This is a genomic window from Streptomyces sp. 7R007, assembly GCF_054850255.1.
Genome location: NZ_JBTWMV010000014.1, coordinates 170,525 through 219,741 on the forward strand (window position 1 = coordinate 170,525; position 49,217 = coordinate 219,741).

The 49,217-nt window shown below is 69.3% G+C and carries 40 protein-coding genes and 5 pseudogenes (1 of these 45 cut by a window edge); 31 read left to right on the forward strand and 14 right to left on the reverse strand.

Going from position 1 to position 49,217, the window contains the following annotated elements; translation table 11 throughout:
* The 5 genes from ACYF6T_RS20430 to ACYF6T_RS20450 all read left to right on the forward strand — a co-directional run.
* Positions 1-1,129 carry the 3' portion of an FAD-dependent monooxygenase gene (locus ACYF6T_RS20430; RefSeq protein WP_461698227.1) on the forward strand. The gene continues 614 nt to the left of window position 1, outside the view, so 1,129 of the gene's 1,743 nt are visible here — the last part of the coding sequence; its start codon lies off the left edge, out of view; its stop codon occupies positions 1,127-1,129.
* A gap of 45 nt (positions 1,130-1,174) precedes the next feature.
* On the forward strand, positions 1,175-1,711 hold the full coding sequence (locus tag ACYF6T_RS20435; protein WP_461698228.1) for an isoprenylcysteine carboxyl methyltransferase family protein: 537 nt from the start codon (positions 1,175-1,177) through the stop codon (positions 1,709-1,711).
* 57 nt (positions 1,712-1,768) lie between these two features.
* Positions 1,769-2,824 (forward strand): NAD(P)/FAD-dependent oxidoreductase, encoded by a 1,056-nt coding sequence (locus ACYF6T_RS20440; RefSeq protein ID WP_461698229.1) that lies wholly within the window; start codon positions 1,769-1,771, stop codon positions 2,822-2,824.
* A 292-nt stretch (positions 2,825-3,116) separates the two neighbouring features.
* Positions 3,117-4,040 carry a helix-turn-helix domain-containing protein gene (locus tag ACYF6T_RS20445; RefSeq protein ID WP_461698230.1) on the forward strand — a complete coding sequence of 308 codons (924 nt, stop codon included), beginning with the start codon at positions 3,117-3,119 and terminating at the stop codon, positions 4,038-4,040.
* Positions 4,041-4,049: 9 nt separating this feature from the next.
* Entirely contained in the window at positions 4,050-4,502 is a 453-nt protein-coding gene (locus ACYF6T_RS20450; RefSeq protein WP_461698231.1) for an SRPBCC family protein, read from the forward strand.
* 312 nt (positions 4,503-4,814) lie between these two features.
* Here the strand turns inward: ACYF6T_RS20450 and ACYF6T_RS20455 are convergent, their stop codons facing one another.
* Positions 4,815-5,834, reverse strand: coding sequence for an NAD-dependent epimerase/dehydratase family protein (locus tag ACYF6T_RS20455; RefSeq protein WP_461698232.1), 1,020 nt, complete (start codon positions 5,832-5,834; stop codon positions 4,815-4,817).
* A gap of 76 nt (positions 5,835-5,910) precedes the next feature.
* On the opposite strand from ACYF6T_RS20455, the gene ACYF6T_RS20460 reads away from it, so the two are divergent.
* The 3 genes and pseudogenes from ACYF6T_RS20460 to ACYF6T_RS20470 all read left to right on the forward strand — a co-directional run bounded on the left by ACYF6T_RS20460 (position 5,911) and on the right by ACYF6T_RS20470 (position 7,952).
* Positions 5,911-6,534 (forward strand): TetR/AcrR family transcriptional regulator, encoded by a 624-nt coding sequence (locus ACYF6T_RS20460; RefSeq protein ID WP_461698233.1) that lies wholly within the window; start codon positions 5,911-5,913, stop codon positions 6,532-6,534.
* Positions 6,535-6,573: 39 nt separating this feature from the next.
* Positions 6,574-6,997: pseudogene (locus tag ACYF6T_RS20465) on the forward strand (HIT family protein).
* 295 nt (positions 6,998-7,292) lie between these two features.
* Positions 7,293-7,952 (forward strand): glyoxalase, encoded by a 660-nt coding sequence (locus ACYF6T_RS20470; RefSeq protein WP_461698269.1) that lies wholly within the window; start codon positions 7,293-7,295, stop codon positions 7,950-7,952.
* A 240-nt stretch (positions 7,953-8,192) separates the two neighbouring features.
* Here the strand turns inward: ACYF6T_RS20470 and ACYF6T_RS20475 are convergent, their stop codons facing one another.
* Positions 8,193-9,395: a pentapeptide repeat-containing protein gene (locus ACYF6T_RS20475; protein ID WP_461698234.1), complete on the reverse strand. Its 1,203-nt coding sequence runs from the start codon at positions 9,393-9,395 to the stop codon at positions 8,193-8,195.
* A 560-nt stretch (positions 9,396-9,955) separates the two neighbouring features.
* Here ACYF6T_RS20475 and ACYF6T_RS20480 point away from each other — a divergent pair.
* From ACYF6T_RS20480 to ACYF6T_RS20490, 3 genes are read left to right on the forward strand one after another with little or no spacing between them, the layout of a single operon-like run.
* A complete protein-coding gene (locus ACYF6T_RS20480; protein ID WP_461698235.1) occupies positions 9,956-10,747 on the forward strand; it encodes a lysostaphin resistance A-like protein in 792 nt (263 codons plus the stop codon).
* 48 nt (positions 10,748-10,795) lie between these two features.
* A complete protein-coding gene (locus ACYF6T_RS20485; protein ID WP_461698270.1) occupies positions 10,796-12,067 on the forward strand; it encodes a sensor histidine kinase in 1,272 nt (423 codons plus the stop codon).
* Between the two features lie 3 nt (positions 12,068-12,070).
* Positions 12,071-12,763 (forward strand): response regulator, encoded by a 693-nt coding sequence (locus ACYF6T_RS20490; protein ID WP_461698236.1) that lies wholly within the window; start codon positions 12,071-12,073, stop codon positions 12,761-12,763.
* Positions 12,764-13,334: 571 nt separating this feature from the next.
* On the opposite strand, the gene ACYF6T_RS20495 is transcribed toward ACYF6T_RS20490, so the two are convergent.
* Entirely contained in the window at positions 13,335-15,125 is a 1,791-nt protein-coding gene (locus tag ACYF6T_RS20495) for a helix-turn-helix domain-containing protein (RefSeq protein ID WP_461698237.1), read from the reverse strand.
* A gap of 160 nt (positions 15,126-15,285) precedes the next feature.
* Between ACYF6T_RS20495 and ACYF6T_RS20500 the strand changes: the two genes are divergently transcribed.
* The 9 genes from ACYF6T_RS20500 to ACYF6T_RS20540 all read left to right on the forward strand — a co-directional run bounded on the left by ACYF6T_RS20500 (position 15,286) and on the right by ACYF6T_RS20540 (position 25,072).
* Positions 15,286-16,362 carry a sugar ABC transporter substrate-binding protein gene (locus ACYF6T_RS20500; RefSeq protein ID WP_461698238.1) on the forward strand — a complete coding sequence of 359 codons (1,077 nt, stop codon included), beginning with the start codon at positions 15,286-15,288 and terminating at the stop codon, positions 16,360-16,362.
* Between the two features lie 38 nt (positions 16,363-16,400).
* Positions 16,401-17,894, forward strand: coding sequence for a sugar ABC transporter ATP-binding protein (locus ACYF6T_RS20505; RefSeq protein ID WP_461698239.1), 1,494 nt, complete (start codon positions 16,401-16,403; stop codon positions 17,892-17,894).
* The gene (locus ACYF6T_RS20510; protein ID WP_461698240.1) at positions 17,891-18,871 is read left to right on the forward strand and encodes an ABC transporter permease; all 981 of its coding nucleotides are present in this window, start codon (positions 17,891-17,893) and stop codon (positions 18,869-18,871) included. Before ACYF6T_RS20505 ends, ACYF6T_RS20510 begins: the two co-directional genes overlap by 4 nt.
* Entirely contained in the window at positions 18,868-19,911 is a 1,044-nt protein-coding gene (locus ACYF6T_RS20515) for an ABC transporter permease (protein WP_461698241.1), read from the forward strand. The genes ACYF6T_RS20510 and ACYF6T_RS20515 overlap by 4 nt, the downstream gene beginning before the upstream one ends.
* Complete coding sequence (locus tag ACYF6T_RS20520) at positions 19,908-20,756, forward strand: SMP-30/gluconolactonase/LRE family protein (protein ID WP_461698242.1); 849 nt, start codon at positions 19,908-19,910, stop codon at positions 20,754-20,756. Before ACYF6T_RS20515 ends, ACYF6T_RS20520 begins: the two co-directional genes overlap by 4 nt.
* Positions 20,757-20,837: 81 nt before the next feature.
* A complete protein-coding gene (gene fabG / locus ACYF6T_RS20525) occupies positions 20,838-21,596 on the forward strand; it encodes a 3-oxoacyl-ACP reductase FabG (protein WP_461698243.1) in 759 nt (252 codons plus the stop codon).
* Positions 21,590-23,242 (forward strand): long-chain fatty acid--CoA ligase, encoded by a 1,653-nt coding sequence (locus ACYF6T_RS20530; protein ID WP_461698244.1) that lies wholly within the window; start codon positions 21,590-21,592, stop codon positions 23,240-23,242. Before fabG ends, ACYF6T_RS20530 begins: the two co-directional genes overlap by 7 nt.
* 29 nt (positions 23,243-23,271) lie before the next feature.
* Positions 23,272-24,450, forward strand: a complete 1,179-nt coding sequence (locus tag ACYF6T_RS20535) for a thiolase family protein (protein WP_461698245.1) — start codon at positions 23,272-23,274, stop codon at positions 24,448-24,450.
* Between the two features lie 94 nt (positions 24,451-24,544).
* Positions 24,545-25,072 carry an ATP-binding protein gene (locus ACYF6T_RS20540; protein ID WP_461698246.1) on the forward strand — a complete coding sequence of 176 codons (528 nt, stop codon included), beginning with the start codon at positions 24,545-24,547 and terminating at the stop codon, positions 25,070-25,072.
* Between the two features lie 198 nt (positions 25,073-25,270).
* On the opposite strand, the gene ACYF6T_RS20545 is transcribed toward ACYF6T_RS20540, so the two are convergent.
* The 4 genes and pseudogenes from ACYF6T_RS20545 to ACYF6T_RS20560 all read right to left on the reverse strand — a co-directional run.
* The gene (locus tag ACYF6T_RS20545; RefSeq protein ID WP_461698247.1) at positions 25,271-25,738 is read right to left on the reverse strand and encodes a transposase; all 468 of its coding nucleotides are present in this window, start codon (positions 25,736-25,738) and stop codon (positions 25,271-25,273) included.
* 67 nt (positions 25,739-25,805) lie between these two features.
* Positions 25,806-26,756: an expansin EXLX1 family cellulose-binding protein gene (locus ACYF6T_RS20550; RefSeq protein ID WP_461698248.1), complete on the reverse strand. Its 951-nt coding sequence runs from the start codon at positions 26,754-26,756 to the stop codon at positions 25,806-25,808.
* A 181-nt stretch (positions 26,757-26,937) separates the two neighbouring features.
* A pseudogene (locus ACYF6T_RS20555) lies at positions 26,938-27,456 on the reverse strand (LacI family DNA-binding transcriptional regulator); the annotation flags it as partial.
* A gap of 1 nt (position 27,457) precedes the next feature.
* Positions 27,458-27,927, reverse strand: a pseudogene (locus tag ACYF6T_RS20560) (GH12 family glycosyl hydrolase domain-containing protein); the annotation flags it as partial.
* A gap of 168 nt (positions 27,928-28,095) precedes the next feature.
* Between ACYF6T_RS20560 and ACYF6T_RS20565 the strand changes: the two are divergent.
* Positions 28,096-31,425, forward strand: a complete 3,330-nt coding sequence (locus tag ACYF6T_RS20565) for a family 78 glycoside hydrolase catalytic domain (protein ID WP_461698249.1) — start codon at positions 28,096-28,098, stop codon at positions 31,423-31,425.
* Between the two features lie 327 nt (positions 31,426-31,752).
* Here the strand turns inward: ACYF6T_RS20565 and ACYF6T_RS20570 are convergent.
* Positions 31,753-32,422 (reverse strand): annotated as a pseudogene (locus ACYF6T_RS20570) (helix-turn-helix domain-containing protein); the annotation flags it as partial.
* Positions 32,423-32,670: 248 nt separating this feature from the next.
* On the reverse strand, positions 32,671-33,630 hold the full coding sequence (locus ACYF6T_RS20575; protein ID WP_461698250.1) for a quinone oxidoreductase family protein: 960 nt from the start codon (positions 33,628-33,630) through the stop codon (positions 32,671-32,673).
* 144 nt (positions 33,631-33,774) lie between these two features.
* On the opposite strand from ACYF6T_RS20575, the gene ACYF6T_RS20580 reads away from it, so the two are divergent.
* Positions 33,775-34,395, forward strand: a complete 621-nt coding sequence (locus ACYF6T_RS20580; RefSeq protein WP_461698251.1) for a TetR/AcrR family transcriptional regulator — start codon at positions 33,775-33,777, stop codon at positions 34,393-34,395.
* A gap of 611 nt (positions 34,396-35,006) precedes the next feature.
* On the opposite strand, the gene ACYF6T_RS20585 is transcribed toward ACYF6T_RS20580, so the two are convergent.
* Positions 35,007-35,813: an MFS transporter gene (locus tag ACYF6T_RS20585; RefSeq protein WP_461698252.1), complete on the reverse strand. Its 807-nt coding sequence runs from the start codon at positions 35,811-35,813 to the stop codon at positions 35,007-35,009.
* A gap of 416 nt (positions 35,814-36,229) precedes the next feature.
* Positions 36,230-37,411 carry a cytochrome P450 gene (locus ACYF6T_RS20590; protein ID WP_461698253.1) on the reverse strand — a complete coding sequence of 394 codons (1,182 nt, stop codon included), beginning with the start codon at positions 37,409-37,411 and terminating at the stop codon, positions 36,230-36,232.
* A 585-nt stretch (positions 37,412-37,996) separates the two neighbouring features.
* Between ACYF6T_RS20590 and ACYF6T_RS20595 the strand changes: the two genes are divergently transcribed.
* The 4 genes from ACYF6T_RS20595 (at position 37,997) to ACYF6T_RS20610 (ending at position 41,740) form a co-directional block, all read left to right on the forward strand.
* Positions 37,997-39,478 carry an aldehyde dehydrogenase family protein gene (locus ACYF6T_RS20595; protein ID WP_461698254.1) on the forward strand — a complete coding sequence of 494 codons (1,482 nt, stop codon included), beginning with the start codon at positions 37,997-37,999 and terminating at the stop codon, positions 39,476-39,478.
* Between the two features lie 717 nt (positions 39,479-40,195).
* Positions 40,196-40,396 carry a cytochrome P450 gene (locus ACYF6T_RS20600; RefSeq protein ID WP_461698255.1) on the forward strand — a complete coding sequence of 67 codons (201 nt, stop codon included), beginning with the start codon at positions 40,196-40,198 and terminating at the stop codon, positions 40,394-40,396.
* A 61-nt stretch (positions 40,397-40,457) separates the two neighbouring features.
* The gene (locus ACYF6T_RS20605) at positions 40,458-40,643 is read left to right on the forward strand and encodes a ferredoxin (RefSeq protein ID WP_461698256.1); all 186 of its coding nucleotides are present in this window, start codon (positions 40,458-40,460) and stop codon (positions 40,641-40,643) included.
* Complete coding sequence (locus ACYF6T_RS20610) at positions 40,640-41,740, forward strand: NAD(P)/FAD-dependent oxidoreductase (RefSeq protein ID WP_461698257.1); 1,101 nt, start codon at positions 40,640-40,642, stop codon at positions 41,738-41,740. Before ACYF6T_RS20605 ends, ACYF6T_RS20610 begins: the two co-directional genes overlap by 4 nt.
* Positions 41,741-41,763: 23 nt before the next feature.
* Here ACYF6T_RS20610 and ACYF6T_RS20615 read toward each other — a convergent pair whose 3' ends face one another.
* From ACYF6T_RS20615 to ACYF6T_RS20625, 3 genes are all read right to left on the reverse strand, one after another.
* Positions 41,764-42,501: an EthD domain-containing protein gene (locus ACYF6T_RS20615; protein ID WP_461698258.1), complete on the reverse strand. Its 738-nt coding sequence runs from the start codon at positions 42,499-42,501 to the stop codon at positions 41,764-41,766.
* A 74-nt stretch (positions 42,502-42,575) separates the two neighbouring features.
* A complete protein-coding gene (locus ACYF6T_RS20620) occupies positions 42,576-43,841 on the reverse strand; it encodes an MFS transporter (protein WP_461698259.1) in 1,266 nt (421 codons plus the stop codon).
* Positions 43,842-44,249: 408 nt separating this feature from the next.
* Positions 44,250-45,203 carry a LysR family transcriptional regulator gene (locus ACYF6T_RS20625; RefSeq protein WP_461698260.1) on the reverse strand — a complete coding sequence of 318 codons (954 nt, stop codon included), beginning with the start codon at positions 45,201-45,203 and terminating at the stop codon, positions 44,250-44,252.
* 174 nt (positions 45,204-45,377) lie between these two features.
* On the opposite strand from ACYF6T_RS20625, the gene ACYF6T_RS20630 reads away from it, so the two are divergent.
* The 5 genes and pseudogenes from ACYF6T_RS20630 to ACYF6T_RS20650 form a co-directional block, all read left to right on the forward strand.
* The gene (locus tag ACYF6T_RS20630; protein ID WP_461698261.1) at positions 45,378-46,913 is read left to right on the forward strand and encodes a carotenoid oxygenase family protein; all 1,536 of its coding nucleotides are present in this window, start codon (positions 45,378-45,380) and stop codon (positions 46,911-46,913) included.
* A gap of 8 nt (positions 46,914-46,921) precedes the next feature.
* Complete coding sequence (locus tag ACYF6T_RS20635; protein ID WP_461698262.1) at positions 46,922-47,575, forward strand: MBL fold metallo-hydrolase; 654 nt, start codon at positions 46,922-46,924, stop codon at positions 47,573-47,575.
* Complete coding sequence (locus tag ACYF6T_RS20640; RefSeq protein ID WP_461698263.1) at positions 47,575-48,363, forward strand: SDR family NAD(P)-dependent oxidoreductase; 789 nt, start codon at positions 47,575-47,577, stop codon at positions 48,361-48,363. The genes ACYF6T_RS20635 and ACYF6T_RS20640 overlap by 1 nt, the downstream gene beginning before the upstream one ends.
* 39 nt (positions 48,364-48,402) lie before the next feature.
* Positions 48,403-49,008, forward strand: a complete 606-nt coding sequence (locus tag ACYF6T_RS20645) for a carboxymuconolactone decarboxylase family protein (RefSeq protein WP_461698264.1) — start codon at positions 48,403-48,405, stop codon at positions 49,006-49,008.
* A pseudogene (locus tag ACYF6T_RS20650) lies at positions 49,005-49,217 on the forward strand (fumarylacetoacetate hydrolase family protein); the annotation flags it as partial. The gene ACYF6T_RS20645 and the pseudogene ACYF6T_RS20650, both read left to right, overlap by 4 nt.

A 49,217-nucleotide genomic window follows, 5' to 3' on the forward strand; every position in this document is an offset into this window, starting at 1 on the left:
CACCGCCGACCTCACGCCGTACCAGCGGCAGCGGCCCTTCCTGCTGTGGTGCGTGGTGAACGCCGACACCCAGGGTGCCCTGGTCGCCCTCGACGGGCACAGCCGCTGGACGTACCTCTTCGGCTACGACCCCGCCCACCACTCTCCGCGGCACTTCACCGCCGAGCGGTGCGCCCACCTCGTGCGCGCCGCGGTGGGCGCACCCGATGTGGAGGTGCGGGTGCGGGACGTCTACCCGTGGCAGATCGAGATCGCGCTCGCGGAGCGCTTCCGCGCCGGCCGGGTTCTCCTCGCCGGTGACGCAGCCCACCGCTTCCCGCCCAACGGCGGCTTCGGCATGAACACCGGCATCCAGGACGCCCACAACCTCGTCTGGAAACTCGTCCACGTGCTGCGCGGTACGGCCGGTGAGGCGCTGCTCGACACCTACGAGACGGAACGGCGCCCGGTCGCGTTGGCCAACGCCCGACAGAGCATGGCCAACGCCGAACGCATGGCGCTGACCGGGACGATGCTCGCCGACCCCACCTCGCTGCGCGAGGTGGAGAACGCGGACAGCCCCGAGGGCGCCGCCCTGCGCGCTCGCATCATCGCGGGCATCCCGGCACAGCGGGAGCAGTTCCTGTTCACCGGACAGACCTTCGGCTACGTCTACGACTCCGAGGCGATCGTGGACGACGGCAGCCCCCTGCCCCGATCCACCGTGTGCGTCTACCGGCCCACCGCGCACCCCGGCGCCCGCGCGCCTCACCTGTGGCTGCGCGGCGCCACCGGGGAGCGGATCACCGTGCACGACGTCATCGCCGACCGCTTCTCCGTGCTGACAGGCCCGCAGGGGCGGATGTGGGAGGTGGCCGCCGCCGAGGTCAACCAGCGTCACGGTCTGGACCTCCTCACCGTGCGCATCGGCCCCGGTTGCCCCTGGACGGAGGACGAACCGGGCCACTGGCAGGACCTTTACGGGGTCGGACCATCGGGCTGTGTACTCGTCCGCCCCGACAACCACGTGGCCCTGCGGTGCGCCGCCGAGCCCGGTGACCCCATCCGGGTACTGACCGAGGCGGTGACGAAGGTCCTCGCTCGGGAGCCATCGCCGGTGACTGCCGACGCAGACGCACCAACCCGATGACCTTAGCCGATCACTTCAGCAGCACAGGAAGGAAAGTTTCCCGCCATGACCCATCCGGCGCTCGCCGCCCTGCCTCCAGGGCTGGCCATTCTCATGGCAGCCATCGCCGGCGAGCGGCTGCTCGAACTCGTCGTGGCCCGCCGCCACGCACGCTGGGCCGCCGACCGCCAAGGCGTGGAGTACGGCCGCAGCCACTACCCGGTGATGGTCGCTCTTCACGTCGCGCTCATCGCCGGGTGTCTGACCGAAGTCGCCTTCGCGCACCGCCAGTTCACTCCCGCGCTGGGCTGGCCGGCGCTGACCGGGGTGGTGTTGGCGAACGCCGGACGCTGGTGGTGCATCCGCTCCCTGGGCCCGCAGTGGAACACCCGCGTCATCATCGTGCCCGGCCTGCCCCTGGTCAGCCGGGGACCCTACCGCTGGCTGCGCCACCCGAACTACGTCGTCGTGATCACTGAGGGCATCGCGCTGCCCCTGGTCTACGGCGCCTGGGTGACCGCGCTGCTGTTCACGGCCGCCAACGCGGCGCTGCTCGCCGTACGGCTGCGGGTGGAGAACAAGGCGCTGGCACTGGCCACCTGACACACCGGCCGGCCGAACCGAGCCACCAACCGCCCGCTGAGACGAGGAGCACCACAAGTGTCCTACGACGCCGACGTACTGGTCGTGGGCGGCGGGCCGGCCGGCCTGGCCTCGGCCCTGCACGCGGCCCGCGCCGGACTGACAGTGATGGTGTGCGAGCAGCGCATCGGCCCCGTGGACAAGGCCTGCGGCGAAGGCATCATGCCCGCCGGCGTGGAGCGCCTGCGCGCGCTCGGCATCCGCCCCGAGGGAGCGGCACTCACCGGCATCGACTACCTGGACCTGTCCGGCCGACGCGCCCACGCGCCCTTCCTGCGCGGCAGCGGACTCGGCGTGCGCCGCACCGAACTGCACAACGTCCTGGCCACCGCGGCCAAAGCCGCAGGAGCGCGGCTGCTGCACCGCCGCATCACCACCCTGCAACAGGACAGCGTCTCCGTGACCGCCGGCGGAATGCGCGCACGGTGGCTCATCGCGGCGGACGGCCTGCACTCACCCCTGCGCCGCCATCTCGGCGTCCCCGCCGGCCACGGCGGCCTGCGCCGCTTCGGCCTGCGCCGCCACTGGCACGTCCGGCCGTGGACCTCGACCGTGGAAGTGACCTGGGGGCCGCACGCGGAGGCGTACGTAACCCCCGTCGCCGCCGACCAGGTCGGTGTCGCGGTGCTGTACCGCCCCGAACAACCGCCCGCGGCAGCGGCACCGCACGCCTACGACGCCCTGCTGTGCGGTTTCCCCGTTCTGCGCCGTCGGCTGGCCGACGCGGTCGCGGCCTCGTCGGTACGGGGAGCAGGGCCGATGCCGCAGCGGCCCAAGCGCCGGGTCGTGGGCCGGGTCCTGCTCGTGGGCGACTCCGCCGGATACGAGGACGCCCTCACCGGAGAGGGCATCAGCCTGGCCCTCGCCCAGGCCCAGGCCGCCGTCGACGCACTGCTGGCCGATGCTCCGCACCGCTACGAACGGCAGTGGCAGGGCACCACCCGGCGCTACCGCCTGCTCACCCGAGGACTCGTGAGCGCCACCGCCCGCCCGGCCCCAAGAGCCCTCCTGGTACCGGCATGCCGGGCGGCACCCGCCCTCTTCACCGGGGTCGTCAACCAACTGGCCCGCTGACGGGCTTCGGCGTACAGCGCACACACCGCAGACGGTCTGATGCCCTGACGAGACCAGCCGTCGCCGACGAACTTGTGGCCCCGGGTCTGGGGAACGGAGGGGTGGTCTGTACGTAGTCGGGTGCGCGCACCTGACGAATCCCAGGGCCGAGCAGATCGCGGATCGCCCGGCTCGTATACCGCCACCGGCTGTGAGCCCGGGCCGAGAACCGCAGCCGCGACAACACCGCACCAGCACGGTCCACCGACTCCGTCAGCGGACCGTCGCGAAAGACCGCGATTATGGTGAAGGCGTGTTCGACTCACGCGACTTCGATCTGGCGCCCTACGCGGATCTCGACACGGCCGAGCTCGTGCGTCATACGTACTGCAGCTGGCAGGAGGCCGGGTGGCGGTCCCTGCTCGTGCAGTCCTTCACCCACGCGCGTGAGGTGGAGGCCATGCCCCTTCCCGGCACGTCCGACCTGCACCTGGTGCTGTGCACGGGCGGGGACGCCGTGATGCACGTCCAAAGCGGCGGCGGCAGGGCGACCCGGCGCCGCTGGCTTCCCGGCCGTCTGGAACTCGTGGTGCCCGGTCGCGCGTCGGTGCGCAGTTACCGGGCGGCGTCGACGCTGCGCAGCGTGCAGGTGCACGTTCCGCGGGCCACGGTGGAGCGGACGGTGGCCGAACTGGACGGTGCCGCCCCGGACTTCGAGGCGCTCTCCGCCGGTCTGGGGGCGGGGGACACGGTGGTGGAACACATCCTGCGCGGGCTGCCGGCCGCGGGGGACGTGTACGCGGAATCGGCCGCGGTCTTCCTCGTCGCCCATCTGCTGGCCCGGGGCGCTGCCCGGCCGGTACCGGGCCCTGAGCACGCGGCGGTCCGCCGGGGCATTGCGGTCATGCGTGAGCGACTGGCCGATCCGCTGACGCTCGCGGAGATCGCCGCGGAGGCGCGGTTGAGCGTGTACCACTTCATCCGCGTCTTCCGCGCGGCGACCGGCGAGACACCGCACCGGTTCCTGACCCGGCTGCGGATCGGGGAGGCGCGGCGGCTGCTCGGCGACACCACCCTGACGGTGGCGCAGATCGCGCAGCGCTGTGGCTTCTCCAGCCCCGGCAGCCTGTCCTCGGCGTTCCAGACCCAGGTCGGTGTCAGGCCGTCGGTCTACCGCAAGATGCGGTCGGCAGGTGGGCAATCGAGCGCATGTACCGGGCCGGCGGCGCCGCTCTAGCGTGGCTGCATGCCGTACAGCTATACCGTCACCTCCCACTCCCCGGCGAGCCCTGACGCGGTGTTCAGCGCCCTCGTCCACGCGGCGACCTGGCCGTCCTGGTCGCCGATCGATTCCGTCGAGATCGAGGGAGGTGGTGATCCACAGCAGCGGCAGCAGGTCGGCGACACACGGGTGTTCCGCACGGGCCGTTCCGTCTCCCGCGAACGCATCGTCGAGCTGGAACCCGACCGGCGGTTCGGTTACGACAACACGAGCGGGCCGTTCCGCTCCTACCGGGGCACTGTCGAACTCGCCGAGACCCCGCAGGGCGGCACCGTCATCACATGGACGGGCGTCTTCGAGCCGACACTGCGCTTCTCGGGTCCGTTGTGGCGCTGGTATCTGACGCGCTTCATGCAGCGGATGGCCGATGGGCTGGCGGACTACGCCCGGACCACGGCCGGGTCCGCCGACGGCTGACTGCCGAGGCGGGCGCGGGACTTGGACCGCGATGAATCATCCTGGACGACGCCCGGTTCATCCGGCACGACTACCTGTTGACGGCCGGTGCGGTTCCAGCCCCGGTCACCTCGATGTTTCACTGGCGGCGGTGTGCTGCTGGGGGATGTCCCCGTGGGGTCGACGATGTGGCTGACGTGCCGTCGCCTCGGTCGTCACATGCGTGACCGCTGCTGGGGATGGGGCTTGTGGTTGTCGCAGGCGTACTGGGTGTGGTGTGGGTTTGTCGCCTGGGCGAGGTGCTGTGCACCGGGTGTGGTGGGTTGGGCGGTCTCAGATGAGGCCGCGCGTGGCGAGGCTGCGGCCGGTTTCCTCGATGGTGTCGGGGATCGGGTGGAGTGGGCGGCCCAGGAGCGCCTCGGCGGGGTCGCGGTCGAAGCGCTGCGCCGAGCCGATGAGCCAGCGGTTGTCACGCAGTTGGGGTTCGAAGAGGCTCGCGGCCCGGGTGAGCCACGTCGGCATCGCCCGGGTGGGGATCTTCCCGCTCGCCTCGGGAAGCCTTGCGCGGAGCACTGCGGCGACGTCGATGAGGGAGGTGGGGTCGGTCGCGACGATGGTGCGGGTTGCGCCCGCCGTCTTGGAGGTCATGGCCTCGATGTGCGCGTCGGCGACGTCTCGCACGTGCACCCACGGCAGGCGCAGGTCCGGGACCATCGGGAGCGCGCCGGCCATGATCTGCTGGATCGCCGTGACGGAGGTTCCGGGATCGTCGGACAGGAGGGGGCCGATGACCGCGCCGGGGTTGATGACGGCGAGCCGGTCGCGCACGCCGCGTCGCTCCATGATGTCCCAGGCCGCGCGCTCGGCTTGGACCTTCGACGCGGTGTAGGCGTTGAGGCCGCGGCGGTCGGGTGGGGTCCAGTCGGATGCCGTGAAGACGTGACCTGTGCGCGCGGGCGCGTACTGCACCGCCGCGAGGGAAGAGGTGACGACCACACGCTCCACGCCTGCGTCGAGGGCGGCGTTGAGTGCGCGGGTGGTGCCCTGGACGGCGGGGCGGATCAGGTCCTGCGGGTCCTTGGGCTTGGTGGTGACGAAGGGGGAGGCGATGTGCAGGACGTACCGGCAGCCGGCGGTTGCGGCGGTCCATCCCTCATCGGAGAGCAGATCGAGGGGCAGGATATCCAGCAGCGTGTCGTCTGCGCCCGCCTCTGCCATGGCGGCGCGTACCTCGGCGGCGCGGGCCGGTGAGCGCACCGACCCGCGGACGGCGTATCCGCGCCGCAGCAGTTCGGCCGCTGTGTGAGCGCCGATGAATCCCGAGACCCCTGTGACAAGGACTGTGTCTGTCATGTCTCTCCCGTGATCGCCCCATCTTGACAGTGAGCAGTTTACGGGCGGTCTGCTCACTGTCAAGATGGGGGGTGTGATGACCGAAGAGCCGAAGTCCGGCGATCGTTACCACCACGGCAATCTGCGCGCGGCGCTGCTCGACAGCGCGTTGGAGGTGCTGTCCGAGAGCGGTGTCGCCGGGTTCAGCATGCGCGAGGCCGCGCGGCGGGCGGGAGTGTCGCAGTCCGCGCCCAAGCACCACTTCGGCGACGCGCGCGGGCTGCTCGGCGCGCTCGCCACGCGCGCCTACCGCCAACTGTGCGACCGGCTGGAGGCGGTGGAGGTCGTCGGGCGCGACGTGCGGGAGCGGGTCGCGGCGCTCGCGGCCGAATATGTCGCGTTCGCCCGGGACAACCGCGCGCTGTTCGACCTCATGTGGCGCATGACCCAGTTCGACTACCACGATCCCGACCTCGTCGAGCAGAAGCACCGGGCACTGCGCGCCCTGTACCGCGGCCTGCGCGGCCAGGACACGCAGCTGCCCGAGGGTGCGGACCCCGCGCTGGTGCCGAGCTACGCGGTGTGGTCCCTGGTGCACGGCTATACGAGCCTGGCGCTGGAAGGCGCGATCGACGAAGACGCCCCCGATCCGTTGACCAGCGACCTGCTCCCCGCGATGCTGCGGCTCCTCGATGTGTCCCCGGCCCAGCGCGACCAGTAGACCGCCGCTGCCGTCGCGCCGGTGGCAAGCTCGTGCCACGTGGACTGCACGTTCTGCCGACTCATCGAGGAAGGCGCTGCGCGCTGGGTTGCCTATGAAACCAGGGCCTGCGCGTTCCTGCCGCTGGATCCGTTGGCGCCCGGCCATACTCTGGTCGTGCCCACCCAGCACTACGCGGATGTCTTCGACACGCCACGCGACGTCCTCGCCGCGACGATGACGCTGGTCCAGCGTGTCCGGCGCCATGCGGGCAGCCCTGGACGCCTCAGGCGTGAACATCCTGAACGCCAGCGGCCCGGCATCCGAACAGTCGGTGCCGCACCTTCACTTCCACGTCGTCCCGCGGTGGGCGGACGACGGGATCTCGACGTGGCCGGCGGGGCGATCCGAGCATCGACTGGCCGGCGACCCCGGCACGAGGCTTGCCGAGTACCTCGTTGGAGGGCAGCACCAGCGCAATTGAGTCAGAACCCATGATCGACCCCGTGAGAGCGACTCCAACTGTTCTTCTCACGACCTGCTGGTGAGCGTGATCCTGCAGTACGTCATCGTTCGTGACCGCAGAGGCTATCCACTGTGCCGACAGTGCGACACGTGGATGGTGCCGGTCCGCCGGTCGACGCAGCCTTTGCCAGTGGGCTGGTAGGCGGCCGGCACGTCGATGTCGACGTTGCAGTGTCGGGTGCAGCGGGACGGGTGGGAAGACCGGTCAGGAATGGAGAAGCCCGGGCTGGGGAGCGGCCTTTAGCGTGAGGGTCATGACATCCACCGCATCTACCGCGTCCACCGCGTCCGCCGTGTCCGTCACCCTTGAGGTGGCAGATGTTGAGACCGCTCGCCGTTTCTACACCGCTTTCGGGGTGGAGGGGAGGATACGCCTGCAGACTGGCGAGGCGCCTTCCACCGGGTTCCGTGGCTTCACCCTGGCCCTGACGGTGTCCCAGCCGGCCACCGTCGACGCCTTCCTGGGCGCCGCCGTGGAGGCCGGCGCCAGGGTGCTCAAGCCCGCCGCGAAGTCGCTGTGGGGGTACGGCGGCGTGGTCCAGGCTCCGGACGGCACGATCTGGAAGGTGGCGACCTCGGCGAAGAAGGACACCGGCCCCGCGACCCGCGAGATCGACGAGATGGTCCTGCTGCTCGGCGTCGAGGATGTGAAGGCCAGCAAGCAGTTCTACGTCGATCGGGGCCTGAGTGTGGCCAGGAGCTTCGGCGGCAAATACGTTGAGTTCGCCGCCGGCCCGTCCAGCCCTGTCCGGCTGGCTCTGTACAAGCGCCGCGCCCTGGCCAAGGACCTCGGTGTCGCCGCCGACGGCACCGGCTCGCACCGCATCGTTGTGGGCGGCACCGCCGGTCCGTTCACCGACCCCGACGGATTCACCTGGACCACCGTCGCGCCGCTTGCCCCCACGCCGTCCTGACCGGCGCCTGCACCACTCCCACCCTCACCTGGCCTGCCGCCTCCCGGGTATGGGGGAAACCTGCCCTACAGCGCATGACGTTGTCCGCCCGGAACTCCGGTGCGAACGCCGGGTGGCAGAGCGGATTCACCGCCGGGGATCGGGCGGCGGTGAAGGGGCACGCCGTAGCCGTGGGGTCATCGCTGCCACCACCGCCTGGCCGGACGGGTTGTCGCACCGTGGAGGGACCCGCCGCCGCGGTCAGTCCTGCCCGGCGATTCTGGCCTTGATCCTGGGGTCGTTGGCGATGGCCGGCGGCAGGATGGTCCTGGAGTCGAGGGTGGCGGTCAGGAGTTGGGCCGCGCTCACCTTGGTGGTGTGGGTGGAGGTCCGGCCCACCTGTTTGCCGTTTACCGTCCGGTGGGCGGCGGTACGTAGATCCGCACCACGCAGGTCCGCGCCCTGGAGGCCGGCACCGGTGAGGTTCACGCCTCGCAGGTCGGCGTCGTGTAGATCCGCGCCGTGCAGATCGGCGTCGGCCAGGGTGGCGTCGACGAGGTCCGCCTTCGCAAGCCGGGCCTGGTCCAGCACGGCGTGATCGAGCCAGGCGTTGTCCAGCGAGCTTTCCCGCAGATCCGCCTGCGACAGTGTGGCGCCCGTGAGGTGTACGGCGACCAGGTAGGCGCCGCTGAGGTCCGAGTCGGGGAGGTTGGCGTCGGTGAGGTCGGCCCCGCTCAGGTTGGAGTCCGGTAGGTGGGCGACGTCCACCTGGGTGAGGTCTTCCTCGATGGTGCCGCTGCGCCGCGCGCTGCGCACGGCGAGGTGCGGCAGGCGGGTGTCGCGCAGATCGACCTCCGCGCTGCCGTCGTGACCCGGGTCGCGGCGCGCCAGCACCTCGAAGGCGGCCTGCACATCGGCCTCCGGGCGGCCGGTGAAGCCCGCGCTGTCCTTCCCGGTCTGGGGGGAGTGGGCGCGGATGTAGGCGGAGAGGACGTCCACGATGGACGCCTGATCGCGATGTGAGTCCTTCATGATGCGTTGCAGGGCGTAGATGCCGCCCAGCCGCACGTCGGACGAGGAGTTGCCCAGGTTGTCGATGGCGGCCGTGTAGCGGTCGGTGATCTGCCCTTCCCTGGTCGTCTGGGTCTCGCTGCGGTTGACCAGCACGCTGATGAGGACCGCCGCGATGGCCGCGAGCGCCGTCAGGGTGCCGCCGATCGCCGTGCCCAGCACCTCGATACGGCGTGTCCAGTCCCGTTCGCGTTCGCCGTTTGGGGGCTGGGGCGTCGGCGGCGGTGCGGTGGTGTCGTCGTCGTGCCGGGTGCCGTCGTGCCGGGTGCCGTCGGGCTGCGGGGCGGCCGGCTCGGGCGCGGCCGGTTCCGCCGGGTGCCGGCGCGCCGACCGCCGTTCGACAACACGGCGGAGCTGCCGCAGTCTGCTTTCCCGGGACGCCCTGGTTGCCACGTGTCTTGTCGTACCGGTCATGTGGGCGGAGCGCAGCCGTTTTTCCCGTCCTGTACTGCTTCTTGGATCTCGTTCACCGACTCGCCCCGTCGCCTGCACCCGGGCAGGCGCGCAGGCAGCGCCATCCGCCGACCGCGCGCCGCTGCTCTGTCGAGCTGATCGCGCCAGTAGGGCCGTGGCGTCCGCGAGGGTCGGCGGACTTGGGCCGGACGTGCGAGGGAGGACCGTCACTCGTTGCGCGGGTGCCCTTGTCCTGGTCGGTATGGCGTCTGCGGCGGAACCACGAGGCCAGTGACGTTCAAGCGGTGATCCAGGGGACGGTGGGCCGACCGAACAGGCCGGCAGACGCTGCGCATCCCCCGTGAGAGCTACCCGCACCGTCCCGTCGCGGGTGATTCGCGGGCGTCGGCCGATTCCTAGCGTGGTCATCAGGTCGGTCGCCGTCGGAGCGGCCGGCGCCGTAGGAGGCCATGATGAGCACGCCGTCCGCCGCGCACCACGACGCAGGGTCCCACCCGGACGATGAGGGAGGCGACCGAGACGGTCGTCTCAGCCGCATCGTGCGCGCTCCGCTCGGCTGGATGCTGACGGGCATGGTGGGCGTCGGCCTGGTCTCGGCCTTGACCGCGACCGGGCCGGGGCCGGTGCCGGTTGTGGGCGCGGCCGCCGCCATCGCCCTGTACGTCGTGGTGATGCGCCGGGTCGCACGACGCTCCACGCCGGAGATCGCGCGGCAGGGCGCCGGTCGGGAGGCGCTGCGCGGTGGCGCGTTCGGCCTGGGTTTCGTCCTGGTCTCCGTGCTGCTGATCACGGTGTGCGGCGGCTACTCGTTCTCCTGGGCGGGCAACGGCTTCTTCTCCGTCCTGTGGTCAGCCGCGATCGTGCAGGCCGGCGCCGCGGTCACCGAGGAGCTGATGTTCCGCGGCTTTGCCTTGCAGGCTCTGGAACAGCTGTGGGGCAGCCGTGCCGCCATCGTGATCACCGGGTTGTTCTTCGGCGTCGCTCACCTGGGTGCCCCGGGAGCCGGCGTCTGGAGCGCGCTCGCCATCGCCGTGGAGGCCGGTGTGATGCTGGGCGCCGCGTTCTTGTGGCGGCGTAACATCTGGTTCGTCGCCGGTCTGCACTTCGCCTGGAACACCGCCGAGCAACTGCTCGGCATCCCGGTCTCCGGACACACGCCCGAGGGCCTGTTCACCGTTGACGCCCACGGTTCCGCGATGCTCAACGGCGGGACCTTCGGCCTGGAGGCGTCGATGGTGCCCGTTCTCATCGGGGTGCTCCTCAGCGTACGGATGATCGTCCTCGCAGGCCGCAGCGGCGGTCTGCGGTCCCGGCGTCTCGTCCGGCGCTGAGAGACGGCAGCTCACCGGGCACCGGGTGATGAGGGGGAGGGGCACGTGATGTTTCGTCAGGGCCTGGCGCGGGCGCCGTGGTTGAGGGGGGTGCTCGTACGGTGGCAGGAGCGCAACACCTTCGCCAAGGACGGTGTCCTCGCCCTGGTGCTCACGCTGCTGGCCTTCGTACCGACCCTGTCGGCCATCGGGGCGCAGATCGGCGATCTGCGAGAGCGACCGGCGAACGTGCTGGGCGTCGGACTGGTCCTGGCCCAGACCCTGCCCCTGGCGGCCCGACGCCGTCTGCCTGCGGGCTGTCTGGCCGTCGTCGCCGTCGCGTTCGCCGTGCACCAGGCGCTGGGGTTCGCGACGACGTTCGGCAGCGTGGGGCTGTATCTGGCGCTGTACTCGGCCGGAGCCCACCAGGTGCGCTTCCGGGGAGGGCTGGCGGGCGTGGCGAGTGCGGGGTACGCGGTGCTCGCTGTCGTGCTGCACCGGTTCGGCTCCCCGCAGCACGTGACGGACTATCTCGCGTTCTACCTGGTGCTGGCCGCGGTATGGCTGGTGGGCAGCGGTGTGCGCCGGCGGCGCGGCGAGGAGACGCAACGGCGGCGGCTGGCCGCCGAGGTGGCGACGGCCGCCGAGCGGGCGCGCATCGCCAGGGAGTTGCACGACGTGGTGACCCATCACGTCACGGCCATGGTGGTGCAGGCGGACGCGGCACAGTTCTTGATCACCTCCGCGCCGGAGCGGGCCGCTACGGGCATGGCTTCGGTCAGCGACACCGGCCGGCGGGCCCTGACGGAACTGCGCTATCTGCTGGGGGTGTTGGAGGCGACGGGCGAGTCCACGACCGACGGTTCCGCGAGCCGGGTCCCCACTCCTGACGACTGCGCGCACAGCAGCCGCGGGCCCGCCCTCGGCCGGGTGGCAGACCTCGTCGAGCAGGCTCGCAAGGCGGGCCAGCCAATCGAGTTCAGCGAACGGGGCGAGCGGCGGCCCCGGAGTGTGGATGTGGAGCTGGCCGCGTACCGCGTGGCGCAGGAAGCGCTCACCAACGCGATGAAGTACGCGAGGGGGCAGCCGACGCGGCTCTTTCTGCTGCATGGCGAGAAGCACGTCGAGATCGGGGTGACCACCGACGGCCCCGTCACGTCACCGGCGGCCGTGCCGGCTCGCCGCCAGCCGGGTCTTGAGGGCGGACGGGGGCTGGCCGGGCTGCGGGCCCGGGTGCGGATGCTCGACGGGGAACTGCAGGCCGGCCCCCGGCCCGGAGGCGGGTTCGAGGTGCGTGCCACGATTCCGTCCGAGCCCGAACCCGAGCCCGTTCAGGAGTGACCTGTGAGTGATGCGCCCCCACCGATCCGTGTGCTCGTCTGCGACGACCAGGAACTGGTGCGGACCGGCTACGTCACCATCTTCTCCGCCCAGCCGGACATGGAGGTGGTCGGCGAGGCCGAGAACGGGCACGCGGCGGTGGAGGCCGCGCGGCGGCTGCGCCCCGACGTGGTCGTGATGGACATCCGGATGCCCCTGCTCGACGGCATCGAGGCGACCCGGCAGCTGGCCGGCCCCGGCGCGCAGGAGCCGCCGAAAGTGCTGGTCGTCACCACCTTCAACGTCGATGCCCATGTCTACGACGCGCTGCGCGCCGGAGCCAGCGGCTTCCTCCTCAAGGACGCGCCGCCGGCGGAGCTGGTGAACGGCATCCGGACCGTCGCCCGGGGCGAGGCCCTGCTGGCGCCCGCCGTCACCCGCCACCTCATCGGCCACTACGCCGAGCACCTGCGCCCGGCCGAATCCTCCCGGCCGGCCAGGGAGGACGTGGTACGCGCGCTGACGCCTCGGGAACTGGAGGTGCTGCGGCAGATGGCCGAGGGCTTGTCGAACGCGGAGATAGCGGCGCAGCTGTACATCACCCCCGAGACGGTCAAGACCTACGTCTCGCGGATCCTGGCCAAGCTGGCCCTGCGCGACCGGGTCCAGGCGGTCGTCCTGGCCTACCGGGTGGGTCTTGCCTCCGCCACCCCGTGAACCGGCCGATGCGTGGTGGGTCCGCCGGCTGCTCGGCCGACACCCTCTCCTGCCTTCGGCTGCGGCCCGCTCACGAGCACAGGGCGGGCGTACGGGCGCAGTTGGTGCCATGTGGGCGTCGGGGCCGCGCACTTCGTCGGCCGCGAACATGCCGACCTGCTTGTGCTCGTGACTCAGCGCGGGCTCCCGGTCCGGGGTGAGCACAGTGCAGCCGTAGGTGACGATCGCGACCCGCCGATCGGGCAGAGCCTCGGGCACAGGCCGATAGAGTCACACGTCCAGGAGGCGGGCCGCCTTCACCATCCAGGCGCCTGCCCAGAGTCACGCCCTTGACGGAGACGGGCCATGTGGCAGGCGTGTGACGCCATCGCTCTTGTCGCACTCAGGCGGATGGCCCACGGAGTCGAGCCCGCGTTCGCCCACCTGTGCTGGTCGCGACGCGGGCCACGAATCGCAGCTCGGTGTCCGGGAACCCGATGCGGCTGGGGACAATCGGTGATTGGCTGACGGCGCACCCTCCCATCCCCCAGCGGCGGAAACGCGTCGATCACCTCCGGAAGGACAACATCTTCTAGATGCCCACTGAGATGCGCAGTCGGTGCATACGGAGCGCGAGTTGGGTGTCGAGCGCCTCCGACTCCCGCCAGCCGCTGCCGAGTACGAGGTCGATGCGGTCCAGTCGCTTGAGCAGCGTGTTGAGATGGACGCGGAGGGCCCGTGCGGTCTGAGCCAGGCTTCCACGGTTCGCGAAGTAGGTCGCGGCCGTGGTGACGAGGTCAGTCGAGCGCTGTGCGTCGTAGGCGAGGAGGGGACCTATGGTGGCTGAGATGAAGCGGTCCAGTTCGTTGATGCGGTCAGGGGCGAAGAGGAGCGAGTAGAGGGCATAGTCACTTGTTGTGGCGCCGTGGTCGGTCTTGCCCAGAGCGAGTGCCAGGTCGAGGCACCTGCTCGCCGTCGTGAATGCTCGGGCCCAGTCGTGGTCCTGAACCTCTTCGCCTATGAGATTGATGTCGCGGTCGAGCTGCTGGCGTATGGCACGGTGTCCGTCCGCGACAGCCTTGTCGACGTCGTCAGCGTGCAGGAGCATGGTGGCTCGGCCCAGGTATTCACCGGCCAGGCCCGCGTGTTTGTGTGCGTACACGTGGAGTTGGCGTGACAGCTCAAGAGTGGCAACCGTCGTGGAGTCGGCGACCACGAGGAGGTTGAGCGCGTCGACATCGATGCCGCGCGCGCGTGTTCGCGCCCGCTGAGCCGCGCTGACGGCGGGGCTGTTGACCAGCAGCTCTGTCATCAGCTCGCCGCTGAGTCGCTCGGCCGCGTCAGCGACCGCGTTCTCCTTGAGAATCATGAGCGCGACGATGTGTGTGGCTCTTTCCAGCATGCGCAAGTCAGCCGAACTCGGGCTGGCAGGCCGACTCCAAACAAGAGCTCCGAGGTAGCTGTCTCCAGCCTGGACGACGGCGACGCTGTGCGTGACGGACGCGTCCTTCTGGGTCATGCATCGTCCCGTGCGACGCGCGCCCTCAAGGGCTTGCATGATGCCGGGCCACGCCGGACTGTCGCTGTCATGGAGCGTCTGGTCGACGCCTGCGCTCGCCAACAGCGTGTTGTCGCGGCCGAGGAAGATCACCGCCCCACCCATCTGATCGGCTAGGTGGCGGGCGACGTCCTTCGGTCCACCGCCCGTGAGGACGACATCGGTGAGCGCCTCGTGAACGGCTTGCGAGCGTTCGATCGTGGCAACGTGCTCTTCGATGACACGGTAGGCCGACTGCAGCTTCTCCAGGGCGGCGCGGCTTTGGTCGTACAGACGAGCGTTGTCGAGTGCGATCGCGGCGTGATCTGCGAATGCGCTGAAGAGTGCGATCTCTTCCGAGCTGAACGATCTCTCCGAGCGGTCGGCGGCGAACAGCGCGCCGACCGCCTGGCCGCGGACGAGCAAGGGCACCCCGAGCAGCGCGACCAGGCCTTCGCGTGCGACGAGCCTGTCGAAGGCGTGGACGTGATTGAGCTCGTCGGCGACGAGGTAGTTGCTGACCCAGATCGGCTTGCGCCGCTCGATCACCTGTCCTCCGAGTCCGGTGCCAGGAGGAATGCTGGCGGCCAGGAAGTCGGCGGAGATGGTGCCTTCCGAGGCGCGGACCGACAGTGCGTTGTCAGGACCGAGCAGGGACAGGTACGTGAAGTCCGTGCCGATGAGTCCGTGAGCGTGGCGCACGATCGACCGAAGCACATCATCGAGCTCACCCAGCGCAGTCAGTGACCTGGCGGTCGCGTAGAGCGACGACAGCTCGCGCTTGCGCCGGTGATGATAGGCCTGCGAGCTCTCGTCGGCGGGGGAAGGCGACGCTGTCGACGTCATCTCCTTCACATCCTCCCGTCACACCACCGTCATGGAGCGGTGTTGGAAACATGCACCACGTGGCGCATAGGAGTGGATTTTTCATACCTCTTCTACTGAAGGAACTGTACCTAATGTGACGCATGACGGAAGACACATCGAGGTGCCTGCGAGGAAACCCATGAAGCTTGAAACGCGCCTGGCCACAGGCGGGAAGACCACCCTCAGAAAGACCGGCCGTCAGCGGGCTCACAAGATCGCTCTGGCTGGATCCCTGGTTGCCATGGCGGCACTGGCCGCCGGTTGCACGGGCTCATCGTCAACAGCCGCCGGATCGTCGGGTACGGGCAACAGCGGCAGCGCCTCGGGAAAGACCGTCGACTTCATCGGCTACGGCAACACCAACCAGTGGGCTGCGTACTTCAACGGCATCTTCGAGAAGAAACTCAAGGCCGCCGACGTCAAGCTCAAGGACCTGACCACCATGGACGCAGGTACCGCGGTGCAGAACTTCAATCAGGCGATCGCGGACAAGCCCGACCTCATCGTGACCGCACTGCTCGACACGAAGTCGATGGCGGTTCCGATCGCCAAGGCGAAGCAGGCCGGTGTACCGGTGCTGGTCTTCGACGGCCGCCCCGATCCGAAGGTCGATGGTGATGTGCGTCAGGTCGTGAGCGACAACGTCGCACTGGGCAAGGCCGCTGCCGACAACATCATCGAGGGTCTCAAGGCTCAGGGGCGCAACTCCGGCAACGTGGTCGTCGTCACCGGCACCGCTTCCTCGCTGGTGACCCAGGATCGTATGCAGGGCTTCAACGCCGAGATGGCGACCGCTCCCGGCTACAAGGTGATCGAAACCCAGGACGGCAACTGGGACCCCACGCTGTCGGGCCAGATCGCGACCCAGCTGCTGGCGAAGCACAGCTGCAACGGGATCCAGGCTGCCTACGGCATGGCGGACTACATGGCACTGCCGATCATCGCCTCGGCCAAGCAGGCCGGCTGCGGGGTCGGTGGGAAGCACGGTCTGATCGTCACCAGCAGCAACTGCTTCAAGGCCGGCATCGATGCGATCAAGCAGGGCACCCTCTACGGCACCGCGACCGAGGACCCAGGCACGATCGCGAACCAGACGGCGGCCTACGTCCTGGACTACCTCAGCGGCAAGAACCCTCCGCGGAAGCAGACCGTCAAGGAAGAGCGGATCACCGCCGCCAACGTCGACCAGTACACCGCCCAGTGCAGCCACGCATGAGCGCCCAGCCTTACGACTCTCCGGCCGGCCCTCCACTGGTGAGCCTCACCGGCCTGCGCAAGACCTACGGCGACACGGTGGCCGTGCACGGCGCCGACCTCGTGCTCCGGGCGGGTGAGGTGCACGCCTTGTGCGGGCACAACGGCGCAGGCAAGAGCACGGTCGTCAAGATGCTCTCCGGACAGGAGAGCCCCGAAGCCGGCACCATCAGCATCGAAGGCGAGGTCGTCGAGCTGCGCAACAGGGGCAGCGCTCAGCTGGCGGGCATTGCGCTGGTCGATCAGGAGCTCAGCGTCGTGCCGGCCCTGACGGTGGCCGAGAATCTCTTTCTCGGCGATCGCAGCGCCGGGTGGCTGTACCGGCGCCGGCAGGAACGGGCTCGTGCTCGCGACATGCTCGACGAGATGGGGCTCGCGCACGTGCACCCCGACCAGCCACTCCGCTCGCTGGGACTCGGCGAGCGACAACTGGTCGAAATCGCCAGGGCCATGGGCCAGCGTGCCCGCGTGGTCATCCTCGACGAGCCGACCGCGACGCTCAGCGATGTCGAGAGTGAGCGGGTCTATGCGGCCGTACGCCGCGTAGCCGCCGCTGGCTGCTCCGTGCTCTTCGTCTCCCACAGGCTCGGCGAGGTGCTCCAGTTGTGCGACCGGGTGACGGTCATGCGCGATGGCCGCGTCGTGAGCGTGGCCGACACAGCGAAACTCACCGTCCAGAGCCTGATCAGGCACATCCTTGGCGAGACGCCGGAGAACGGTCCGAAGCGACCGGTGGACGTCGGCGAGGTAGCGCTGCAACTCCAGGCGATCGCTGTGCCCGGACGGTTCGAGAGCCTCTCCCTCGACGCTCGTGCCGGGACTGTCTACGCCCTGGCCGGCCAAGTGGGCTCAGGTGCTTCCGAGGTGCTGCGCGCCATAGCCGGTCTTGAGCCGGCGATGCGCGGGCGCGTCAGCGTCGGCGGACGGCAGTTGACTGCCGGTGATCCCGTCGCTGCATCGAAAGGCGGCATCGCGTTCGCCTCCAACGACCGAAAGTCCGAGGGCCTGTTCCTGCGACGCCCCGTCGGCACGAACCTCATGGCCACGAGGATTCCGGCCTTCACCCGAGCCGGCGCGATCCGTAGCCGGGCGTGGCGAGACTGCGAGCGCCGGCTTGCGGCGTCCTGCGGACTGCAGGAGCGCCTGGGGGTCGCGGTCGGCGACCTCAGCGGTGGCAACCAGCAGAAGGTGTTCGTCGCACGGGCGCTCGGACGCCCGGACGTGAAAGTGCTACTCCTGGACGAACCCACCCGCGGCGTGGACGTTGGCGGGCGGGCGGCCATCCACCGGCTCGTCCGCCAGGCCGCGGCTGATGGGATGACGGTCTTGTTCGCGTCCACCGAGCTCGACGAGCTTGTGGAGCTCGCCGACGTCGTCGTCACGTTCTACAAGGGCGAGGTCGTCGCCCGGCACGACGGCGTGGCCTCCGGGGACGCGCTGCTCTTCGAGATGACCCACGGCACCGCCGTGCACGAGGTGGGAGGCGCCCGGTGAGTACTGTGCAGACACCCCTGGACACCGCGGACACAGCCACGGGAGGCACCCGGCGCGCGGTCGCCTGGAGCGATGCTGTCGCCGCCCTTGCTCTCGTCGCCCTTCTGGCTCTTGGCGCGGCGACGCACCGCTTCTACACCCTCGACAATCTACGTGCGGTACTCACCTCTGCCAGCCTCGTCGGCATCGCCGCTCTCGGGCTGACCCTCATCGTGATCGCCGGGACGTCGGTCTCCCTCGCGATCTCCGAGACGGCCTCGGTGTGCGCCATGGTGTTCCTCGCGACCCAGTCGTGGGGCCTGGTTCCCTCGCTGCTGGCCACGCTCGCCGCCGGCGCGGCCATCACCGCGCTGCAAGGCTTGGCAGTCGGATACGGTGAGGCCAACCCCATCGTGCTGAGCATCGCCGCCGGCTTCGCTCTGGTCGGCGTGGCGACCTGGGTCACCGGAGGCACCTCGGTTGCTCCTCAGGGCGCGGGGTACATCCACCTCAATGCGACGCCGGGCGGCATTGCGTTGAGTGTCTACGTACTCGTGGCCTTCACCATCCTCCTCGAACTCTTGCTCCGCCGATCAGGCTTCGGCAGGACGCTCTACCTCACGGGTGAGAACCGGCGCGCGGCCACTGCGGCCGGCCTTGCCGTCGGACGCACCATCACCATCGCCTGGCTTCTGGCCGGCGCCCTGTTCGCGGTCGCGGCCTCCTTCAGCGGCGCTTTCAACACCACCGCAAACATCAACCTCGGAGGCACCCTGACGTTCGACGCGATCGCCGCTGTCCTCGCCGGCGGCACCCCGATCGCCGGAGGAAGCGGCTCAGCAGTCCGCACACTGGGCGGAGCCGTGCTGATCGCCGCCCTCTCCGACGTCCTGCTTCTGCGCGGCTACAGCACCGGGGCACAGGTCGCGGTCAAGGGACTGATCGTGCTCGCCATCGTGGTCGTGGTCCACCTCCGGTCTCGCCAAGGAGCCCGATGATGTCCCGAACCTGGATCGCCCGGTCCTTCCTGAGCCGACCTCAGCGCCTGCTGCCGACCAGCACACTGGGCATCGCCTTGCTGGCCTACCTGGCACTGCCCCTCTACTCAGGCGGGCCGCCACTGGCCTTCGACACCTTCAACGCACTGCAGTACTTCGCACGCCTCGCCCCACTGGTGCTGGGCCTGGGGCTCACGATGTTCGCCGGAGAGTTCGATCTTTCGATCGTCGGCACCTACGCCCTGGGGGGCATGCTCGCAGTGCAGTACGGCGGCGTCCACTGGGTCATCGGCATAGCCGTCGCCCTCGCGGCCGGCGCCGTGATCGGCGCTGTCCAAGGCACCATCGTCGCCCGGTTCAACATCTCCTCCATGCCGGTCACCCTGGGGACCTACATCGCACTCCTGGGTCTGACCAAGTCGATCTCCGGCGGGCTGAGCAAGACCTATGACAACATCTCGGTGACGCTGTGGGTCGACAGGCAGATCGCCGTAGTTTTCTCGCCCCGAAGCCTGCTCGTGCTCGCCGCCTTCGCGGTCGTCGGCTTGATTCTCGGCTGCTCACGCTGGGGACGAGAAATCCGCGCCATCGGATCGGACCGCCGGGCCAGCCGGGTCTCCGGGGTACGCGCCGACCGCCTGCTCATCGGCCTGTTCGCCACCTCGGGTGTGCTTGCCGCGGCCTCCGGCGCCCTGCTCAACTTCAGCCTGGGCGCGGCCAACCCCGATCCTGGAACCCAGCCGCTGATCCTGGCCGCTGTCGGCGCGCTGCTTGGCGGGGTCTCACTGGCCGGCGGCCGGGGCAGTGTCGCCGGCCTCCTGGCCGGGGCACTGACGGTGTCCCTGCTCGCCCAGATCGTCACCGCTGCCGGCCTGCAGAGCTACCTCGCCCAGCTCTTCTACGCCGCATTGCTGCTCCTCATCGTCGCCATCGAAGCGCCGGGTCTACGCCGGGCCTGGACCCGATCCTCCGTCAGGCTGCACTCACGCCGCTCAGCGGACCTCGCCCGGCCGACCGACTCGAGAAAGGTCGCATCATGACCACACCCACCCGGCTCTATACGGGCTTCCGCTTTCCCGAAGGAGGCCGCTGGCATGACGGTCGACTCTGGTTCTCCGACATGCACACCGGAGAGATCTTCCGCGTCGATCCGGGCGGCGGCCAGCTACCGGAAGTCGTCACCCGCATCGACGACCAGCCCTCCGGCCTCGGCTGGCTGGCTGACGGATCCCTGCTGATCAGCTCGATGCTGCGCCGAGTCGTGCTCAAGGACGACCTGAACGGCAGTCAGAGTGTCCACGCCGATCTGTCCGCGATGACGGACGCACCCATCAACGACATGGTCGTGGACGAGTCCGGCACCGCCTACCTCGGAGGTTTCGGCTACGACCTGTACGCCGGCGCGCCGCAGGAGCCCGGTCCCCTCTTCGCGATCTCGCCGGCGGGGGAGGCGTGCGTGGCGGAATCCGACATGGTCTTCCCCAACGGCTCAGTGATCCTGCCCGGCACCAGGACTCTCGTAGTGGCCGAGACCTGGGCAGCGCGTCTGACTGCCTTCGACATCGGCGAGGACGGCGAGTTGAGCGGGAAGCGTCTGTGGGCGCCGCTGCCGGCCGGCTCCACGCCCGACGGCCTGTGCGTCGATGTCGAGGGCGGTGTGTGGGTGTCGTGCATCGTCAACGGTCGCTTCATCCGCGTCGTGGCCGGCGGCGAGGTCACCAACGTCGTCGACGTGCCAGGCCGTTGTGCGGCTGACTGTGTACTCGGCGGCCACGACGGGCGCAGCCTCTATCTGCTCACCTCCAACAGCTGGCAGCCCGCGGAGACCGAGGAACGGCAGGGCTGGATCGAGACCGTCCGCGTCGACGTCCCCGGCCGACCGTAGCCCTCATATCCCTGATCACTCCCAGCTGGCTATCACTCCGTGCCGTGCCTCGGGAGTATCCGTTGACCGAAAGAGATACCTATGCCTGACCAGTCCCGCGTCGCGATCGTGACCGGAGCCGCCCGCGGTATCGGTGCAGCCGTTGCCCGACGCCTCGCCGGAGACGGCCACCGCGTAGCCGTAGTCGACCTCGATGCCGCCTCCTGCACACCGGTTGTCGACGCCATCGTCGCTGCCGGCGGCTCCGCCATCGGGCTGGGAGCCGACATCAGTGAAGAGGCGGCTGTCAACGCGGCGGTCCAGGAGTGTGCCGAGAGGCTCGGTGCACCCACGATCCTGATCAACAACGCCGGCATCACTCGCGACAACCTCTTGTTCAAGATGACCACCGCGGACTGGGACAGCGTGATGAGTGTCCACCTGCGTGGAAGCTTCCTGATGAGCCGGGCGGTACAGCGCTGGATGGTCCAGGAGCGATGGGGACGGATCGTTTCCATGTCGAGCACCTCGGCCCTCGGCAACCGCGGTCAGGCCAATTACGCGGCGGCCAAGGCCGGTCTGCAGGGTTTCACCAAAACCCTCGCCATTGAGCTCGGGCGTTTCGGGATCACCGTCAACGCGATTGCCCCCGGATTCATCGCCACCGACATGCTCGAGGCCACCGCAGCACGCATGGGCAAGTCGTACGACGAACTGCTCGCCGAGTTCGCCGGCGACATCCCGGTCGGCCGCACGGGCACGGTCGACGACATCGCCGCAGCAGTGTCCTTCTTCGTCAAGGACGAGGCATCCTTCACCACCGGTCAGACCCTTTATGTCGCGGGTGGTCCCCGATGCTGAGCGCAGACGACAACCTCGGCCCCAGCGACGTCATGACGGGACTCATGCAGCCGCGTCCGCTGACCATCGCGCACATCCTGGAACGCGCCGAGCTGCTGTACTCCCACAAGCTCGTCGTCAGCGCCGGCACCGAGCAACTCACCTACGCCGATGTCACCGACCACGCTCGGCGCCTCGCCACCGTGCTGGACAAGCTCGAAGTGCCCCGCGGCGCCCGGGTCGCAACCTTCGCGAGCAACAACCGGCGCCATCTCGAGCTCTATCTCGCGGTGCCGGCCACCAAGCGGGTCCTGCACACCATCAACATCCGGCTCAGCGCTGACCACATCGAGTTCATCGTCAACCATGCCAAGGACGACGTGATCTTCGTCGACCGGGCGCTCCTGCCACGGATCTGGCCCAGCGTCGCACGGATGCCAAGGGTGCGGCACTGGGTCGTGCTCCCGGACGGCAGCGACGTCGCGATCCCCGCGGATCCGCGCATCTGTGACTACGACGAACTGATCTCCGGTGCTGATGCCTTCGCGGGCTCGTTCGAGGAGACCTTCACGCTCGCAGACGAGCACCTTGCCTCAGGCCTGTGCTACACCTCCGGTACCACAGGACCGCCCAAGGGCGTGCTCTACAGCCACCGTTCGACGGTCCTGCACTGCCTGGGCACCCTCGCTGCCGGCTTCATCGGCCTGAGCGAGAACGATGTCGTCATGCCGATCGTGCCGATGTTCCACGCCAACGCCTGGGGTCTGCCCTACGGCGCGATGATGGCCGGGGCCTCGCTCGTGCTGCCGGGACTGTCCGCTGAACCCGGGCATCTGCTCCAGCTCATGGAGACCGAACGGGTGAGCATCGCCGCAGCAGTGCCCACCGTATGGACCAGCCTGACTCCTGAGCTCTCGGCTCACGACCTGAGCGCCGTGCGCTTCCTGCTGGGCGGCGGCTCCGCGGTCCCGGACTCGCTGTCGGAGGCATATCGCACTGCCGTCGGCGTGCCCATCACCCACTCATGGGGGATGACCGAGGTCAGCCCCGTCGGAGCCATCGGCGGCACTCGCAGCCAGCACCGGCCGCTCAGTGCCAAGGAGCAAACCGCTGTGCGTGCCGCCCAGGGCCAGCCGCTCCCGCTGGTGAACATGCGGCTCCTGGACATCGAGACCGGCGAGAAGCTGCCCCGTGACGGCCACTCCGTCGGCGAACTGCAGGTCGCCGGTCCCTGGGTGGCAGGTGGCTACTTCCGTGTCGAGGCAGACGACAGCTTCACCGAAGACGGATGGTTGCGCACCGGCGATCTGGCCACCATCGATGCCGACGGCTACCTGCGGATCGTGGACCGGATGAAGGACCTGATCAAGTCCGGAGGTGAATGGATCTCCTCGGTCGAGCTGGAGACTGCGATCGCCTCCCACCCCGACGTCGTGGAAGTCGCTGTGATCGCCCGACCGGACCCGCGCTGGACGGAGAGACCTGTCGCCTACGTCGCCCTGTGCGAGGGCAGCGCGACCAGCGCTGAGGACCTGCTGCAGCACATCTCTCCCATGGTGGCGAAGTGGTGGCTGCCCGACGAGTTCATTTTCATGTCCACCCTGCCCAAGACCGGCACGGGCAAGCTGTCGAAGACCGCCCTTCGGGCCTCGACCCGCATCGCATGAATCGGATCCGTCCTCGGAAAGGAGGCGTCATGCACGACGAGCGGATCGTCATCCTCAATGGCGCACGCACGCCTATCGGAAGTTTCGGCGGCACCCTGAGCTCAGTCCCCGCCCACGAGCTCGGAGCAACGGCCGCTCGCGAGGCGCTGCGCCGCAGCGGTGTCGATCCCGCCGAGGTCGACGAGGTCGTCATGGGCTGCGTCGGCCAGGTCGGCGCCGACACCTTCAACGCCCGCCGCGTCGCCATGGCCGCCGGCCTGCCCACCCACGTGCCGGCGTACACAGTCAACCGACTGTGCGGCTCGGGCTTGCAGGCAGTGTGGTCGGCTGCCATGCAGGTGCGCTGCGGCGACGCCGAGATCGCGCTCGCGGGCGGGGATGAGTCGATGTCCCGTATGCCGTTCTACGACTTCGGCGCTCGCAGCGGCTACCGGCTGGGCCACCGTGAACTCACCGACGGCACGCTCATGATGCTGACCGACCCTTTTCACCACGTCCCCATGGGAATCACCGCCGAGAACGTCGCCGAGAAGTACCACGTGTCCCGGCAGGAGCAAGACGAGTTCGCCGTCGAGTCGCAGCGTCGGTGCGCCTCCGCCTCGGCGAGCGGCATCTTCGCCGACGAGATCGTTCCGGTCGAGATCGCAGGTCGCCGGACACAGATCGTCAACCAGGACGAGCACCCCCGTCCCGGAACGTCTCTCGAGACCCTTCAGGCGCTCCGGCCGGCCTTCCGCGCCGGCGGCACCGTCACTGCGGGCAATTCTTCAGGCATCAACGACGGTGCCGCCGCGCTGGTCGTCGCCCGCGAAACCGCGGCTATCACACGTGGCCTCCGCCCCCTGGTTGCACTGGAAGCCGTCGCGGCTGCGGCACTGGAACCCGAGCTGATGGGCTACGCGCCTGTGCTGGCGCTGCGCAAGCTATTCGAGAAGACCGGCACAGCACCCTCCGACATCGACGTATTCGAGGTCAACGAGGCCTTCGCAGCGCAAGCTGTCGCCTGCATCCGCGACGCGAAGCTCGATCCGGCACGGGTCAACCCCCACGGCGGTGCGATCGCGCTCGGTCATCCGGTCGGCGCCACCGGTGCGATCTTGACTTTGCGGATTGCGCAGGATCTGGTTCGCCGCGACCTCGAGCTCGGCGTCGTCACACTGTGCATCGGCGGCGGGCAAGCCCTTGCCGCCATGTTCCGCCGGTTGTGACAGGCCAACGACCCAGACCAGTGAATGACTTGTTCCACACCGTTCCCGTCCAACGCAAACCAGCACACCACACCACACCTGGAGGTGGCCCATCATGAATGCTTCGGCCGAGGAGCGAAGGCCCGCGACGCCTGACCCTCCCACCACCGTCGAACACGTCTTCGTGCTGCTGCCCACGCCCGAGGCCGTTCGATCGATGCGCCACCGCGCGCGCACGATCCTCGAAGCGGAGGACCTGCCCCAGGACACCGTCCATGATGCGCTCCTGGTGATTTCCGAACTCACCACGAACGCTCTCTGCCACGCACTGCCGCCCGCCTACCTCCGCTTGTCCGTTCCGGAAGCCGATGGGCGCCGCATCGTGCGGATCGAGGTCACCGACTCGGGCCTGGCCTGTCGTCCCCACCTGTCCTTGGGCCGCAAGGATCCCGAGGAGCACGGCCGCGGCCTGGAAATCGTCAACGCCCTTTCCACGCGGTGCGGCAGCCGTGCCCACCGCGGTCGGAGCGTGCGGTGGGCCGAGCTGACCGCACCGCCGGACTCGCCCGCTGCAGGAGCTCCTTCCGGCCCGAGCGCAGGGATCAGGCCAAGGCTGTTGCTCCTGCCATCGGTGGGTGTCTGAGTACAGAGTGCCCAAGTGCGGGGCCCGGCACGGCCGCCGGCCTTGTGTCGCGTGCCGCAGGTGACTGCGGACCGATGGCGGACGAAGTGATCGCCGACGTGGCGCGATGCCTGCGGCGCGAGGTTCCCGGACTTCGGAGCAACCCGGATCTCGGCTGCAGGGCCTCGGCTTCATCGCCGAATTGGTGGTGAGTGAACATCACCCAGCTCGCCTAGCGCCGGCCACGCGCACGCCGGACCCTCGGGACTGGAGTCCGTCCCCTAGCTGAGCACCCGGCAGCTGAGCTTGAGGATGGGCCTGCGCGCCGACAAACAGTGGGTCGGTCACCCGGTCACGGCGCCTGCGCGGCTGCCGACCGCGGCAAGCAGAGCGAACACCAGCGGTTCTGATGCTTTCATCCCTTTCTCTGCGCAAGGCTGACACACGTTCCGCCGTCGTCAGTTCTCCCGGCGACCCCTGCCCGCGGCCGATCGCATCCTGCCTGACCAAGCCGCGCAGTCGCTCTGCGCTGACCACGAGTTCCCGGGCCACCTCGGTGACGGTCTTCCCGCAGGAGTGCACGAGGGCGACCGCGTCCGTTCGAACTCCTCCGCGCCACCTGCTGCGCCTGCTCCTGCTTCCCACCTGGCACTGCTTTCCCACTCGCCACCACCACGGCGGTCGCACAGAGGTCTGTGTGACCGCCCACGCAACGCCACTTCGGGACCGCAGGCAGCGCTGACGGTTGGTGAGATCAGTGCTGGGCGAACTGGGCCCGCGTCGGTTGTACGACGTTCGGCAGGACCGCGAGTCCGCTGACGGTCAGCTGTTCGCCATAGAGGTCGGTGACTCTGATCGCCTTGCCGCAGCCCTTGCCGTCGGCGGAGATGAAGTAGTTGAAGCTGGTGCGGGGCAACTCCCGCCAACCGCCCTCGGTGCGGACCTCCAGCCGTGCGACGGGGTTGCGGTGACCGATGACCTGGATGCCGCACCAGTAGGCGCTGGATCCGGTTTTGTACCGGATGGATATCGTGCCGATGGAGCGGGGGCTCACCAAGCTCCAGGTGATGGGGAGCCGGCCGACCTTGAGGTCGGCGAGTTTGGCGAAAGCCTGTTGGCTGAGGTCGATCTGCCCGGGGGCGCAGGGCAGAGGGCATTCATTGGTGATCCGTACCGTGATCGACTTGCCGTTGGCCGCGCGCACGAGCACGTACGCGCCGCAGGCCCTGGAGGTCTGATAGTCGGTGGTGTTCATCGCCGCGATCATCATGTCCGGACTCGGGCCGAAGAGACACGCCCCGTCCCCGACACCGGCCTCGTAGGCGGTCGCGACACCCTGGTAGGAGGTATGGGGCCGGATCCGCCCTGCCGCAGGGGGCGTGCTCGAGCCGCGCGACGCCTTTTGCGGGCCCTTGGCAGCGGACTTCGACGCCTTGGGGGTCGCGGTGGTCTTCGGGCTGGCCGAGCCGCTTGCACTCGGACTTGACGACCGGCCCGGCGTCGCGCTGACAGCCGCCGAGTCGGCGGTCTTTGGCTGAGTGGTCACGAGGGGGGTGGCCGCGGCCGGCCCCGCGTCGACCTCGTGGCCAGGGAGCAACGCCATGACCAGGTATGCGAGAACGCCTGCTGCGGTGACCGCCACCGTGGCGCCCAGCACGAGTCTGCGTCTGCGTCTGCGCTGCCGCGCGGCCTGCCTCGTCGTCATGATTACTTGTCCGTTCGGGATCGAGCCGATGGTGCACTGGTCAGTGGCCGCCCACGGCGAAAAGGTTGCCGACGACTTTGCGGGGCCCAGGCGCGCGATGGCGCGCGTACGAGCGGGCCTTCAGGCCGGGAGCGCTTTCGAGCCCTGGGCGGTCAAGTCCGGTGCAGAGCGGCGGGCGTGCTCAGGCCGAGTCGCGGACGGCCAGGGCGGTCCGGAGGATGACGTGGCGGTAGGCCACGGACGGCTCCTCCACGTCCTCCAGGAGCAGCCGCAACATGGCCCGGCCCATCTCCTCCAGCGGTTGACGCGCCGTCGTGAGCCGTGGCTTTGTGCGCTGGGCCAGCGAGAAGTCGTCGAAGCCGATCACGGCGACGTCCTGCGGCACGTGTCGTCCTGCCGTGCGCACGGCATGGAGAGCCCCGCGGCCGTCGTGTCGGACGCGGCGAGCACCCCGTCGATGTCCGGATGCCGCGCCAGCAGTTCGGTCATGGCGCGGCGCCCGCTGTCCTGCGTGAAGTGACTTTCGGCGACCGGGGTCCGCTCGCTGTCCAGATCGTCCAGGGTCCCCGGGACACGAGGTGGGAGACTGCGCTGCGGGCGTCCCCACGTTGTCCGCGCCGACGTAACTGACGCACTCGTCGCCCGAGCGGCGCCCCAGCATCACGGTCGGCAAGCGAGCCTCGGCGAGCATGTCCGGCAGCCACCGTGGCGGAACCGACCGGCGAGCCCACCGCTTGGACGGATCCCACACGGTTGAACCAGATCATGATCTCGGTGCGGTTCACGCCGTCGGTGCGCGGTGTCGGATCCAGTCAGACGTCGTAGGCGGCGTCGTAGGCCGCGCACCGCTCACAGAGCTGTAGGAGGTACTCCTGGGCGCGCTTGCGATGGAGCTGAGCCGGGCCGGGAGGTTCGTGCCCGGCGAACAGTTGGTGGAGTGGCAGCCGTCGTATACAGACAGGGACGACTTCGGGGCGCCGTTCGTCGGCACCGAGCCGTCGGCCTGGCTGATCCTGAAGCCCGAGTCCGTCGCGGAGATGCACTGAGGTGCACCGGTGCCCCAGCGGTTGTTCCGCACGACGTAACGTCCCTGGAGCGTGGTGGCGCCGGTGAGCAGCGCGGCCACCGCGGCCAGCGTGGTCAGCAGCGCACCGCAGAGCGCGAAGGTCAGCCCGAGCGATTCCTCCGTGACGGGCTGTGGAGGCCGCCCGTACCGGATCAGCACGGCCTGCCGTCCCGCGTCCTGCTCAGACAGAGCATCGCCTGTGCCGTTGTTTTCGTGATCCAGGATTTCGGCAACCGGTGTCCCGGTTCTTGACGTGTCCCTCACAACCTGAGTATGGTCCCCGAAATCCGAGCTTTTGAAACGTTTCAAGATGGAGATGCCGTGCTCCGCAAATGCGCGTTCCTGTCCGGACTCCTCAGGGGCACAGTCATATTCGCGGTGGTGGCAGGAGTGGCGGTCCTGCCGACTACGGTGTCCCCTGCGACCGCTGCCACGCCGGATGCGCCGTTTGCCGCGAAGAATCTGACCACCAACGGCCGAGTGAACCCGTTGGGCATGGGTGGTGAAGACCCGGTCTTCGGCTGGCAGTTGGCGTCCGCCCGGCGGGCCACGTCACAGCGAGCCTACGAGATCCAGGTCGGGCACACGCCGGGTTCAGCCGACGTGTGGGAGTCGGGCAAGGTGGCCTCCAACCGGCAGGTCGACGTCAGGTACGGCGGTCCCGGCCTCAAGGCGGCCACGCGCTACTACTGGCGCGTCCGGGCCTGGGACGACAAGGGAGCCGCGACCCGGTGGAGTTCGGACGCCTACTTCGAGACCGGCCTGCTGCACCCCGGCGACTGGGACGGCGCCCAGTGGGTCACGCGTCCCGCGGCTCCGAGCGAGCTGGACAAGTGGACCGACTACACGGCCACCGTCGACTTCAAGCTCGACAGCGCCGCCTTCGGCATGTTCCTGCGCGCCCCGGATGCGAGCAACGGCTACATGTGGCAGTTCAACGTCACGGGTCCGACCCCGATGCTGAGGCTGCACAAGCAGGTCAACGGCGGCTACTCCGTGCTTCAGGAGGTGGATCTCGCCCCCTACGGATTCACCGACGCGGACCTCCTCACCGGTCGGCACAGCGTCCGCTACGACGTGGTGGGCGGCACCATCCGCACGACCCTCGACGGCACGTTGGTCAACACCTTCACGGACTCCGCGTTCCCCAAGGGCTACATCGGCTTCCGTACGCACGCGTGCTGCGGCGAGAAGGGCACGGTCTATGACGCCGTGGTCACCGGCGCCGACGGAAGCACCCTGCTGAACACCGACTTCGCCTCCGGACGCAATCCGTTCAACGGCGGCGAGATCGTCGGCTCCGCCCTTGTGGTGTCCGGCACCACCGACGCGCTGTACGAACCTGCGCCGCGCCCGTTGCCGCTGCTGCGCAAGGAGTTCACCACCGAGACCGGCAAGAAGGTCGCCTCGGCGCGCATCTACGCCTCGGCGCTCGGCATCTACCAGTTGGAGCTCAACGGAAAGCGCGTCGGTGACCAGGTACTCGCCCCGGGCTGGACGAACTACCACCAGCGCATCCAGTCCCAGACCTACGACGTCACCGGACTGCTCGGCGACGGCGACAACGCGATCGGCGCTTCCCTCGCGGACGGCTGGTGGTCCGGCAAAGTCGGGATCGGCTGGAGCCGGCAGTACGGAAACACCCCCGCTCTGGTGGCCAAGGTGCGCATCGCCTACACGGACGGTTCCGTCCAGTGGATCGATACGGACGGTTCCTGGAAGGCTGCCGAAGGTCCCTATGTGAAGGCCGACCTGCAGGACGGCGAGACCTACGACGCCCGTCTCGCGCCCTCGGGCTGGAGCCGGCCGGGATTCGACGACAGCCGGTGGGAGTCCGCCGCGCTCCTGGAGTCGCACACCTCACTCCTGGTCCCGCAGAGCGACGAGCCGGTGCGTCAGACGCAGGTGCTCGAAGCCCGCAAGATGACTGAACCCGCCACCGGCACCTACGTCTACGACCTCGGCCAGAACATGGTCGGGGTGTCACGGCTGACCCTCACCGGTGCGGCCGGACAGACCGTCAGGATCCGCTACGCGGAGGTGCTCAACAAGAACGGCACGCTCTACACCGACAACTTCCGCACGGCCAAGGTCACCGACCGCTACACGTTCGCCGAGACCGGAACATCGACGTATGAGCCCACCTTCACCCAGCACGGGTTCCGCTACATCGAGATCACCGGGGTGACCGAGCCTCCCACCCTCTCCGACGTCCGGGGCGTTGTCTGGGGATCCGACCTCGCCGGCACCGGCACGCTCACGACCTCGGACGGCATGCTCAACCAACTGGTGAGCAACATCTCCTGGAGCCAGCGAGGCAACTTCCTTTCCATTCCCACCGACACGCCCGCCCGCGACGAGCGCCTGGGCTGGACAGGGGACATCAGCCTGTTCGCGCCGACCGCCAACTACCTGGTCGACACCCGGGCGTTTCTGTCCCACTGGATGGCGGACGTGCGCAACTCCCAGTACGCCAACGGTGACCTGCCCGCGGTCGTACCGACCCCACAGGGACAGTTCAGCGACAGCGGTGTCGGCTGGGACGACGTGATGATCACCGTGCCCTACCACGTGTGGCACTCCTACGGCGACACCCGCATCCTGCGCGAGAACTACCCCGCCATGCGGAAGTTCTTCCAGTTCGTGCGCGACAGCGCCGGACCTGACCTGCTCGAACCCGGCCGCACCACCTTCTTCACCAACGACTGGCTGAACCTCGACGACCCGACCGAGCAGGGCATCCTGGGGACGGCCTACTTCGCCGAGGACGCCCGCATGATGGCCGAAGCAGCCAAAGCCCTGGGGGACGAAGCGGCGGCCGCCGACTACCGCAAGCTTGCCGCCGACGTCCGAACCGCCTTCACCAACGCCTATGTCGCCGCCGACGGGACCGTGAAGGGCAACTCGCAGACGGGATACGCGATGGCCCTCGCCATGGACCTCGTCCCGGACCCCGCACTGGTCGAGAAGGTCGGCGAGAAGTTCGTGGCCAAACTGGCGCTCACCGACAACCACCTGCGCACCGGCTTCATCGGCACACCGCTGCTGCTGCCGGCGCTCAGCAGAATCGGCCGGGACGACCTGGCGTACAAGATGCTGCTGCACAAGGACTACCCCTCATGGGGCTACGAGGTCGTCAACGGCGCCACGACCATGTGGGAACGCTGGAACTCGATCATGCCCGACGGCAGCTTCGGCCCGGTCGAGATGAACTCCTTCAATCACTACGCCTACGGCGCTGTAGGCGACTGGATGTTCCAGAACATCGGCGGCCTCTCCGCGATAGAGCCCGGTTACAAGCGCTCCCGGATCGCGCCGGCACCCGGCGGAGACCTGACGCAGGGCTCCGGGAGCCTCAAGACCGTCTACGGCCTCCTGTCGTCGCGTTGGAACACCGACCATGGCGTCTTCGATCTGCGGGTGACGGTTCCGGTCAACACGGTCGCGGAGGTCCACGTCCCGGCCGAGAACCGGTGGGCGGTCACCGAAGGCGGCCGTCCGGCCGGCGAGGCCAGGGGAGCGCGGTTTCTCCGGATGGAGCACGGGGCTGCCGTGTTCGAGGTCGGATCGGGGTCCTACCGCTTCGTCGTCGACAACACGTGAACCGTGCCGGACGTGACAGCGGCGCACGGAGCGGGGGTGCGGACCTCCGGCGACCACATCGAAGAGGAACTACCAGAGCTTTCAGAGAACGCTCCCTGCGGGCTTGGTCCCTGACGGACGATCAGTCGCCGAACGCACGGAGAGGGACACATCCGTCCGGGTGCACAATCCGACAGCCGCAGCCGAGATCGCGAGCTTGCCCAGGGTCCTACCTCCTGGGCAGGCTCGCGTGAGGGGAGGGCATCCGGCACAACAGCGAGAGCGGAGTGCCGAGGCCACAGCGTCAGGTCCCGGTAGGCCTGGGCCGGTCACGGCTTGGCGTCGACCATCCGTGAGGACCTGTTCAGGGACGACAGTGGGCTCCGGTCCGCCAACCGGACTCGACGGACGCTCACCGTCGGCCACGTTCGCGCGCTCCCAGAAGGCGGCAGCGGTCTCCTTGCGTTCGTCGGTCAGGACCTCGCTATAGGCGAGCCGGGAGTGATCGTCGATGGCTGTGTGGACGAAGCTGTAACCGATCACGGGACTGCGGCTGTTGCGGACGTGGGTGGTGGCCTGCCGATTGCTGGCGGGCCATGATCCGATGTCTCCGCCGTCGGGGATGTTGCCGAGCTTCTTGATGTCGACGTGGACGAACTCACCGGGACGCTCGCGCTCGTATCGGCGGATGACTTGGCCGGTGGGCCGATCCATCCAGCGCAAGCGGTTCAGGCCGTGGCGAGTCAGGACGCGGTGGACCGTTGAGGCGGCTATACCCAGGATCGGTCCGATGCGTGCGGGGCCGAGCTTGCAATCACGCCGCAGCTCGCAGACGCGCTTCTCGACGTCCTTGAGGGTGCGATGCGGTGTGCTCCGCGGGCGGCCGGAGCGGTCATACAGGCCCGCGTCGCCTTCGGCGCGCCAGCGCCGGACCCACTTGTGGGCGGTAGTGCGGGAGATGCCCATTTCGGCCGCAAACGTGCGCCACAGGGCGACTGGCTCGTACCCGGCCGATCAGGGGGCGTCTGTCGTGGACGGTGAGCCGGGCGTTCGGGTGCGAACGAGGGCCTCATCAAAGTGGTGTCATGCGCAGGTGGGTCGGCGCGGGTGGGTTGTGTGGAGTGGGTGTGCGACAGCAGTCCGGCTTGGTCGTGACACACATGATCATCGGGGTGCTGATCCGGCCGCCCGGCGACTCGGTGCCCGCGGTGGTCGAGCACGCCGCCGGCGCCGGGGCATCGAGCCGGTCAGCCGGCGGCGCGTGTGTTACAGGAGGATGACGGTGCGCTCGCCGGGTGCGTCCTCGTGGGCCCAGGCCGCCTCGACCTGGTCGAGCGGGAACGGGTGCGGGCGCACGGCCATGCCGCCCGCGGCGATCGCGGCGACGAGTTCGGTGAACTCCCGCTGCATGACGTCCATGGGGACCGCTCCGATGCCGCTGCCCAGGACGCGGAATGCGTTGGAGCGCATGGCGTGTCCGGACAGTGTGATGGTGTCTCCGCCCATGCCGCCGATCTGTACCCAGTCGAGCAGGCGGGTGTGCTGGGTACGTGCCTCGAGGACGGCGCGCATGGCGAGTTCGGTGGGCGGCCCCCATACATAGTCGAGGACCACGTCGACCTCTGCGGCGGCCTCGGCGAGCGCGGCCGCGGTGGCGTCCTGGTCGGGGGTGAGTTGGACGATGTCGTCCGCGCCTTCGGCGGTGAGTTCGTCGAGGCGGGCGCGATTGCGGCCGGCGGCGATCACGCGCTCCGCGCCGAGGTGCTTGGCGACCTTGACGGCCATCGAGCCGGCGTTGCCGGTGGCGCCGTGCACCAGGACCGACTGCCCGGCCTGGAACGGGACGCGCGTGCGCAGCGCTGCCCACGAGGACAGGGCCGGGTTCATGGTGGCGACCAGGAGTGCGGGGTCGGTTCCGTCCGGGACGGGGATGGCGGTGGCCGGGTCGATGGCGATGCGCTCGGCCAGAGAGCCCGCGCCCATCGGCATGACGAAGGCGAGGCTGCCGTCGGCCCGGCGGACTACGGCGTCGGCGCCGGCCAGGGCGGGCAGCGTCGTGGGGCTGGTGTAGTGCTTGCCCGCGGCGATTCCCTTGGTGGCGCGGTGCACACCGACGGCGAGGACGTCGACCAGTTCCTGGCCGGGGGCAGCCTCGGGGGCGGGGACGGAGCGGAAGTGCGGCGGCTCGTCGAAGGACTCCACGAGCGCGGCGTTGATCATGGACATGCGCGTTTCCCTTGCTTGGTGCACGACTCCGATAAGATACGAAGTGGTTTCTTATTGCCTCAAGCGTACGGCGACGGGTTAAGATACGCAAGCGAATCTAAATGCATGGCGAAATGCCGTGAAAACGGACATGCGGGGGTAGCGGTGAGTGAGCGGCGTACGGCGGGCACTCCCACACGGCGCAGGGGCGCAGCCCTGGAGGACGCGATCACCGATGCCGCCTGGGAAGTGCTCGTCGAGCAGGGCTACAACGGCTTCACCTACGAGGTCATCGCAACACGCGCCGGAACCAGCAAACCGGTGCTCTACCGGCGCTGGCCACAACGCGAGGACCTCCTCATCGCCACACTCATCCGACACTGGCGTCCACTCGACATCCCCGACACCGGCAGCCTGCGCCAAGACGCCCTCACCCTGCTGCGCACGGTCAACGCCGAGCGGGCCCGCACGGTGATACTCCTGCGCATCCAGCTGGCGGACTACTTCCGCGAGACCGGCACCAACTTCAGCGACCTGCGCAGCCGCCTCCACCCCACGGACCAGCAGCCCCCCTTCGCGACGCTCGTCCACCGCGCCGTCGAGCGCGGCGAGCTTACGGATGTGCCGCGCCCCGAACGCGTGGTGAACCTGCCCTTCGACCTGGTACGCCACGACATGCTGATGACCATGGGCGCGGTGCCGGACGAGAAGATCGTCGAGATCGTGGACACGGTGTGGCTCCCCCTGCTCGGCCTATCACCCCACGGCACGCAAGCAGGACACTGAGCCCCCACAATGACGCACCACCACAACTCCCGAGCCCTATGAACCCTTGCCCTGGGTGTCAGGCATTGCAGGCTTGGCTCGCAATACACCTTCAATCGCCAGCGGAACGAGGCTGAGGGGAGCCCTCGCAGCACCAGTTCGGGCGCTTCTGCGCCCAGGTCGCAGCGCAGACTCCCAGCTCGACCACGGCCGCCCCACAGCGCAAGCACACCCGGCATCAGGACCAAGAACTCCGTCCGATTTCTCTGTCCGCAACATGCCGCTTCGGCCGACGCCTCAGCCGCACTGGTCCCGTCAACAACGCTTGTGGTCAATACAGCCAGGGGACGCCGAAGGCGCCCCATCCAGCACCGGCGCGGCTGGGCAATGAGCCTCGACCGGCACCGCGGCTTGCCTGACGCCCTCGATGCTGCGTCGGGCGGCTACTCCCGAGAGCGGAGGACGCGGCCCGCAGTCCCTCGATCACGTCGCCGCGGACACCAGGTCAGTGGGGTGCGGTTACGCACCCCACTGACCTGGTGTCGCAGGGAGTCAGCCGGCCGTCGGCGGTGTCTTCGGTGCCCGCAGCAGGGCGCCGATCGCCGCGGCGACCACGACGACGCCCATGGCGATCAGGGAAGCGGACAGGCCGTCCATGAAAGCGCCCTTGACGCCGTCGGCGAGGGCCGCACCCCGGCCGCCGAGCTGATCGGCGACGTGAAGGCCGGCGGCTGCCGAGTGCCGTACGGACTCGGCGGCCCCGGTGGGAAGTTGGTCGACGGAGCCGGGCCGGGAGGACCGGTAGTGGCTTCCGTAGATCGAGCCCATGAGGGCGATTCCGCCGCCGAACCGATCTCGCGGGTGGTGTCGTTCATGGCGGACGCGACACCCTGCTGCCCCCGGCCCAGGGAGCCCGTGATGGCCGCCGTGCCGACGGCGCCGCTCAGGCCGATACCGAAGCCCGCCAGGATCAGGCCGCCGAGGAAGGGCAGGTAGCCGGAGTCGACGCCGAGGAAGGAGATGACGTACAGGCCCAGGGCGAGCAGGAACAGGCCGACGGACATGACCGCCTTCATGCCGACCCGGTGGACCAGATGCGGGGTGACCATGGATGTGGGCAGCACCGCCAAGGCGACCGGGACGAGGGCGACGGCTGCCTTCAACGGGCTGTAGCCCAGGATGAGTTGCAAGTACTGCAGGCCGGCGAAGAAGAAACCGAAAACGGCCATGAACTGCACCAGGACGGTGATGGCGCCGGCCCTGAAGCCTCGGATGCCGAACAGGGCGGGATCCAGCAGCGGGTGTTCGGTGCGCAGACCGAGGTAGGCGTAGGCGGCGAAGGACGCGGCCGTGACGACGAAGGCGCCGATCACCACGGGCTCGGTCCAGCCCTGCTCATTGCCCTCGATGATGGCGAAGACCAGGGTGCCGATGGCCACGGCAGTGGTGATCGCTCCGGTGACACCGGGGTGGTGCGGGTGGGCGTCCTTGGTATTGGGGGCCAGCAGGGCGGCGGCCAGTGGCTGTCTGTCGTGGCCGCGGGCATCGAGGGCAACATGGTGCGCGCAGACGGGGCGTACGGGACGTGATCTTCATGGCGGGCGTCAACGACATCAACAACGATCCCTCCCGCACCGCGGACCAGTTGGTCCCCGGGTACCAGGACGCCCTCGCGCAGGCGCAGGCGGCCGGCGTGCGGATCATAGGGGGCACGATGCTGCCCTTTTCCCGGCCTGCGACAGCGGCGACCACGTGCACCCCCACGACGCCGGAATGCAGGCCATGGCCAACGCTGTCGATCCGTCCGCGCTGCGGTAGACGCGCTCGGGCGGAGGGGGCCGAGTGCACGACTCGTTCAGGTGACGATCCGGCAGGGAAGCCTGCTCAGCCCGTGCAGGGTGTTGTTCACGATGAACTCGGGCCGGCCGATCTCGAACCGGCGTACCCGTGCCAGGAGTGCTGTGAGGAGGGCGTGTGCCTCCAGCTTGGCCAGGTTCTGGCCGACGCAGCCGTGGATGCCGACGCCGAAGGTCAGGTGATCGGAAGGCTTCCGCATGATGTCGAAGCGCTCCGGGTCACCCCACTTGCGTTCGTCGCGATTGGCGGAGGCGTACATGACGGCGACACGATCACCCGCGGGGATGGTGACACCGTCGCACTCCCACGCCCTGGTGGTCACCCTGCTGAAAACGGTGACCGGTGACGCGATGCGCAGGATTTCCAGGTAGGCGGCGGGCACCAGGGAGGGGTCGGCCCGCAGGGCGTCCCACTGGTCGGGGTGTTCGGCGAACAGCCGGACGGCGGCCGCCAGGGAGAGGATCGTGGTGTCCATGCCCGTGGCGAGGAACGCCATCATGAGGGTGACCGCGGCGTTCTCGTCGATCTCGCCCGAATCGACCGCTTCCCAGACGCGGGCGCCGAGACCGCCCTCGGCAAGCCGGTCCCTGGCGGCGGTGGTGCTGACGTAGCGCAGCAGAGCCTGCTGCTGTCGCATCGCGGCAGGTGTCCGCTCTCCGAAGGCACCCAGGCCCTCGAAGGTGGAGGCACCGAACTCAAGGAGCTGGTCGCGGCCTTCCTCGGGAAGGCCGATGAGATCGGCGACGAACCTCGGAGTGAATGCCTCCGCGAGGTCGGACACCGCGTCGAACTCCGCACCCGTCGCCAAGCGGTCGACGATGTCTTCCGCCGCGGCGGTCACCGAGGGGCCGAGGTCCCGCAGCGCCCGGGGCATCAGCATCCGGGAGAGGATGACGCGCAGGGTGGTGTGATGAGGGGGGTCTGAGGCCAGCACGCCGCCGGCCATGAGCTCGTTCATTTCGGCCGTGAAGCCCACACCGGATGCGGAGCTGAACGTCTCGTGATCACGCAGCGCGGCATTGACCTGCTCGTAGCGCGGCAAAGCCCACGCGTTGAACCGGTTGAGCCGCACGACCGGTCCCGCGTCCCGCAGGCGTGAATACACCGGATAGGGATCGAGAAGTGTGTCCGTGGCGAAGAGGTCGACGTCGCTTGAGGGCAGGGTCGTTGGGGGCATCATCGGCTCCGAGGTCGACGGCCGCCGTGTCAGCCGGCGCGGCTGTCACGGGGTGCATCCGCTGTGAGTGCCGTGCTTTGTCCGGGCGTGGCGGCACGGGGAGGCCGGCCGCTTCGCATGGCGCTCGCTGTTCCCTCGATCATGCGCACCGCCATGGGCCGGGGTCCAACACCGAATCGCGCACGTAATAATCGAAGGTTGCGATTCATCGATGTCCCATGGCGGCAACAGCGCAGCTGCTGACCGGAGCTGGTCAATCGTCATCTTCGATGGCTGTGTGCCAGCATCCGTGTTGGACTTCAGGGCCCGCTGAGCAGCATCATCAGCGAGGGACAGCAACATCGGACAGACGGCCTGCGGGATCCGTCGAGAGTGTTGTTTCGCCTCATTGCGCATGGATTCGATTCCCGCCGTCGCTCCAAGACGGACGAAGTTGCCTCGACCGCCCGAGCGGCCCCGGCCCGCAGTCCACCGCCATGCACGACAAAGAGATCCGCACCACCGTCACCTGGGCCGTGTGGTGGTGCGAAAACCCGACCTCGCGGACCGTGCCCGGGCCGCCACCTTCCTGACTATGGAGCCGCCCCCATGCCCATCACCCGTGAACTGCTGATCGACGGCAAGGAGAAGGGTGCGCGATCCGGGCGCACCACGCCGGTCATCAATCCCTCCACCGGACAGATGTACGCCACCGTGGCCGCGGCCGGCGTCGAGGACGTCAGCAGCGCCGTCGACGCCGCCCAAGCCGCGTTCGAGGACTGGGCGAAGACAGACCCGTACACGCGTCGGGCGATCTTCGGCAAGGCCGCCGACCTGATGGAGCAGCGGTGCGAGCACATCGTGGACCTGATGGCCGGTGAGGTGGGCGCGACCCGGGTGTGGGCCTCGTTCAACGTGACACTGGCTGCGGCGCTGCTACGCGAAACAGCCGCTCTGATCACGGCCCCGCAGGGAGAGGTGCTCACCACCCAGCACGACGGCACCCTCAGCCTCGCGGTGCGCGAACCCCTGGGCGTGGTAGCCGCGTTCTCGCCCTGGAACGCCCCCGTCATTCTCGGAACCCGCGCGGTTGCCGCCGCTCTCGCCGCCGGCAACACGGTCGTATTGAAACCGAGCGAAGTGGCTCCTCTGTCCGCCGGGCTTCTCATCGGGGACCTGCTGCGTGAAGCCGGACTGCCCGACGGGGTCCTCAACGTCATCACGAACGACCCCGCCGACGCTCCGCACATCGCCGAAGCCCTCATCACCGATGCGGCGGTCAGGGCGGTGAACTTCACCGGCTCGACGCACGTCGGCCGGATCATCGGCGCCCATGCCGCGCGCCATCTCAAGCCCGCGCTCCTGGAGCTGGGCGGCAAGAACGCGGTCATCGTCCTGGACGACGCCGATGTGGACTACGCGGTCGACGCCGCCGCCTTCGCGGCGTTCATGAACTCCGGGCAGATCTGCATGTCCGCCGACCGGATCCTCGTCCACGCGTCGCTCGCTGAGGAGTTCACCGCCAAGTTCACGGCCAAGGTCGCCGCCCTGCCGTTCGGCGATCCCACCGACCCGGCCACGGTGATCGGCCCGCTGGTCAACACCGACCCCGACCAGCGATGCGGGCTCTACGCGGCTCGCCGTGTCGCCGCCCTGGTCGAGGACGCGGTCGCCAAGGGTGCCACCGTACTCGTGGGCGGCGAGATCAAGGAGGCCTCTCACCAGGCGACCGTCCTCAGCGCGGTCCCCGCCCACGCCGACCTGTACGGCGCGGAGACGTTCGGGCCGCTCTGCGTCATCGACACTTTCGCTACCGACGACGAGGCCGTCGCGAAAGCCAACGACACCGACCAGGGACTGACCGCCGGCATCATCACCGAGAACGGCACGCACGGCCTGCGCGTGGCCCGAAGGCTGCGGACCGGCATGGTCCACATCAACGACCAGTCCGTCGCCGACGATCCCCAAGCGCCGTTCGGCGGTGTCGCGTCCTCCGGTTACGGCCGTTTCGGAGGCCGCTGGGGCATCGAGGCCTTCAGCAACACGCGCTGGATCACTCTGGCCACCCAGCACGCCTCCTACCCCTTCTGAGCGTTCGGCGACGGGCCGGCCACATGGGCCGGCCCGTCGCGGGCGCGCTGACCGCACAGCGGACAGGAAGCAGGATGATCTCGACCACCGCACCCGTCTCCGATGTCACCTCTTCGACGACCAGGTGCGCAACGCTCCCTACCTCGTGTACGAAGAGGTGCGCGATCTCGGGGCGGCGGTCTACCTGTCGCGCCACGACTGCTGGGTGCTGCCGCGGTACGCGCAGGTACGCGCTGCGTTGGGGGATCACGAACGGTTCTCCCCGGTCGACAGCGTCGGCCTGGAACCGGCTCTGAACCGGCGGCGGCCGCGGTGGGCCTCTCGCCTCCGACCCGCCCGAGCACGACGTGCTGCGCGGTGTCCTGTCGGAGAGCCTGGCCCCGCGCCCTCGCCGACTGCGGACGGACATCGGCCGCCGGGCCGAAGCGCTCGTCGCTCCGCTCGTGGACGCCAGACCTTCGACGTGGTCGGGGACTTGGCCCGCATGTTCCCCGTGACCGTCGTCGCCGACCCGGGACAACCAACGCCATCGGCAGCGGTCTGTGACTGCTCGCGGAGAGACCCGAGGCGTGGCGGGCCGCGAGAGGAGCGCAAGCTCGTGTCAGCAGGGCCAGGGCGCTGGGCAGGTCGTTGAACCGGGCGCCGTCGGCTTGGCCCATCACGTACGAGGACGTGGTGATCCCGGAGCAGGCGTAGGTAAGCCTGCTGTTCGGATCGGTGAACCGGGATCCCCGCAAGTGGACCGACCCCGACTGCTTCCAGGTCGACCGAGCGCCGATGGACCATGTCGGCTTCGGATACGGCGTCCACGGTTGCGCCGGCCAGGGCCTGGCGCGCATCGAGGCGCAGGCGGTCTTCCCGCCCTGCTTGACCGCGTCGACCGCATCGAACTCGCCGGCCCGCCACGCCGGCACCTGAACAATGTGATCCGCGGGCTGGACAGCCTGCCGGTCACCGTGACCACCAGAAGGGTGTGACCGTGAGCATCGAACTCATTCCTGGCCGCTGTGAGGGACACGCTGTGTGTGAGGCCATCGCACCGGAGGTGTTCCGGGTGGACGACGACGGAATGGTGCAGCTGGTTGCCGGCGGCGACCACGACGACGCAGCCGCCCTGGCGGCGGTGCGTTCCTGCCCGGTCGCGGCGCTTCGGACCACGTCATGAAGCGGATCGTCGTCGTGGGTGGCTCGATCGCGGCGGTGACCGCGGCGAGCTGGCTGCGCGTGCGGGGCTTCGAGGGGACGGTCACACTCCTGAGCGCGGAGAAGGAACAGCCCTACACCCGCGTCCCCCTGTCCAAGACGGTGCTGTCCGGTGAGGCGACGGATGCCTCCACCGCGCTGCCGCCCCTCGACGACAGCGTCGTTGTGCGGCTCGGGACCCGGGCCGTCTCGCTGGACACCCAGGCCCGTCGGGTGGTCGTCGACAACGGCGAGCCGGTGCCCTACGACGGCCTCGTGATCGCCACCGGGGGGCGGGCCAGGCGGCTGAGTCCTTCCGGCATGTCGGGTGAACGGGTGCTGCGCACGCTCGCCGACTGCGTGGCGCTGCGCGAGGACCTGGCACGCGCTCGCAGCGTCCTGGTCGTCGGAGCGGGGCTGTTGGGCATGGAGATCGCGTCAACGTGCCGCACCCTCGGCCTGCAGGTCGCGGTCGTCGACCGGGACCCTCCGCTGCGCCGGGTGCTCGGGCCCGTGCTCGCCGGAGTGATCACGGATGCCGCGCGGGAGCACGGAGTGGTACTCAGGACGGTGCCCGGCGGCGTGCGGCTGGTCGGATCCCACACGCTGGAGGGTGTCGACGCCGACGGTGACCTTCTCACGGCCGACGTGATCGTGTCGGCGGTCGGGGACGTACCCGCTGTCGACTGGCTCACCGGCTCCGGCCTGGCGCTCGACCGCGGTGTGGTCACCGACTCCCGCGGCCGCGTCGCGGACGGCATCGTCGCGGCGGGGGACGCGGCGGTCGTCCGTGGGGCAGGCCGCCGCCCGCACTGGACCAACGCCGTGGAGCAGGCGCGCGTCGCGGCGGACGCGCTCCTGGGAGAGGAAGCGGCCGTGGCGTCGCTGCCCCCGTACTTCTGGACCAACCAGTTCGGCGTCGAGGTGAAGGTCGCCGGGGAGCCGGCCGGCCTCGGCGAACCGGATCTGGTCGACGTCGACGGCCGTTCCCTGCTCCTGCGCTGGTCAGCCGGTGCGGCAGCGACCGTGAACCACACGGTGCCGGTCCGTAAACTCCGGCAGCTTGCATCCGCCACGTGATAGGGGCGTGAGCACAGGGCGCTTCAGAATATGGTCGCCTCGCGGCAGTAGAGGGCGAACGAGCGGGAGGGGTCATAGAAGCCGCCGGTCTCGTCGGACCGTTCCCGCAGCGAGCGCTCGTACGAGGGGAAGTGGGCGAGCGCCTCGTCCTCGGAGGCGTAGTAGAGAGCGGAGACTCCCGCGTAGACGGTCTCGGTCCCGCCGAAATGGCGCAACGCTTCCTCGGCTCCCGGTACCTGACGGTGCCGGACCCATCCGCGTACCGTCTTGGCCTGCGGGCTCTCTTCGGCAATGACTTGCTCATGAGCGGTCTGCCAAAGGTCGATGACGTCGTCTTGTTGCAGCTGTGGTGCTCCGCGAACGAAGTGGAGCACCTTCACGGGGGCTGTGCCGTTGTCGGATGCTGGTGGCGGCACCAGGACCTCGGATCGCGTCAGCAGGGCCAGGGCGCTGGGCAGGTCGTTGAACCGGGCGCCGTCGGGGCCGATGACGTCACGTGCGTACGGGTCGGACATCGTGGCTGCCAGCCCGCCCATGTCGTCGAATCGGAGCTCGGTGACGGCGTCCCGGCCGAATACGGTCAGGTAGGACAAGTCCCCCTCGACGCCGAAGGACGCGTCGAACACATGGTTTTGGACATAGCTCCTGATCTGGAGGGGATTCGCGGCGGCCAGCGGCCCGTGCACATGGTGCAGGTGCCGCAGGAACGCCCGGTGTGTCATGCCCGGCTTGCGGCGGATGGCGGCGATCAGGGTCAGCATCGTTCTCCGTTCGGGAAGGAAAGCAGGGTGGTACCGCAGGCGTGAACCCCGCGGTACCGACCTGGACGGGCGGCTCAGGCGGCCATCTGCCGTACCGGCTCCGGGACGGCCGCCGTCCGGCGGCGGGCGGCGAGGCCGAGTGCGGCGGTGGCGCCGGCTGCGGCGAGGGCGAGCACCCCCATGGCGTTCGTCAGTGTGCCGACGGCGGAAGTGAGGGCGAGGGCCACGAGCGGGCAGAGGAACTGGCCGAGGAAGAAGGACCCTGTCCACAAGCCGGTGCCGCGGCCGCGGTCGGCGTAGTCGAGCTTGGACATGGCGAGAGTGAGCAGGCTCGGCAGCATGATGCCGCCCCCGAGGCAGGTGATGACGGCACCCAGGGTCAGCACGACGGGGCCGGGGGCGAGCCAGACCACTGCGAAGCCGAGCGCGCACAGGCCGAATGCGGTGGGCAACCACGCCTGCGGGTTGCGGCCGGCCTTGGCGAAGAGGGCCGAGCCGGCCACGATCGCGGCACTGGTGGTGGCGGTGGCCAGCCCGATCACGCCGGAGTTGCTCACGCCCATGTCGTCCAGGAGGAACGCCATCTCCACCTGGAGGGTGTAGAAGAGGACGGCGCCGAAGACGGTCAGCGCGCAGGTGCCTGCCAGCGGGCGCCAGGGGAAGGACCGCCTGGCTCTCGGCTCCGGGAGGGTGTGGTGAGCGCCGGCCTGGCTGGGCCGGGGCAGGAATGCGGCCATGGCGGGCGCGAGCAGCAGGCTCACGGCGTAGGCCCAGAACGGCATGCGCCAGCCGGCCGATCCGGCCGCACCGCCGAGTACGAAGAAGACCGTGGCGGAGATCGCAGCGCACATCGTCTGCATCGCGAGGTAGCGGTCGCGTTGCCGGCCGGAGTAGTAGTCGCCGAGCAGTGTGGTGCAGCAGGTCATGATCGCGGCTTCTGCGACGCCGACGAGTGCACGGCTGGCGACGATGGCGACGAGGGAGTCCAGCCACAGGGGAGCGGTGCCGAGGACGGCGTACACCACGGTGGCGGTGACGAGGATGCCTTTGCGGCCGAGCCGGTCCACGAGGACGCCGGCGAAGGGGGCCAGCAGGGCCAGCGACAGGGCGGGGACCGTCAGTGCCATGGGGACGAGCACCTCGACGCCCGGGACGTCGGCGAAGTGATCGCGCATCTGCGGCAGGACGGGGGCGATGAGCACGGCCCCCAGGATGGGCAGACAGGCGCCGGCCATCAGCAGCAGAAGGCGCAGCCGGTGTCCGGGGCCGGAGACGACCTGCTCGGACGGGGCGTTCGCGTCCGCCTTGGACGGCGGGGGCGGGGGCACGGGTGCGGGCATGCGTGATCTCCACGGGGGGTGTCGGGAGGGGACGGGATGGTTCGGCCGTGGTGGCCTGGCCGCCGGATACCTGTGAGCAGGTTGGCGTGAGCGGCGCCGATGACAGCCCGATGTCACGGCGGGCCGGCTCGCCGCGACGCCGGGCGCGGTCCCGGCGGCGGCTGACACTGCGGCTAGGACGTCGGGTTGAGACGACTATCGGGCACCGAGGAGGGCCTGCCTAGCCCTCGTCCGATCGAGATCGGTCATGCGGATCATCCGGTTCCTGGATGCCGGGTACGCGGACGTTCGCTTTTCCGAAACGCCGTGGTCAGGCGGCCGGTTCCTGGGGTCGGTTCGCCGCGCTGCCACCTGATCGGGCCCGGCCGTGTCACGACGTCGACCACGCGAGGCTCGGACAGCGGTCCGTTACCGCTCGCCGGCCCCGGTCGCGGCCGGCACCTCCTCCAACCCCGGTGCTCCCCGCCCGGGCAGGCGGGTGAGCGCGAGACGCAGGAACGCCTGGGCGGCGGGAGAGGCCGGGGCAGGGTCGCGATGGGCCAGGGCCAGGGGCTGGAGGGCCTGTGGGTCGTCGAGGCGCAGGATGCAGTCGGCGTGATCGGCCGGGACGATGGCGTCCGCCACCGGGCGGGGTACGACGGTCACCCCGATGTCCTCGAACGCCAGCGAGGCGAGGTCGCCCGCGCTGCGCAATGCGCAGACACCCCGGCGACGGGCCCGCGCGCGCTCGAACGCGGCGTCCACCTGTGCGCGCAGGCCCGTGTCGGGAACGCATTCGAGGAAGCGTTCGTCGGCCAGCTCGCTCAGGTGGGTGACACCGGCCCCGCGCAGCCGGTGCCGACGGCCCACGACTGCCACCAGCGGCACCACGTTCAGCAGGTGGTACGCGATGCCCGGGGGCAGCTGGTGCTCGTGCAGGGCGACGACGGCGATCTCCAGTTCACCGGTGAGGAGCTGGGAGGTGGCGTGCACACCGTCGGAGTCGAAGAGCGTGACCTCGACCGCGGGATAGGCTTCCTGGAACTCCCGCAGCAGACCGAGTTGGTCGATGTTCCCCGCCGTGAGCGTCACCGAGCCGATCCGCAGCCGCCCGCGCACGGGCCCGTCGAGCGAGGAGATCTCGGCGTGCATCTCCTGGACAGCCGTCAGCACCCGCCGCGCGCAGGCGACGAAGACCTGCCCGGCCTGGGTCACGCGGACGCTGCGGCTCGTCCGCTCGAAGAGCCGGGTCCCCACCTCCCGTTCGAGCTGGGTGATCTGGTGACTGAGCCCGGACTGGCCGATGCGGCAGCGCGCGGCGGCCCGGGTGAAGTTGAGCTCGTCGGCGATGGCCACCGCGTACTCCATCTGCCGCAGATCCATCGCATTCTCCGATCATTTCGTGCGTGTTTCAGTGTTGGACGCCGGACGCGCCACCTGGACATGATGGGCAGCACGAGCTCGTCGAATCGCCTTCATCGGATTCCGGTGCTCGGTCGCCCAGAGGAATCAATCACATTCTTCGCTTGATCCGACCTTGCCACAGGGGAGAGAGCCATGGCCACTGCAACGACGCAGCCCGACGGGACACCCGGGCAGCAGCCCGTGAGCACCCAGCCGCCTCCGGACACCATGCAGTTCCCGGACACGCGGCACTTCCAGGGGTTCTTCGCCCCGTCGCGGATCGAGGCGGACGTCTACGACCTCGAGGTCGAGGGCCGTATACCCCCCGAGCTGAACGGCGCCTTCTACCGCGCCGCCGCGGACACCCAGTACCCTCCGCGGTTCGCGAACGACGTGTACATCAATGGCGACGGCATGATCCACATGGTGCGGTTCGACAACGGCCACGCGGATCTGAAGACGCGCTACGTCCGCACCCAGCGCTTCCAGCTCGAACGCCAGGCCCGCCAGGCCCTGTTCGGTGCCTACCGCAACCCCTACACCGACGATCCGTCGGTGGCCGGCGTCGACGACGGAAACGCCAACACGTCGATCATCTGGCACGCGGGCAAGCTTCTCGCGCTCAAGGAGGCGGCCCTCCCGTACGAGCTGGATCCGGCCACGCTGGAGACCAAGGGCGTCTACGACTTCTCCGGCCAGATCCCGGGCCGTACCTTCACCGTGCACCCCAAGCACGATCCGCGCACCGGCGAACTGATGGCCTTCGCTTACAACGCGAGCGGCCTGCCGGACAAGGAGATTCACATCCACCAGATCGCCGCGGACGGCAAGGTCACCCGGACCCAGACCTTCGAGGTGCCGTACTCGTCCATGGTGCACGACTGGCTGGTCACGCGGGATCACCTGGTCTTCACGATCTCGCCCATGGTTGCCGACCCGGAGCAGCTGAAGAGGGAGGAGCAGTATTTCGTCTGGGACCCGAACCGGGAGACCTACGTTGCGATCATCCCCCGCGACGAGGGCGTGAGCGGGATCAAGTGGTTCCGCAGCGAGCAGCTCATGGAAACTCATTCCCTGAACGCCTGGACGGACGGCGACACGCTGGTCGCCGACCACTTCACCACCACGTCGGGCTGGTTCTCCCAGTTCCCGAAGACGACCGTGGGCTTCCTGCCCGAACAGCCGCCGTTCCTGCACCGCTGGACCTTCGACCTCACCCAGGGTGCCTCCCACTGGGACGACGCCACCGACACCTACCGCAGCGAGAAGCTGCTTTCCTCGCCCGGTGACATGCCCCGGGTCGACCCGCGCGTGCTGATGGAGAAGAACCGGCACGCCTGGGTCGGCGGCATGCACCCGGATGTGCCGATGGCCGCGATCGGACCCATGGGCCCGCCCTTCAACTCCCTCATCCACCGCGACGACAGCACCGGCGCGACGGCGTTCTGGACCCCCGGCGAGCACGCCGCGCCCGAGGAGCCGGTGTTCGTACCCAAGTCCGCGGACGCCGCCGAGGGCGAGGGCTATCTGCTGGCGCTGGTCGGCCGGCGCGATCAGATGCGGCACGACCTGGTCGTCCTGGACGCCCTCGACATCGCCGCCGGCCCGATCGCCACGGTGAAGATCCCCTTCCGGCTCCGGTACGGCTTCCACGGCACCTGGGTGCCGGCGGCCGAACTGGGAAGGTGAGCACGTCCATGCGACTCACCAGGTGCGGCCACGCCTGCGTGCGGCTGGAGCAGGACGGCGTCGTCATCGTCATCGACCCCGGCAGTTACGCCGACCCGCGCGCGCTCGACGGTGCCCACGCCGTGCTCGTGACCCACGAACACGTGGATCACTTCGCCGAGCCTGTACTGCGTGCGGCCGCGGAGGCCGACCCCGGCCTGCGGATCTGGGCCGACCGAGCCGTCGCGGACCAGCTGGCCGGGCTCGGCGGCGGCCGGGTCACGGTGGTCGGTGACGGGGACGCCTTCGACATCGAAGGCGTGGGCGTCGAAGTGCACGGAGAACTTCATGCCGTGGTCCATCCCGACCTGCCGCGGGTCACCAACGTCGGCTTCCTGGTGGGGGACGGCGACGCGGGCGTCTTCCACCCGGGCGACGCCTTCACCGTGCCCGCCCGCCCGGTGGACACCCTCCTGCTGCCCGTGCACGGCCCGTGGTCCAAGACGGGCGAAGTCATCGACTACGCCCGTGAGATCAAGCCCCGCAGTGCCGTGTCGATCCACGACGGCGGTCTCAGCGAGAGCGGAAACGCGCTGGCGGACCTCATGCTGCAGGCGTGCCTGCAGGACGTCGGGACCGACTACCAGCGTGTGGCTGCCGCCGCGGGAATCGAGTCCAGGTGATGGCCGTGTCGACGCAGACACAGAGGCCGTCCGCGGGGTGGCTGGGCCTTGAGGGGCGCGGTGCGCTCGTCATCGGAGCAGGCGGACTGGGCGCTGCCTGCGTCCGGGGTCTGGCGGAAGCCGGGGCACGGCTGACGGTCGTCGACGCGGACGAGGCCCGCCTCAAGGCCCTGCGCGACGATCCGGCCTGCGCGGCCGCCGTCGTACGGACCCTCACCGCGGACCTGACCTCCTCCGAGGCGTGCGAGCGGGCGGTCGCCGAGGCGGCCCGCGAGCTCGGTGGCCTGGATGTGCTGGTGCACGCGGTGGGCACGAATGACCGGCGTCCCGTGGTGGAAACGCCCGACGAGGTGTGGGACCGCATCCTGACGCTGAACCTGTCCACCGCCTTCTGGACGGGACGCGCCGCGGGCCGACTGATGCGCGAGGCCGGACACGGCAGCATGGTGTTCTTCTCCTCCGTCTCCTCGCTGCTCGCCCACCGCCATCACGGCCCGTACGCCGCCTCAAAGGGCGGCCTGGACCAGCTGGTGAAGGTCATGGCGCGTGAATGGGCCGCCGACGGCATCACCGTCAACGCCGTTGCCCCGGGCTACACGGAGACCGAGCTGACCCGCGCATACCTGGCACAGCCCGGCATGCGGGAGGAGATGACCAGCCTGGTTCCCGCCGGGCGTTTGGGACAGCCGCAGGACGTGGTCGGAGCCGCCCTGTTCCTCGCCTCCCCCCGCGCCTCATACATCACGGGACAGGTGCTCTACGTGGACGGCGGCCGCACGCTCGTGTGACGCCCTGCCCTCTTTGGCTGAACCCGGAAGGGAGTGCGGATGCCCGCACGCATCGCCGGCCGTCTGCCCGGTGAACTGGACGAGCAGCAGGCAGAGGTGTACCGGGCCATCACGGGCGGCGCCCGGGCCACAGGACCGCAGGTGTTCCCCCTCACCGACCAGGAGGGCCGGCTCAGGGGACCCTTCAACGCCATGCTGCTCAGCCCGCCGGTCGGAATGGCCCTACAGGAAGTGGGGGCGGCGGTGCGTTACGCGTCGGTCCTGACCGACCGCGTGCGCGAGATGGCGATCCTGGTCGTCGCCGCCCATTGGAACAGCACCTTCGAGTGGGAGGCCCACGAGGCGGTTGGCCGTAGCTGTGGCCTGACCGACTCCGAACTGAGCGCACTGCGCGCAGGCGAACTGCCTGTCCTCTCGGACCCGGCCGAGCGCGCTGCCCTGCGCGCGGCGCTGGCGCTGACCCGAGCCGGCGTTCTCAACGACCGGGAGTACTACCACGCGGTGGCCGAGTGGGGAGAGCGGGGACTGTTCGAGCTCACGTCCCTGGTCGGCTACTACGCCCTGCTGGCCCTGCAGTTGCGCGTTTTCGCGGGAGAAGAACCAGACGGCTCCTGCGCCCGACCCCAGACCGAAAGCGGAGCATGATGAAGCTGATCACGTTCGACGACGGACGCGTGGCAAGGCTCGAACTCGAAGAGCGGCTGGTGCTTCCACTGGAGGTGGCGAGCACGCGGGAGTACTTCGAGCGTGACGGCCGGGTGAGGGAGAGCGGGGAGCGGCTGGCCCTGGCCGACGTGACGCTGCGGGCGCCGATCGTGCCGAAGAAGTTCTTCCACACCTCCGGCAACTTCCGC

Excerpts from the sequence above, each read along its gene's own strand:
- ACYF6T_RS20435 (WP_461698228.1), top strand. The coding sequence starts at position 1,175 with ATGACCCATCCGGCGCTCGCCGCCCTGCCTCCAGGGCTGGCCATTCTC.
- ACYF6T_RS20450 (WP_461698231.1), top strand. The coding sequence starts at position 4,050 with ATGCCGTACAGCTATACCGTCACCTCCCACTCCCCGGCGAGCCCTGAC.
- ACYF6T_RS20455 (WP_461698232.1), bottom strand. The coding sequence starts at position 5,834 with ATGACAGACACAGTCCTTGTCACAGGGGTCTCGGGATTCATCGGCGCT.
- ACYF6T_RS20460 (WP_461698233.1), top strand. The coding sequence starts at position 5,911 with ATGACCGAAGAGCCGAAGTCCGGCGATCGTTACCACCACGGCAATCTG.
- ACYF6T_RS20470 (WP_461698269.1), top strand. The coding sequence starts at position 7,293 with ATGACATCCACCGCATCTACCGCGTCCACCGCGTCCGCCGTGTCCGTC.
- ACYF6T_RS20485 (WP_461698270.1), top strand. The coding sequence starts at position 10,796 with ATGTTTCGTCAGGGCCTGGCGCGGGCGCCGTGGTTGAGGGGGGTGCTC.
- ACYF6T_RS20495 (WP_461698237.1), bottom strand. The coding sequence starts at position 15,125 with ATGACGTCGACAGCGTCGCCTTCCCCCGCCGACGAGAGCTCGCAGGCC.
- ACYF6T_RS20500 (WP_461698238.1), top strand. The coding sequence starts at position 15,286 with ATGAAGCTTGAAACGCGCCTGGCCACAGGCGGGAAGACCACCCTCAGA.
- ACYF6T_RS20515 (WP_461698241.1), top strand. The coding sequence starts at position 18,868 with ATGATGTCCCGAACCTGGATCGCCCGGTCCTTCCTGAGCCGACCTCAG.
- ACYF6T_RS20520 (WP_461698242.1), top strand. The coding sequence starts at position 19,908 with ATGACCACACCCACCCGGCTCTATACGGGCTTCCGCTTTCCCGAAGGA.
- fabG (WP_461698243.1), top strand. The coding sequence starts at position 20,838 with ATGCCTGACCAGTCCCGCGTCGCGATCGTGACCGGAGCCGCCCGCGGT.
- ACYF6T_RS20530 (WP_461698244.1), top strand. The coding sequence starts at position 21,590 with ATGCTGAGCGCAGACGACAACCTCGGCCCCAGCGACGTCATGACGGGA.
- ACYF6T_RS20535 (WP_461698245.1), top strand. The coding sequence starts at position 23,272 with ATGCACGACGAGCGGATCGTCATCCTCAATGGCGCACGCACGCCTATC.
- ACYF6T_RS20540 (WP_461698246.1), top strand. The coding sequence starts at position 24,545 with ATGAATGCTTCGGCCGAGGAGCGAAGGCCCGCGACGCCTGACCCTCCC.
- ACYF6T_RS20550 (WP_461698248.1), bottom strand. The coding sequence starts at position 26,756 with ATGACGACGAGGCAGGCCGCGCGGCAGCGCAGACGCAGACGCAGACTC.
- ACYF6T_RS20565 (WP_461698249.1), top strand. The coding sequence starts at position 28,096 with ATGGTCCCCGAAATCCGAGCTTTTGAAACGTTTCAAGATGGAGATGCC.
- ACYF6T_RS20575 (WP_461698250.1), bottom strand. The coding sequence starts at position 33,630 with ATGTCCATGATCAACGCCGCGCTCGTGGAGTCCTTCGACGAGCCGCCG.
- ACYF6T_RS20590 (WP_461698253.1), bottom strand. The coding sequence starts at position 37,411 with ATGATGCCCCCAACGACCCTGCCCTCAAGCGACGTCGACCTCTTCGCC.
- ACYF6T_RS20595 (WP_461698254.1), top strand. The coding sequence starts at position 37,997 with ATGCCCATCACCCGTGAACTGCTGATCGACGGCAAGGAGAAGGGTGCG.
- ACYF6T_RS20610 (WP_461698257.1), top strand. The coding sequence starts at position 40,640 with ATGAAGCGGATCGTCGTCGTGGGTGGCTCGATCGCGGCGGTGACCGCG.
- ACYF6T_RS20615 (WP_461698258.1), bottom strand. The coding sequence starts at position 42,501 with ATGCTGACCCTGATCGCCGCCATCCGCCGCAAGCCGGGCATGACACAC.
- ACYF6T_RS20620 (WP_461698259.1), bottom strand. The coding sequence starts at position 43,841 with ATGCCCGCACCCGTGCCCCCGCCCCCGCCGTCCAAGGCGGACGCGAAC.
- ACYF6T_RS20625 (WP_461698260.1), bottom strand. The coding sequence starts at position 45,203 with ATGGATCTGCGGCAGATGGAGTACGCGGTGGCCATCGCCGACGAGCTC.
- ACYF6T_RS20630 (WP_461698261.1), top strand. The coding sequence starts at position 45,378 with ATGGCCACTGCAACGACGCAGCCCGACGGGACACCCGGGCAGCAGCCC.
- ACYF6T_RS20635 (WP_461698262.1), top strand. The coding sequence starts at position 46,922 with ATGCGACTCACCAGGTGCGGCCACGCCTGCGTGCGGCTGGAGCAGGAC.
- ACYF6T_RS20640 (WP_461698263.1), top strand. The coding sequence starts at position 47,575 with ATGGCCGTGTCGACGCAGACACAGAGGCCGTCCGCGGGGTGGCTGGGC.
- ACYF6T_RS20645 (WP_461698264.1), top strand. The coding sequence starts at position 48,403 with ATGCCCGCACGCATCGCCGGCCGTCTGCCCGGTGAACTGGACGAGCAG.